The following is a 57,671-nucleotide window of genomic DNA, read 5'->3' on the forward strand; positions in this document are numbered from 1 at the left end:
TATCATAAAGAAAGAATAAGGACGATATTTGTCAAGTTTCTATAAAAAAAGAATAGGGATGTAATCAAGTAATGGCATCAATTAAAGAAATAAAAAGGTTAGACGGTATTAATCTAAAAAAATTAAGTAATGAAAATCTTAAAAAAGTTAATCTGGTTATTATAATAAAAATAACCAGATAAATGTAAGTATGAAAGCAAAAACAAATATCACCGGACCTATAATCTTTCCTACTTGAACTATTGAACTTATTGTTGAGATTAATTCTGTAGATCTGTTAGGTCCGAATGTTTTTAGATTCTCTATTTTTTCTGTACTGCATCCAACTTCAACCTCTTCAAGATCTTCAAGGGCTTCCTCAATTGTTTCCTTTACATAATCAATGATTTGGGCCCTGTTACTCAATCCAATTGGGTTATATCCTCTTGAGATTGTATTTACGCTATGTGTATCTGTGGTCATAACCTCTGCCTCATCAATACCACATTTGTATACAAAGTCTAAAATCTCCTGTCTAAAGCCGACTTCCATATTGTTGGAATCGAAAAGTATGTATGCTGTTTTTTGACCTTCAACATCTACGATCATGGTTTTTACACCACTGTCTCCAACACCTTCCTCTTTTCCTAGTCCATCCATTAGATTTTGACTACATCCTACCTTGATATTTGAATATTTCTTGCCTAGTTTAATTTTACTTATTCCGTCAATTAATTCAAATACCTGTGGATCGCCGGGCAATACTTGACCAGATTCCTCTGAGAAAGAATTATGACAATCTACTATAACCGTTGATTTATTTTCAAATGTTTTATTTGCCTGAACCATCATGGTAAGGCCTACACTAAATTCAATGTCATCACTACCAAGTGGTGCAAAGGTATTTAACAGTACAATTCCATCGTTAAAAGATTGGACACCTATTTTTGCGGATTTGTTTGTATATCTTACAAATTTGCTTGCACTTTTAGAATATTCCATCTTGTATAATCCTTTTCTAATACTGTCTTCTATTTTATCTAATTCCTTAATGCTTGCAGGATTAAAATCATGGGTTGAAGGTCCATGGGCAATCATGGTAAATGGTTTAAATCTATTTGCAAGATTTGTAGGCATATTTCCTCCACCGATATTTCCTAAAGGTCCCGGATGAACTGCCGGACTAATAAATAATGCTTTGATTTTCTCTTTCGTTTTAAAACTAACAATACTTACAACGGTGTCGATATCCGCTCCTGATTTAACGAATAACTCTTCTAAATCATGGGAACCTTCATTCATATGTGTTATAAATAAGCTTAATAGTTGCAATCCATCAATACTCATGTTTGTTTTCATTGGTGAGTTAATTGTTTTAACAAATAGATATATTGCAATAAGAAAGATAAGACAGCCTATAAGCATTTTAACAACTAGATATATACTGAAAGATACACTGTATACATTAAGTCCAATGAAATTAACTGCAAGCAATAAAAAAATACTTATCACTGGTTGAATTAATGCAACTAAACTTGATTTTTTCATATTTACTTGGGTTGCTCCCCAGAAAACCAGAAAGCTGAAAGCAAATATTAGAATATATCCAAATTCAATAAAATTTATTACAAAATTAGGATTGCTGGAGATTATAGATCCGATTAACGTAATAACTGAAAGTATTGTGGAATTTATAAAAGATAGAAACATTGAATGTTTGATTTTTAGATTTATTCCATTAAATGAACTAATAAGATTTTGATTTATAAATCCACTAATTATACCACTTAATCCATATATTATAAATGATATTATACCACCAATAATTATTCCAAGCAGAATGTTAGTGGGATAAGGTCTAATAATTGAAATTAATAAACCTAAAATAAATGTAATAGTTATTGTGGCTTTTACTGAAAATTTAATATTGGGAAGTGTAGTAATATATTTTGAAAGACCTGCTACACTACTCATACTAGACATGTTTTTTTCCTCAAATAATTGTTTGTTATTAAAATTCTATTTATTATTCATTAATCTGATTTCTAGAAATATATGTCATTTAAATTTTTCATTTATATATTCTAACTATCTAATTAATTAATTTCTTAATAAAAATTTTGTTATTTAACATTTTGTTAATTTAATTAATAAATTTTTATATAGTAAGTAATTCTTATAATATTATAGTTTGTTGGAATTCAAATTTTTAAATTTACTAATTTTATAATTAGAGTTTTTATTTAAAATTCATATGAATTAATTTATTTAAAGTATATTAAGGTGATTTAATGATAGATTTAAAAACTCCATTACACTCAGATGATGTAAAGGATTTAAAAGTAGGGGATGTTATCACCATTACCGGAACAATATACACTGCAAGAGATCAAGCTCACAGGCGTATAGTTGAAGATGGTGAGCCTTTTGATTTGGATGGAAAGGTCTTATTCCATGCAGGTCCTATTATAAATAAAAAAGATGATGGTACCTATGAAGTTGTAGCAATCGGACCTACTACCTCTATGAGAATGAATCCCTATGAGGCTGATGTAATCGACAAGGGTGTAAGAGTTGTTATTGGTAAGGGCGGTATGGACGATAATGTTCGTCAGGCTTTAAAAGATAACAATGCGGTATATGTCGTTGCAACTGGGGGATGTGCTGCATTATATGTTGATGCTGTAAGGGAAGTAGATAGTGTAACCTGGTTGGATTTAGGTGTGCCTGAAGCAATGTGGGAGTTAAAAGTAGATTCATTTGGACCTTTAATAGTGGCTATGGACTCTCAGGGCAAATCATTATACGATTAAATTTTTAATTATCTCCACTATTTTTTTTATTTATAAAGAAATTTTTATTTTTTAACTTAGATTATCTGATTTGGTTAATAAAGTTTAATTAGTTTTTAATTAAATCAATTTCAATATAAACAAAATATTTTTTAAGTTTAAGTTAATAATTTTTTAGATAAACTTTATATATATAAAGAAAATTATATTAGAATAATATTATTATAAGAAAATTTTTCATTTAATTAGGGTGATAATATGGCAGAGGATATTAAAGCAGCTGCAGAAAAAAAGTACAAATCTAGAATGAGAAAGTTTAGAAAAGTTGTAAAGAGTGATGAAGAAAAAGATAAATTTTTTAATCAATTAGGAGCTTCATTTGAAGTATTTTTACCTACTAAAAATCCGGATGAACTAGCAGATAGTTTCCTCTTTTACTGTGATGTGGATGGAACTGTTGTTGATGCTGAGTATTCTTATAATGAAGGAGAAAAATTTGAATCCGTTGACGTTCCTAGAAAGGATTTAAAAGTTTTGGTAGAAGCTTTTAAGGATTTTGAATTTGAAATAGTGGAAGAAGAAGATGATCAATAGATCTTTCAAAATCTTTTTCTATAATTTTTCTTTCTATATTGTTTATTAGACGGACTTTTATTTATTTGAAACCATTATTTCTGTTTTTTCGTATTTTGTATTCTTTTGGTCATTGTTTTTGTATTTTTTTAGTTTTTTCTTACTTTGGCTTATTTTTTTAGATTGTTGTTTTTGATTTTTTTAGTTTCTTATTTTCCTGATTTATTCTTTTAATCATTGGTTTTTTGATGTTCCAGTTCTTTTATCTCCTTGTTTATTTACTATTGATTGGTATATGGATTGTTTATTTTCTAATTTTCAAGTTTTAAATCTACACTTAAGATAATCTATTTAATTAAAATTTACTTAATATATTTAAAGTGTTGTTTTAATTTTAATAATCTTAAAAAGAATTATATTTTAGATTTTATATAATTAGATGTGATTAATTTTTAATGTTCTGTGATAATATGATTGTAGAAAATTCTTTAGATGAACTTAAAAAAAGAGAAGCTGCTTATAAAATTATTAAAGATAATATTGAATCTAAGGGTGAAGATCCATTATATGATTTAACTGGACTTTCCGGAGGTTTTCTTGCAAGTGGGGATGAGTTAAATTTACTTCAAACTTATATTGGTCCAGCTATTTTTGAGGATAAAATTCAAGAGATAGGTAAAAAACATATGGGTGGAGAGAAAATCTGTCCACTTAATAGGACCAGTTCCGGAATTCTTGCAACTATACTTGCACTTGTTAAAAAAGGAGATAATGTTGTACACTTTCTTAAAAGTCATCCTGCACATCCGTCCATTATAAGGGCATGTGATTTAGTAGGTGCAAACTATTCAGAATATATAGATCTTGATGAATTTAATATACCTCAGAATACTTCCCTTGTAATTATTACGGGTTCCACTATGGACCATCAAGTTTTGGATGAGGAAAGTTTTAAAATAATTATTAATGCTGCACATGAGAGGAATATTCCTGTATTTGTAGATGATGCTAGTGGTGCAAGGCTCCGTACAGCTATTTTTAATCAAAAACCAGCATGTGATTTAGGAGCGGATCTGGCTATTACAAGTACTGATAAATTGATGAAGGGACCTCGTGGTGGATTAATGGCAGGTCGTGAAGATTTAATAAACAAGGTTAAAGCCAAATCAAATGAGTTTGGACTTGAAGCTCAGGCTCCAATTATTCTTGCAATGATTAATGCTTTAGAAGACTATGATCCTGAAAATCTCAGGGCTTCTATTTCAAAAAGAGATGAGCTATTTGATCTTTTAGATAAATCTTATAATATGTTTGAGACAACTCCAACAGGGGTGATGGTTTCAAAAGAGTCCTTAACAGAAGAAGTTAAATCAAAAACTGATGACTGTAATCTATCTTTAACTGATCTATCATTTTTATGGAGTATGATTTTACTTAAGGAGGAACATATTATTACAATTCCTGCAGTGTCTATGCCTGGCGCATCTGTTACTATAAGATTTGATTTGTCTGCTAATGACTCAGACAAGCTTGAAATATCCGAGATATTTAATAGAATTGATAAGTCTTTTAAAACATTAATTAAGGTTTGTGCTGATGAGGATACGTCTAGAAAAATTATTTATAATGAGGAATAATTGTTTATTAATCGGTTTCTTTTATATCTTTTGATTTTATTAAAAGAAGATTAATTTACAGTTTAAATCATTATTACTTCATGTTTTTTATATTTATAAAAAAGATATGGTTTACAGTTTAAATCATTAATTGTTTTATAAAAAAGTAATCAAGTACAAATTATAAAAGAGTTTTTAAAATAACGAGGCAAAAAATCATTTTTTCCAAAGAAGAATAAAATCTATTTTTAAATAAATAATAAAAAATTAATATTTTAATTAATAAATAGATATATAATATATATAATTAAATTATATAGATTCTATAAAAAATCATATTTAATATACCACTTAATTTTAAATTAAGATATTAAATAATTTAAAAAGAGAGGTTTCAAATGTTTGATAAGATACTGATTGCAAATAGGGGAGAAATTGCAATTAGAATAATGAGAGCATGTCGTGATTTAGACGTTAAAAGTGTTGCAATCTATTCTGATGCAGATAAAAATTCCTTATATACAAATTATGCAGATGAAAAATACCCATTAGGAAATCCAAGTCCTCAAAAATCATATTTAAATATTGATAAAATTATTGATATTGCTTTAAAATCAGGTGCAGATGCAATACACCCTGGTTATGGATTTTTAGCTGAAAATCCTGAGTTTGGTAAAGAATGTGAAAAAAATGGTATTAAACTTATTGGGCCTAGTGGAGATGTTATTAATAAGATGGGAGATAAAATAACATCAAAACAAATCATGAGAAAAGCAGGGGTTCCTGTAATTGAAGGTACTGATAAAGGTGTAACTAATATCGATGAGGCTATAAAAATAGCTGAAAAGATAGATTATCCTGTTATCATTAAAGCATCAGCTGGAGGTGGAGGAATAGGTATGCGTACTGTATATGAAGAGGATGAATTAGTGCGTGCCATTGAATCAACTCAATCTGTTGCAAAAACTAACTTCGGGGATTCTACTGTATTTATTGAAAAGTATTTGGAAAAGCCTAGACATATAGAATTCCAGGTATTGGCTGATGAAAATGGAAACGTTATCCATTTAGCTGATCGTGAGTGTTCAATTCAAAGAAGACACCAAAAATTACTTGAGGAGGCACCTTCTCCAATCATGACCGATGAACTTAGGGAGCAAATGGGAGAGAGTACTGTTAAGGCAGCAGAATATATAGGTTATAGTAGTGCAGGTACTATTGAATACCTATATGATAAGGGAAACTATTATTTCCTTGAAATGAATACTCGTGTTCAGGTAGAACACCCTATTACTGAAGCTGTAACCAATGTGGATATTGTTAAGGAACAAATTAAGGTAGCTTCTGGATTAGATTTAAGTTTCAGTCAAGATGATATTACAGTAAATGGTCATGCAATTGAATGCCGTATTAATGCAGAAGATCCTTTAAGGAACTTTGCACCTAACCCTGGAAGAATTACTGCATATCGTTCACCAGGTGGTCCGGGGGTACGTTTGGACGGTGGTGTATATAGGAATTATACAATTCCAAGTTTTTATGATTCAATGATTTCAAAATTAATTACATTTGGCCGTACAAGGGAAGAGGCAATTAGTAGAATGAAAAGGGCATTAAGTGAATATATTGTACTTGGTGTAAAAACTACAATTCCATTCCATAAGGCTATTATCAGAAATCCTAACTTCCTATCTGGAGACTTGAACACACACTTTATTGATGAAAATAAAAAATTGATATATGAGGAAATGGAGAATGTAATTGCCGAGGATGTAGAAAATGTAAACCGTCTTAAATCAACATTTATTCCACAACAAAAAATTGCTGCAATATCTGCAGCGGTAGGTTCTTATTTAACTGAAAGTAATAAAAGGCAAATAAATTAGAAATTTATAATATTTTAAATAATGGAAAAATTAAAAAATGGGATAATATGAATAAGGAAATTCTTGAACTTATATCCAACAAATATGATTTTAAAAATAAGAGTGCTGAGGAGATTCTTCAACTAGGTATTAATGATATTACAACTGCAGTTAAAGAATTAGGTAATGAACCATCAGATTTCTTCTCAAAAGATAAATGTAATTCATACCTTGAAACCGATGAGATTGGCAGGGAAATGTATTTATTTAAATCTGTAAAATCAACTAACACCGTTGCTAAATTCCTATCTCGTAACGTTTCAAATGGAACGGTTATATTGTCTGAGACACAAACAAGAGGGAGAGGTAGAAAAGGTACAGAATATCAATCTCCAAAAGGGGGAATCTGGTTATCCATAATATTAAAACCAGATGTCACTCCCTCAAAAGCACCTCTTTTGACTCTTGCAACTGCTGTTGCAGTTACTCGTACATTGGATCATTTTAACATTCATGCAGAGATTAAATGGCCAAACGATATATTAATCCATGATAAAAAGGCATGCGGTATTTTAACAGAATCAATAGCTAGGTTCAACAATCTGGAAAGTGTTATTATTGGTGTTGGAATAAATTCTGAAATAGATATTAATGAATTCCCTGAGGAGATAAGGGACTGTAGTATTGCTCTTAGTGATGTAGTTGACGGAGATATTAATCCAGAAAAAGGTACTGCATATTTCTTCAAAGAATTTGAATTTATATATAATAAATTCTTAGAGGGGGATATTGGTTTCATATTTGATGAATGGAGAAAATACAATCATACCATTGGTAAATTTGTTGAAATACAACAACCTTTAGGTAAAGTCATTAATGGTTATGCTGTTGGTATTGACCAAGAAGGAGCTTTAGTCATTGAAAAAGCAGATCATACTTTGGTTAAAGTGGTATCTGGACGATGTAGACTTTTAGACTAGTCTACATATTCTTTTTTTTATTTTTATAAAAATCTAGTTTTTAAAGTGGGAATCTGGTCATGTTAATTTTTAATTTTACTTTAGAATAATTTAAATTGATAATCTAGTTTTTAAAGTGGGAATCTGGTCATGTTAATTTTTAATTTTACTTTAGAATAATTTAAATTGATAATCTAGTTTTTAAAGTAGAATCTAGTCATGCTAATTTTTAAAATAATCTAAAGTAAAAAGTTTATTTCTCAATTTTATTAAATAATTAAATAATAATATGGTAATATATGCTGTGTAGTATTTTGAAATTTTTAAATTAATTTTATTAAAATGGTTTTATGATAAAAATTACTAAGAAAAAACATTTGGAAATGATTCTTCAAAATATCCCCTCTCACCCCAATCCTAAGGTGGAATTTGAACAATATTCCACTCCTTCAAGTATTGCCTCTGATGTTTTATGGAATGCATATACCTTAGGTGATATTTATAATATGGATATTGTAGATTTGGGATGTGGTACTGGAATTTTTTCAATAGGATCTATATTTTTAGGTGCAAATTCAGTACTTGGAATAGATATTGATGATGAGTCCTTAGAAATGGCTCAAAATGTATCAAAACATATAGGTATAAGTACTGAAAAAATGGATAGTTTACATTTTTTTCAGGGCAATGTTAATAATCTTAAGAAAATTAAAGATTTGGACATTTCCGGATTTTCCAACGATAAAGTAGATACACTAATTCAGAACCCTCCGTTTGGTTCCCAGGAAAAGGCTAAAAATGGTGCTGATAGAAGGTTTATAGATTTTGCATGTGAAAACTCGGAGGTAATATATTCATTTCATATGGCCAGCACTCATGATTTCATAGTGAATTATTTTGAGGATTTAGGTGCTAAGATTACCCATGAATTTTACTATAATTTTCCTTTAAAAAAGATTTATAAATTTCACACTCAGGAATCTAGGAATGTTGGGGTAATTGTTTTTAGAGTTGAAACTTTTTAATTCTTTATTAATTTTTATATTTCCTATCTGATTTTCATATTATTTCTAAATATTTTAAACTTATTTTTCCATGGTTTTATATATAAATTCTTATTCTTTTTTAGATTAAACTGTTTTTTATCCTAAAAATATATTAAAAAACCATATCTTTATATACTATTAAAATAATATATAAATACATTATATTCATGAGAGTATAATTATTTGTGTAGTTGATCTACAGGTATTATAGTTGATATAATACTGATTGATAAGTTTATTAGTGATAACTATCGAAGTTTTGCATACATTTATATATTATTTTTTACAAATTAACTATAATGCAAAATATTAATTTATTTATACCTAATTCATTTCTAGCAGAAACTAACGACTTGAAGTTAAAAACCTATAAAGTAGGTATTATCGGTAGAGCGTTAGCTGTTTTTCGTGTGAATAAGGTTATAATCTACAATGATAGTTCTTTCAATGATGAAAGAGGAAGAAAAGACGCTAAATTTATCTATGATGTTTTAAGTTATATGAACACTCCTCAATATTTGAGAAAAAGAGCGTTCCCTATTCAGGAAGATTTAAAACATGTAGGAATTTTACCACCTTTAAGAACTCCACATCATCCTACTAATGACTCTCCAAAGAAAGGAGATTTTAGACAGGGTTTCACTGTAAAGAGAAATAAAAAAGGAACTTTTGTAGATATTGGTATGGATAAATTAGCTTTTTGTAAAGAGCAATTAACAGTTAATAAAATTTTTAGTTTTAAGATTACTAAAATTGCTAAAGAGATATTAGTCACACCTGATGAACCAGAGGACATTTATTGGGGATACGAGACTGTCTATGATAATGATGGTCTTAAAAAAAGCTTGAATAAGCAAAATCCTGATTTTGTTGTTATAACAACAAGATATGCCGATACAATAAATTCTATTTTTGATGAATTAAGGTATAAAGTGAATAATGTTAATAATATTGCTATTGTATTTGGTGGTCCTTATTCTTCTGTTGAAGGTAATTACTCAGATCCTAAATGGGAATCTATTGAAGTAAATACCATTCCTAATCAAGGAACTAAAACAGTAAGAACTGAAGAAGCAGTTGTTGCTACTTTATCTTTATTCAATTTACTCTTAGCTTAACTTAGATTGTATTTTTTAAGAATTTAATTTATTAATAGTTAACTTGCTGTAAAATGTTTATTTTCGACAGTTTTTCTGTTTCTTTAATAAACTTAAAATTGAATTTGACTTATGTTGAATTTAATACTTTTATTTAAATTTTATATAACTTAATCTACCTTATGGATGATTTTGTTATTTATTTTAGAATTATTGGCTTGTCTTATAATTCTTATGTCATACAATTAATTAGAAAATCTAATTTTTTGTTTAATAATCTAAATTAATTTACAATAATTAATTAAGGAATTATAATAATAATGGAGGTTAAATTAAATGGTTAGACATCATCAACCAAGAAAAGGGTCTGTTGCATTTAGTCCTAGAAAAAGAGTAGCAAAAGAAACTCCTAGAATTAAATCATGGCCTGTAAGTGATGAATCTAAATTACTTGCAATCGCTGGTTATAAAGTTGGTATGACTCATGCAACAGTTGTGGATAATCGTAAAAACTCCCCAACTAATGGTATGGAAGTATCCACTCCTGTAACTGTATTAGAAGTCCCACCAGTTGTTGTAATGGGAATTAGATCATATGAAAAAACAAATCGTGGATTTAAAGCTATTACCGAGGTTCTTGCAGATAATTTAGATGAAGAATTATCTAGGAAGATTACACTTCCTAAAAATTATAATAAATCTGATGCTATTGCAAAAATACAAGATGCTTTAGACCACACTGATGAAATTAAAGTTTTAGTACATACTAATCCTAAAATGGTAAGTACACCTAAGAAGAAACCTGAAATATTTGAATGTGGTATTGGTGGAGCTTCTGTTGAAGAAAAACTTAACACTGCACTTGAATTATTAGGTAATGAAGTAAATGTTAGTGATGTATTTAATGAAGGACAATATGTAGATGCTATTGCAACCACCAAAGGAAAAGGATTCCAAGGTGTTATTAAAAGATGGAATATTAGAATTCAATATGGTAAAGCTGCTCGTAGTAGTAAAAAGAGACACGTTGGTTCTATTGGTCCATGGACTCCTAACAGAACTATGTGGACTGTTGCTCAAGCAGGTCAAATGGGATACCATAAAAGAACAGAATTCAATAAGAAAATCATTAAAATTGGCTCAAAATCTGATGTTAATGAAGTAAACCCAGATGGTGGATTTATTAAATATGGATTAGTTAAAAACAATTATGTATTAGTAAAAGGATCTCTTCCAGGTCCAACTAAAAGGTTAGTTATCTTAAGGAAAGCTATCAGACCTAAATCTACTGATGAATCAGCTCCTCAAGTAAACTTTATTAGTACTAAATCTAAACAAGGGGTCTAAATATGAAGGTTAATGTTTATTCTATTGAAGGAGAAGTTTCTGGTGAAGTAGAACTTCCAGCTATTTTTAATGAAGTTTACAGACCAGATTTAATCAAAAGAGCAGTTATTTCTTCTCAGACTGCTAGAATTCAACCTATGGGAAATGATCCTATGGCAGGTAAAAGAACTTCTGCTGAATCTTGGGGTTCAGGTAGAGGTGCAGCTATGGTACCAAGGATTAAAAATGGTGCAAAAGCTGGTTTCGTTCCACAAGCTATTGGTGGAAGAAAAGCTCACCCATTAAGAGTTGAAAAAGTACATCATGAAAAAATCAATAATAAGGAAAGAAGATTTGCAATTAGATCTGCTGTTGCTGCAACTGCAAATAAAGATTTAGTTGAAAAAAGAGGACACCAAATTGAAAATGTTCCTGCATTTCCATTAGTTGTTGAAGATGATCTTGAAGCAGTTAAAAAAGCTAAAGAAACTCGTGAAATCTTCAAAAACTTAGGTGTTTATGATGATGTAATCCGTGCTAAAAACGGTAAAAAGATTAGAGCAGGTAGAGGAAAAACTAGAGGTAGAAAATACAAAAAATCCAAAGGACCTTTAGTAGTTGTCGGTGATGATAAAGGTATCAGTTTAGGTGCTAGAAATCATGCTGGTGTAGATGTTGTATCTGTTGAAAATTTAAATGCTGAATTATTAGCTCCAGGTACTCATCCAGGAAGATTAACTATTTTTACAAAATCTGCTGTTGAAAAATTAGGAGGATTATTCCAATAAATTCAAAAGAATTTATTGTAGATAAAGAAGGTTGATAAAATGGATCCATACGCAGTTATTGTTAAACCTCATGTTACTGAGAAAACTATGAATGCAATTGATTTTAATAATGAACTTACTTTTGTTGTATCAAGGAATTCTTCTAAAGCAGATATTAAAAAAGCTTTTGAAACCTTATTTGAAGAGAAAGTTGAAAGAGTCAACACTCATATCAGTCCTAAAGGTTTAAAATTAGCTTACATTAAACTTGTTGAAGAAGAAAAAGCAGAAGATATTGCTGTTAAAATAGGAGTATTCTAAGGAGGAAGTTGAATGGGAAAACGATTAATACATCAAAGAAGAGGTAGAGGAAATCCTCCTCATCGTGTAGCTTCTCACAGGTTCAAAGATAAAATCCAATACAGAACTTATGATGATATTGAAAAAGAAGGTAGCTTAAAAGGAATTGTTACTGATATTGTACATGACCCTGCTAGATCTGCACCTATTGCTAAAGTTAAATTTGAAAATGGAGAGAAAAAATTCATATTAGCTCCAGAAAGTATTCAAATTAATGATGAAATTGAATGTGGTATTTCAGCACCTATCAGTTTTGGTAATACTTTACCCCTTGCAGAAATTCCTGAAGGTACTCCAGTATATAATATTGAGAACAGACCTGGAGACGGTGGACGTTTCGTAAGATCTTCTGGAACTTATGCTTCTTTAATTACTCATGATGCTGATAAAGCTGTAATTGAATTACCATCCGGTGAATTAAAAACTTTCAACCCTCAATGCCGTGCAAGTATTGGAATTGTTGCAGGCGGAGGAAGAAAAGAAAAACCATACCTTAAAGCAGGTAACAGATGGCATGCTACTAAGGCTAAAGGTAAGAAGATGATGACCGTTAGAGGAGTTGCAATGAACGCTGTAGATCACCCTCATGGTGGAGGTAACAGACAACACCCAGGACGTCCTACTACTATTTCAAGACATGCATCCCCTGGTAGAAAAGTTGGTTCAATTGCTGCTAAACGTACAGGTAAAAGACGATAGATAGGAGGTGTAATCTTGGCTCGAAAAATATATAAATATCGTGGATATACTTTAGAAGAATTACAAGATATGTCTTTAGAAGATTTCATGGAATTATTACCAGCAAGACAAAGAAGATCTTTAAAAAGAGGATTTTTACCAAGACAACAAGCTGTCTTAGATAAAATGAGAAAATTTAGTAATAAAGAAAATAAAGATGGTAGACCTGTTGTAATCAAAACTCATTGTAGAGATATGATTGTACTTCCTGAAATGGTTGGTACTACCTTCGGAATTTATAATGGTCAAACTTTTGAAGAAGTAACTATTATGCCAGAAATGATTGGCTGTTACTTTGGTGAATTTGCACCTACAAGACAAAGAGTTCAACATGGTGACCCAGGTATGGGAGCTACAAGATCATCTATGTTTGTACCATTGAAATAAGGAGATTTTTAACATGGCTAAAAAATATGCTTATAATAAAGAAGAAAGTGAAGATAAACAAACAGCACGTGCTATGGCTAGATCTCTTAAAGTTTCTCCAAAACATTGTGTTGATATTTGCAGTGCAATTAGAGGAATGGATGTTCAAAAAGCTAAAAAATACTTAAATGATGTTATTGACATGAAACAGGCAGTTCCTTTCAAAAAACACAACAAAAAAGTTGGTCACAGAAAAGGTATGAAAGGCTGGTCTGCAGGTAGATATCCTGTAAAAGCTGCTGCTGCAGTATTAAGAGTTTTAGAAAATGCTGAAGCTAATGCAGAATATAAAGGAATGGATATTGAAAATCTTAAAATTGAACATATATCCAGTCATAGAGGAATGGTTATTAGAGGAGCAATCCCAAGAGCATTTGGTAGAGTAACTCCATTTAATACACCTACAACTCACATACAAATAGTTTTAATGGAGGCTTAAGTCTATGATAGAAAAAGATTTTGTTACCGAAGGTCTCAAAAGAACAAAAATTGATGAATTTTTATCATCTGAACTCGAAAGAGCAGGTTATGGTGGAATGGAAGTTCAAGTTACTCCTCTTGGAACTATGATTGTAGTATATGCTGAAAGACCAGGAATGGTTATTGGTAGAGGTGGAAAAACTGTAAGGGCTATTACTCAAACTCTTAAAAACAACTTTGGATTAGATAATCCTCAAGTTGAAGTTAAAGAGGTTGATGTTCCAGAACTTAATCCAAAAATTATGGCTTCCAAAATAGCTAATAATTTACAAAGAGGTATGCATTTCAGAAGAGTTGCATATTCTAACATCCGTAGAATTATGGGAGCTGGAGCTCAAGGTGTAGAAATCACCATCTCTGGAAAAATCAGAGGTTCAAGATCCGCAGTTGCTAAATTCTCAGAAGGTTATATTAAAAAATGTGGTGAACCTGCAACTAAATTTATTAAAGAAGGTTTCGCTACCGTACATTTAAAACCTGGTGTATTAGGTGTATTTGTTAGAATTATGCCTCCTGAAGCTGTTTTACCTGATAAAGTTGAAATCATTGCTCCTGTAGTTAAAGATATTGAAGAAGACATTGAAGAAACTCCTGCTGAAGAAGTAGAGGAATCAGTAGAAGTTGAAGAAGTTGAATCTTTAGAAGAATCTGAAGAAATCGAAAACTTAGAAGAATTGGAAGAAATTTCTGAAGAGGAATCTGAGGTTGAAAATACTACTCAAGACTAAATAGAGGGTTTTTAAAATGGCAATCTTAAGAAGTAAAGAAATTTGGGAAATGGAAAATGAAGAGATTGAGGATAAATTATTAGAACTCAAATCAGAATTAGCTAAAAATATTTCTAAAAGTTCTGCTTCCGGTGTTATTGATAACCCTGGTCAAATAAGAGAACTTAAAAGAACTATTGCTCGTGTTCTTACAATTATGAATGAAAAGGAGAAGGAGAATTAAATGTCTAAAATCTGTGAAGTATGCGGTCTTCCTGAGGAACTTTGTGTATGCGAGGAAATTGCTAGAGAAGTTCAAACTGTAAAAGTTTATACTGTAAGACGTAGATTTGGTAAACTCATGACTATTGTTGAGGGTATTGATGAACATGATATTGATATCAAAGAGCTTACCAAAACTTTGAAAGCTAAATGTGCTTGTGGAGGAACTTCTAAAAATGGTCAAATAGAGCTTCAAGGTGATCATAAGGTTAAGGTTAAGGAAGTTTTATCTGATATGGGATTCTCTTCAGACACTATTGAAATTAGAGATTCTAAAAAGAATAAAAAGCGAAATAATAGAAGACATTAAGTCTGATTAGATTTTTAAAAGTAGGCAAGGGAAAATGATAACTTCAAAGAATTTAGTATATCATGAGTTAATTGGTTTACATGTTGAAGTTAGCTATAGTTCTACTAAATCCTTAATTGGACTAAATGGGAAAGTGATTGACGAAACAAAAAAAACATTAACTATTGAAACTTCGGATAATTGTGAAAAATTATTACCTAAAGATGTTTCAATATTTCAATTTAAAATCCCTGACGGAACTTGGGTTGAGGTTGATGGAAGGATTTTGTTAAGTCGTCCAGAAGATCGGATAAAGAAGAGATATAAAAAAATTTAATTGGTGATAATATGGTAGGTCTTAATGTTCAAGAACCAGAAAGAGAATGTAATGATCCTAACTGTCCTTTTCATGGTGATTTACCTGTAAGAGGACAAGTTCTTGAAGGAACTGTTACTACTAACAAAGCTGAAAGAACAGTTACTGTAGAACGTAGTTATTATAAATTCATTCGTAAATATGAAAGATATGAAAAAAGGAAATCCAGAATCAATGTTCATAAACCTGACTGCATTGATGTAAATGTTGGAGATGAAGTTAAAATAGCAGAATGCAGACCATTAAGTAAAACTAAACATTTTGTTATAGTTGAAGTTAAAGGAGAATAGAACCATGAAAGCAATTACATCAAATGTTACTAAAGCATTACCTATTGGTGCAAGACTTCAATGTGTTGATAATACTGGTGCACGTGAAATTGAAATTATTTCCGTTAAAGGATTTAAAGGTGTCCGTAGACGAATTGATGCTGCTGGTGTTGGAGATTTAGTCATTGCTTCTGTTAAAAAAGGTACTGCTGACATGAGAAGAGAGATTGTACAAGCAGTTGTAGTAAGACAGAAAAAAGAATACAGACGTGTAGATGGTCTTCGTGTTAAATTCGAAGATAATGCTGCTGTAATTATTACTCCTGAAGGATTATTAAAAGGATCTGAAATCAGAGGACCAGTAGCAAAAGAAGCAGCTGACAGATGGCCTGGTGTAGGTAGTGCTGCTAGTATATTAGTATAGGTGATTATATGTCAATACAACCAAGAAAAGAAAGAAAAGCAAATTATGATGCACCTTTACACAAACGTAATACTCGTATGGCTGCTACCTTAAGTAAAGATTTAAGACAAGATTTAGGTAGAAGATCTTTACCTGTAAAAGTAGGGGACAAAGTCAAAGTACTTCGTGGTGACTTCAAAGACCAAGAAGGTAAAATTGAAGCAGTTAACTATAAAAAATACACAGTTAATGTTGAAGGTGTAACCTTAAATAAAGCTGATGGGACTACAATATTTCTCCCAGTACATCCATCAAATTTAATGATTGTTGATGTGGATTTAGATGATGAAAGAAGAAGCAAATTAAGTGAGGAAGAATAATGGCAAAAATGGGATCTAGAAAACATTTAAAAACTTTTAAAGCACCTAAATCATGGCCTATTCATCCAAAAGAACATACTTGGACTGTTAAACCTCAAGCTGGACCTCATGCTATTGGAGATTCTTTAACTTTAATGGTAGTTGTCAGAGATATTTTAGCTCTCGGTGATAATTCCAGAGAAGCTAAAAGGGTTATTAACTCAGGTAATGTTTTAATAGATGGTAAGGTTAGAAAAGATTACAAATATCCTGTTGGATTTATGGATGTTATTTCCATTCCTAAAACAGGTGAATCCTATAGGGTTCTTTTAGATAATAAGAAAAGATTAACCTTAAGCCCTATTGATGATGGTGAATTTAAATTATCTAAAATTGTTAATAAAACCACTATTAAAGGTGGAAAAACTCAATTAAATCTCCATGACGGTAGAAACATCCTTGTTGAAGATGAATACAAAGTTGGAGATGTATTAAAAATCAATGTACCTAGTCAAGAAATTGTTGAATCTTATCCATTTGCAGAAGAATCTACTGTTCTTGTTACCGGTGGTAAACATACTGGTGAAATAGGTACCGTTAAAGAAATCATTATTAATGATTCTTCAAAACCAAATACTGTTATTATTGAAAACGCAAGCAAAGATCAATTCTTGACCTTAAAAGATTATGCTTTTGTTGTTGGAAATGATGAACCAGTTATTTCTTTATTGGAGGTTAACCAATGAATCCAATGAATGAAGTTATTATATCTAAAGCTACTGTTAGTATTGGTGTAGGTGAAGCTGGTGAACAATTATCCAGAGCACTTAATTTAGTAGAAGAAATGTTTGGTCAAAAACCTGTAAGAACTTTTTCCAAAACTACTAACCCAGAATTCGGTATTAGAAAAAGACAACCTATTGGTTGTAAAGTAACCTTACGTGGTGAAAAAGCAGACCATGCTATTAAAATGGTTTTAGAAGGTATTAATAACAATATTAAATCAAGCCAATTTGATAGTCAAGGTAACCTCTCTTTTGGTATTGCAGAACATATTGATATTCCAGGAGTTAAATACAATCCTGACATCGGTATCTTTGGTATGAATGTTTCAGTAACATTTGAAAAACCTGGTTACAGAATACACAAAAGAAAAATCCAAAATAAAAGGATTCCTCAAAGACATAGAATTACTAAAGAAGAAACTATGAAATATATGAAAGATAATTTTAATGTAAATTATGTTGATTTAGAATAGGTGGTTACTATGGCAAGAAAATATGGTAAAGGTTCTAAAAAATGTTCAAGATGTGGGGATCATTCTGCTATGATTAGTAGATATGGACTTAATCTTTGCAGACAATGTTTTAGAGAAGTCGCTCCTAAAATAGGATTTAAAAAATACAATTAGAGGTGTAATTATGACTCTTATGGACCCTCTTTCAGATGCTTTAACTAATATTAGGAATAATGAGTTACAAGTAAATTCTACTTGTACTATTTCTCCTGCTTCCAAATTAATTGGTCATGTTTTAAGTGTTATGAAAAAAGAGAATTATATTAGTAATTTTGAATATGTTGATGATAATAAAGCAGGTAAATTCGAAGTTGAATTAGATGGTAACATCAATCAATGTGGTGTAATTAAACCTCGTCATGCTGTTAAAAAAGATGAATACGAAAAATTTGAAAAAAGATATTTGCCAGCAAAGAACTTTGGTATTCTTATAGTCACTACTCCTGAAGGAATCATGACTCACAAAGAAGCTAAAGCTAAAGGTATCGGTGGAAGATTGTTGGCTTACATGTATTAGGTGATTATAGATGGTATTAGCTGCAGCTTTAAGGGAAGAAATTGAAATTCCTGAAGGCGTTGAAGTTAAATTAGACAATGGGGTTACTGTTAAAGGACCTCAGGGTGAATTAAACAGGAATTTTAACTATCCTAATGTTAAAATTTCCGAAGAAGATGGTAAAGTTATTTTAGTTACTGATTTTCCAAGAAACAAAGATAAATCAATGCTTGGAACAATTAAAGCTCATATTTCTAACATGATTATTGGTGTAACTGACGGTTTCACCTATCATATGAAAATTGTATTTGCACACTTTCCAATGACTGTAAAAGTTAAGGGACAAACTGTAACCATTGATAATTTTGTTGGTGAACAACACCCAAGGACTTCTAAAATTGTAGGTGACCAAACAAAAGTTACAGTTAAAGGGGACGAAGTTACTATAACTGGAATTAATAAGGAACATGTTGGTCAAACTATGGCTAACTTAGAACAAGCAACTAAAATTAAAGGAAAAGATCCTAGAGTATTCCAAGATGGAATATATTTAGTTAGTAAAGAATAGGTGATTTCTATGGATAGAAAATTTAAAAGACAGGAATATGCTAGATATAAAAAACTTGGAGACAAATGGAGAAAACCTAGAGGAAGAACTAGTAAGATGAGAAGATATGAAGCAGGAAAACCAGATATGCCTGCTATAGGTTACGGATCTCCTAAAGCTTCTAGGAATTTACATCCTTCAGGTTATAAAGACGTTCTTGTTCATAACATGAAAGAATTAGAAAACTTAGATCCGGCTACCGAAGCTGCTAGAATAAGTTCTTCTATTGGTAATCATAAAAAAGTCATGATGTTAGAAAAAGCATCAGAACTTGGTATTAAAGTTTTAAATAAATAATTATTATCTTTTATTATAAATTTTATTTTATTATAAAGGGGACTTAAATTAAGTATTTAAGTATTATTAATCGAATGGAGGTTTATTAAAATGAATCTTACTACTCAAAGAAGATTAGCTGCGGATATTCTCAAAGTAGGACTCAACCGTGTATGGATTGATCCAGAACAAATTGAAGAAGTATCAAGGGCTATTACAAGAGACGGAGTTAGGCAGTTAATCGATCAAGGAGCTATAAAGGCTAAACCTCAAACTGGTATTAGTAGTTATAGATCTAAAAAAATTGCAGCCCAAAAGAAAAAAGGTAGACGAAAAGGAAAAGGTAGTGTTAAAGGAGCAAAATACGCTAGAACTCCTAAAAAACAAGCATGGATGTCTACAATCAGAGCTTTAAGAACTGATTTAAGAGATATGCGTGATTCTGGTGAAATCGATCCTACAACCTACAGAAAATTATACAAGATGGCTAAAGGTGGAGCATTTAGAAGTAAATCTTATATGAAAAACTATGCTCGTGACCATGACATGCTTAAAAACTAGGAGTGGATAGAATGGCACATGGATCAAATTATAAAGTAGCATTTAGAAGAAGAAGAGAAGGAAAAACTGATTATGCAGCTAGATTTAGAATGGCAGATTTAAATAAATCAAGATTAGTTGTTAGAGTTTCAAATGCTAATGTTATTGTTCAAATTATTAATATTCGTCCTGAGGGTGATGAAACCATTGTATCAGCACACAGTAAGGAACTAAGAAAATTAGGTTGGTTAGGAGGCTCTAGTAATACTAGTGCAGTATACTTAACTGGTTACTTATGTGGTAAAAAAGCATTAAATGCTGGTGTTGAAAACGCTATTTTAGATATTGGTTTAAGATCACCTATTAAAGGTTCAAAAATATTTGCAGGTCTTAAAGGTGCAGTTGATGCAGGTTTAGAAGTACCTTATGGTGAATCTGTTATTCCTCAAGAAGACCGTATTAATGGTCAATCCGTAGCGGACTATGCTGCTTCTTTAGATGAAGAAGAATTAAATAAACATTTCTCACAATATCTTGCAAGAGGTCTTCAACCTGTAGATTTACCTAATCATTTTGAAGAAATTAAAAATAAAATTGATGAGGCTGAGGTATAACTATGAGTTTTAATATGGAAGAATGGGAACCTAAAACTAATGTTGGTAAAATGGTTAAAGACGGAACCATTACCGATATTGATGAAATTTTTGAAAAAGGTCTCTCAATAATGGAATTAGAAATCGTTGATGCTTTACTTCCTGATTTAGAAGAAGAAGTTATGGATGTTAACTTAGTTCAAAGAATGCATAAATCTGGTAGAAAGGTTAACTTTAGAGTTATTGTTGCTGTAGGTAACAAAGATGGTTATGTTGGATTAGGACAAGGAAAATCTAGAGAAGTAGGTCCTGCAATCAGAAAAGCTGTTGATAATGCTAAATATAATATTATCAAAGTTAGAAGAGGCTGTGGAGATTGGGGTTGTGTTTGTGGAAGACAACACACAGTACCTTTCAAAGTTACTGGAAAGGCTAGTAGTGTAAACGTTACCCTCATGCCTGCTCCTGCAGGTGTAGGACTTGCTATTGGTGATGTAGGTAAAACTATCATGTCTTTAGCAGGTATTGAAGATGTATGGTCTCAAACTAGTGGTCAAACTCAAACTACTATTAACTTTGCTAATGCAGTATTCGATGCATTAAAACAAGTATGTAAAGTTAAAGCTAGTAATAATGATCTCAAGGCTATGGGAGTTATTTCCAAATAAATGGTGATTTTATGTTTTTAGTTATTAGAATTAGAGGAAGAACAGGTGTTAAAAAAGGTATCTCTGATACTTTGGATATGTTAAGACTCAATAGAATCAGCCATGCAGTTTTAATTGATGAAACTGACAGTTACAAAGGTATGCTCCAAAAAGGTAAAGATTATATTACTTGGGGTGAAATCAATACTGAAACCTTAACTAAAATTATCTCTAAAAGAGGTAGATTAGTTGGAGATGTCCATGTAACTGACGAATACCTTAAGGAAAATACTGATTATAAATCTATTGAAGAATTAGCTAACGCTTTAATTAAGGGTGAAATTAAAGCTCAAGATGTTGGAATGAAACCAGTATTCCGTTTCCATCCTCCTAGAAAAGGATATAAATCTATCAGAAAACCTATTACTGAAGGTGGAGATTTAGGATACCGTGGTGAAGATATTAATGATCTTGCTATTAGGATGGCATAATTAGGTGATTATATGATTAGACAAAAACGTAAAATTACTAAACAACGAGGTACCAGAACCAATGGTGGAGGAGTTGTTAAAAACCGAAGAGGTTATGGTAACCGCGGTGGAAGAGGTAATGCAGGTGCTGGTAAACAACATTGGACCAGAACTGTTATTGAAAATAAAAACTACTTTGGTAAACATGGTTTTAAAAGACCTCAAAAAATGATTAAGAAAGTTCGTCCTGTTAACGTTAGTTATTTGGAAGAACAATCTGAAAGTTTATTAGAAAAAGGTTTAGCTACTAAAGAAGGAGATGCAATTGTAATTGATGTCACTGATTTAGGTTATGACAAGGTTTTAGCTAAAGGTGAAATTACCAAAAAGTTCATCATTAAATCTCCTAAATTCTCACAGTCAGCTAAATCTAAAATAGAAGAAGCTGGTGGAGAAGTAGTAGAATTATAATATTTTTATATTATTATTTTTTATTTTTCTTTAAATAATTGACAACCAATTATTCTATTTAAAGAGGTAAAGTATGAGTAGTTTAGATGCATTAACTCCAATTTTTAAATTTTTGCCTGAAGTTAAAGCGCCTATACATAGACAAGATTTTAGGGAAAAAGCAAAATGGACTATTGTCGTTTTGGTTTTGTATTATGTACTTTCTTTAATACCATTATATGGTTTAAGCTCAGGTGCTGTAGATCAATTTGCTCAGTTAAGGGCAGTTATGGCAGGTAGTTTTGGTTCTATTCTTACTTTAGGTATTGGACCTATTATTACTGCTTCAATTGTACTTCAATTATTAGTAGGTGCAAAATTATTAAATCTAGATTTATCTACTCACCATGACAAAGCACTTTTCCAAAGTACACAGAAAATTTTAGCAATTATCTTTACAATTTTTGAGGCAGCTGTACTTGTATTTACTGGTAGCTTAACTCCAATAGATAATTCTTACTTAGGAGTTATATTTTTACAACTTTTAATTGGTGCTATCTTGATCTTATATCTTGATGAGGTAGTATCAAAATGGGGTTTTGGTAGTGGTATTGGTTTATTCATTGCAGCGGGAGTTGCTGAACAGATTATGGTCGGTACTTTTAACTTTATTCCTGAGGCAAGTGGTGCCCTTCCTGGTATTATTCCTGGTTTCATACAAGGTTTAGTTACTGGTAGTCCTGATTTCTCAGTTTTAATACCATTGATTGCAACAATTGGTGTATTTTTAGTTGCAGTATATGGAGAAAGTATGAGGGTAGAAATACCTATATCCCAAGGTCAAGTTAGAGGACATGGAAGAGTTAGAGGTGCTGTTGGAAAATACCCTTTAAAATTTATCTATGCAAGTAATATGCCGGTTATTTTAACTAGCGCTCTTTTAGTTAATGTTTCATTATTGGCTAGTATGTTCCAAAAGTTAGGATGGCCTATATTGGGTAAAGTTGAAGGAGGAAGAGCGGTTAGTGGAGCAGCATTATATTTATCAACTCCTAATCAATTAAGTTTGATTTATACTAATCCAATAAGAGTTATTATTTATGCGATTTTCTTCTTAGCTTGTTGTGTATTATTCTCATGGTTATGGGTTGAAATTAGTGGATTAAATGCTAAAGAAGTTTCTAAAAAATTATATCAATCAGGTATTCAAATCCCTGGTTTTAGAAGTAGTAAAAGACAATTATATAAAATTATGAAAAAATATATACCTGCTTTAACAGTTTTAGGTGGATTGTTTGTAGGTATACTTGCATTCGGTGCTGATCTTACAGGTGCTCTTGGTGGAGGTACTGGTGTATTGCTTACAGTTGGTATTGTATACAGACTTTATGAAGAGATTGCACAGGAACAACTTATGGATATGCACCCAGCATTAAGAAAATTCTTAGGACAATAAAAAAATAAATTGAGGCTAAAAAAATGACATTAGTAGTTTTAACTGGTATTCCAGGTTCTGGAAGTACTACAATACTTAATAAAACATTAGAAAAAGTCGATTATCTTCATTTAAATTATGGGGATGTCATGACTCAAATTGCTCTTGATGAAGGTATTGTTGAAAATAGGGATCAGTTAAGAAAATTATCTCCTGATACTCAGAAGGAAATTCAAAAACTTGCTGCTGCAAAAATTAGTGAACAAGCTCAGGACGGAAATGTTATAGTAGATACCCATTGTACTATAAGTACTCCTAAAGGTTTTTTACCTGGACTTCCAAAATGGGTTCTTGAAGAATTGAATCCTGATTTATTCATTTTAATTGAAGCAGATCCTGATGAAATCATTTATAGGAGATTAAATGATGATAGTAGGGAAAGAGATATTGAAAAAGCTAAAGATATTCAATTACATCAAGAAATGAATAGGGCAGCTTCTATGGCTTATGCTACTTTGACTGGAGCTACCGTTAAAATAATTAAAAATCATGATAATCATTTACCTTCCACTATTAATAAGATGGTAAATCTTTTAGAATAAATTTAAATATCTCATGATTTAATTTTAAAGAGGAATATTATGGCAGATATTATAATATCTTTTTTAAATTATATTTTTAATCCCCTTTTATCATTGGATCCAACTCCTAATAATCCAATTTTAACTGTGTTTGTTATATCTTTCATTGTTTCACTCATTACAACTGTTGCTAATAAATATTTAGTTAATCAGGATGAAATGAATAAGACTCAAAAAGAAATGAGAGAGTTCCAGGAAAGAGTTAAAGAAGTTCAAAAAAGTGGAGATCAAAAAGCAATGGCAAAGCTTCAAGCTGAACAAGTGGAAATGATGCAAAAACAAAGTAAAATGATGACCGAGCAGTTTAAACCTATGATTGCTACTATGGTTCCTATCCTTTTAGTATTTTGGTGGATGAGTGCATCAACTATTAAAAATACTGTAGTTATCTTACCTCCTCTTGTTTATTATTGTTCATTAACTCCAATCTGGCATACTATTGGACCATTAATTCCAGGTTATGGTGCAGCTAATCCACATGCACTTCCATGGTCAATTGGTTGGTTATTATGGTACTTCCTTTGTACTTTATTAATGTCTCAAGTTATTAGGAAATTTATGGGATTCGAACAAGGTTTCTAATCCTAAAATCAATTTATTATTATGATATAATAATAAATGGGGACCTTAAAACATTAAATAATATTTTTTAAATATTATTTTTATTTAATTTTTTTTAAAAAATTATTTTTTTTAAGGTAAATACTTCTAAAAAACTCATATTTATAAATAACGAAAAACAATATATAATTAATTAATAATTTTTATAATCTAAATTTGAATTTAGATAAATTATTTTAATTATTTTATTAGAATTTATGAATTACAAATCAAATTAATTAGGTGATATAATGCCTGCAAATAGGTTTAGATCTCGTTCATACAAAAGAATGAATAAAAGAACTCCTGGTGGAGAAAATGTATTAAGATACAAAAAGAAACGACCTAGTAAACATGTATGTGCTGAATGTGGTGCACCTCTTCATGCTGTTCCTAATGGTCGTCCTTATGAAATAAATAAATTATCCAAATCACAAAAAAGACCTAATCGTCCATATGGTGGATATTTATGTCCTAAATGTGCTCGTAAACATTTTAAAAATGAGGCTAGAAAATAATGATAATTACAATCGGTGGTCCTGCTGGTAGTGGAACTACTACTGCAGCAAAGGTATTATCTGAAAATTTAAACATTCCTTATCTATCTACAGGTTCCATATTTAGGGATATGGCAAAGGAGAAAGGGATGAGTGTGCTGGAATTCAGTAAATTTGCTGAAAATAATACTGACATCGATAAAGAAATTGATAGAAGACAAGCTGAACTTGCTTATGAAGCTGGAGACATTGTTGTTGAAGGTAGATTATCAGCTTACTTTATTGAGGCGGATCTTAAAATTTGGTTAACGGCCCCATTAGATGTACGTGCTAAAAGGGTTCATGATAGAGAAAATAAATCAATCGAACAAGCGGTACACGAAATTAAAATACGAGAAGAAAGTGAAGCTTCAAGATATAAGGAAATACATAACATAGATCTTTATGATTATAATATTTATGATGTAGTTATTAATTCAGATTCATTTAATCCTGAAAGTATTTCCCAAATTATTACAGATATATTAAAGGTGATATAATGGCATCAATAGAAGTAGGTAGAGTATGTGTAAAAACCGCTGGTAGAGAAGCTGGCGAAAAATGTGTAATTGTGGATGTTATTGATGAAAACTTCGTAGAAGTAGTTGGTGGAAATGTCAAAAATAGACGTTGTAACATTAGCCACTTAGAACCAACTGCAGATACTGTTGAAGTTTCTGATGATGTTGAAGCAGTTAAAAAAGCTTTAGAATCTTTATAGAACAATTTTATAATTGTTTTATAAATTCTATTAATTTACATTTTTTATGTTTGAAAATTTTTTAATTAATTGATTTCACTATTTTTTTTAGACTTATGTCTTTCTTGATTTTTTCCCGATTTGTCTTTTAAGATACTTTAGATTGTATTTTTATATTCCTATTTTATGATTTTTTTAAGAATTTAGGTTTTGTTTTTCTTAAACCTTCGGCGTCTATTTTATTTTTAATTAATTTTTTACAATATTATAGAGAGTTGTATTTTTTATAACTATTTTATGATTTTTTTAAGAATTTAGGTTTTGTTTTTCTTAAACCTTCGGTGTCTATTTTATTTTTAATTAATTTTTTACAATATTATAGAGAGTTGTATTTTTTATAACTATTTTATAAATTAATGAAAATATTTTATTATTTTTGGTATTTTACTAAATAAAAAGATTTATATATTTATTATTTCTAATCCTTATTTAATAGAATATTTAGGGGGTTTATTATGGATGATGAAATTTATTTTACACTGACTGCTTTAAACATGTTTCATGGTGTAAAACCTTTCAGAATAGGTTCTATTGTTAAACTTGTAAAAGATTATGAGAATACCTATGATTTGGAAGCAATTAGGGCTGAACTAAGATATGCAGGTCCTTCAGCATATGTTGCAAATAGTGTGAAGACGGTTGTTAAAGGAACGATGAGTTCTGGAAGACTTTATGATAAGATTTTGGAAGAGGATTATGGTGTTGTAAAATTCATTTTCGATAATGTAGTAATTTGTAAGTTATTAACTAGTGAGGAGTTAGACGCTGAGAAATCTAATCCCGAAAGTGATGTGAATTTTATTTAATCTAAATTTGTTAAATTTTAATTATAGGGGGAAATTAAATGGATAAGACTTTAAATGATTATTTTAGTAATCTCTCATATTTGGATGTTCAATCTTTTAAAAATATTTCAATAATCGGTGTTAAAACAGTTACATCTAATGATAAAATCGTTGATTTATTACCATTAAAGAAGGGTTTGGATTTGGGCCTTGTTACAATTTCAGAATGTGAGGACGGTCCTAGTGTCAATAGGGTATCTGTTAAAAATAATGCCGTAACTCCATTACTTATTCTTGATGGTGAGGAGTTAATGGGGGCTAAGCAGAATAGAATTGCAAACAATACTTATATTATACCTGCAAAGACTAGGATGGATATAGGGGTTTCATGTACTGAGGAAGGTAGGTGGAGTTCTTCTTTCAGTGACTTTAAATATTCCGACCATTTCGCATCTTCATCAGTTAGAAGGGCTAAGTCTGAAGAGATTTATAAGTCCCTTAATAGGGATGGAACAAGATCTCCTAATCAATCTAGAGTTTGGAGCGAGATCAATGACGAAATCTATTCCCTTGATGTTGAATCAGATACATCAGCACTAAGGGATATGTATACTATAAATAAAAATAGGTTTGAGGAGTATCAGAGTCACTTTCCTATTCAGGAAAATCAGACGGGTTCTATTATTTTCATCAATGGTAAACTGGTAGGTGTTGAATTGTTCCATGATAGCAATTTATATAAAAATTATCATGATAAGATAGTAGAAAGTTATATACCTAATGCCATAAAGTCTGGGGGTGAAACTTTAGCCAAAGTAGATTATGATGTTTTATTAAAAGATTTTATTGATAATATCTTGGATTCAAATCCTGAGTCATTTGATATTCATGGTTTAAATGATGAGTATAGAATTGATGATGAAAACATTACTGGCTCTATTACTCTTTTGGATGATGATATAATCAGCTCATCCTTATTTAAAAAAGTAGAGTCTTGATTTTTGATTTTTTAATAATACTTTTTAAAAATTATTTTATTTTTTTTTTAAAATTATTTTTTTTTAGTGATTTTCATTTTTTTAAAGTATTGTATTATTTTTTATGGGTATCCGGGAATTATTTTTTAATTTTTTTTTAAAGTCTAGAAATCTTTTTATAAATAGAATAATAAAGTATTTTTACTTATGGATTTAGGTATAAATTAATATTTATTTTAATAAATTCTATTTTTTTATAGTTAACATATGTATAATCATAATTACTATAAGTATATTTGTAAAATAAGCTTTATTATTTAAAATATTCTTTAATTATATTTAAGAATTTATAAAATATTTTAATTTAATTTATTATTTAATTTATTTAATTAATTATTCAGTGGGAATTATGAGTGAATTATTAGAAAAATCTCGTTTTGAAACAGATTTTAAATATGGCTGTGTACCTGAAGAAAGGACGATTGAGGAGTATTTAAATAAAGGTGTTATTAATTTAGATAAACCTTCTGGACCTACTTCTCATGAAGTTGATTCCTGGGTTTTAAGAATTTTGGAAGCTGATAAAACGGGGCATGGTGGAACATTGGATCCTAAGGTTACAGGAATCTTGCCAATGGGCATTAATTCCGCAACACGTTCCATGCAACTTTTGTCATTAGCATCAAAAGAATATGTTTGTCTCATGAATATTCATGAAAGCTTGGATGAGGATATAATCAGAGAGGTATTTGATGAGTTTACAGGTAAAATATTTCAGATGCCTCCTGTTAAGTCTGCAGTTAAAAGGGAAATAAGGGCAAGGGAAGTTTATTATGCAAATATTTCCGAGATTGAAGATAGATTCGTATTATTTAGAATAGGTTGTCAAGCAGGTACCTATGTTAGAACTTATTGTCATGATATTGGTGAGGCTTTAGGCTGTGGAGCACATATGGCTGAACTTAGAAGGACACAGGTAGGATCCTTTTCTGAGGATAATAATCTTGTTACCTTACAGGACATTACTGATGCATATTATTATTATAAACATGAGGGTAATGAGAAATATTTAAGGGAATCTATTATGCCAATGGAGGAGGCTGCTAGTCATTTGCCTAAGATATATATTAAGGATTCTACTGTTGCCTCAATTACTCATGGTGCAGATCTTGCTGCAGGGGGAATCTCAATATTATCTGATGACATTCGTCCAGGGGATACCGTTGCAATAATGACTTTAAAAGGTGAATTAGTAGGTTCCGGTATTAGCCGTTATTCCTCTCAGGATATTTTAGATGCTGAAAATGGCATTATTGTAAATACTAATCATGTTTTCATGGATGAGAATCTTTATCCAATTTCATGGAAATGATTTTGAACATTTCTTTTAATTTTTAAATCTCTTTTAATATTTCTTTTAGATATTTAGTTTTTCAATTATTTCCTAGATTAACTAATTTTATATAAAAAATAACAAGCTTTTTATCTTAGAAGATACAATCTTATAATGTTATAAATAGATTTCATTGATTAAATTTATAAATAGATTAATTTTAATCTTGAAAAATTTTTTTATATTGATTATATTATATGTAAATAAGCAAACATTTATATATGATAAATTTAAGATATTATTATATCTTATTATATTGCTTGTTGATATAATGGATATAAGTTTATTAACTTATTTTTTTATTGGTATTTTACCTTTTAGTATGTACTAGTTGGTTATGATATCTTGATGCCGAGATAGTCTAGCCTGGTAAGGCGCAAGACTGGAAATCTTGTGGAGGTTCTCTCCGCCTGGGTTCAAATCCCAGTCTCGGCGTTTATTGGTAATTATTCAATTTTTTAATTTAATTTTTTTTATGAATTTTACTTTCTTAATTAAGTTTATCTTAAAATATTGACTATTAACCAATAATTTGTGCTTAGAACCTGGTTCTAAGTTTTGATTGTTGAAAAAACTGTGTTTTGTAAAACTTTTTTTTTTAAAATTTACATTTACAAAATATTCGAATCTACTACTTCTCGTCTCGTAGATTCGCTCTGATAAATGGAGGTTATATAAATGGCAGACGAAGAATTTAAACATTTAGTACGTATTTCAAGAAAGGACGTAGATGGTAATAAAACTTTCGAATACGCTTTAACAGATATTAAAGGTATTGGATTATCTTTATCAAGAACTATCGGTCTTACTTTAGGTTTCGACTTAAATGCTAAAATTGGATACATAAAAGACGAAGATGTTTTAAAAATCGAAGAACTTTTAGAAAATCCACAAAAATTTGGCATCCCTGATTGGATGTTAAACAGAAGAAACGATTATACTACTGGTGAAACTACTCATTTAATTGAATCTGATCTTGACATGACTTTAAGAGATGATTTAAACAGAATGAAAAAGACCAGAAGTTACAAAGGAAGAAGACACGAACTTGGTTTACCTGTTAGAGGTCAAAGGACTAAAGCTACATTTAGACATGGTTCTTCTGTAGGAGTTAGTCGTACCAGAAATACTGGGTTATAGTTGACTTTTTTTTGGATTAATTAGTTGAATTTTTTAATAAATTAATTTTATATAGGAGATGTGATTATGGGACATCCACGTAAAGCAAGAAAGAAATATACTACTCCTCCACATCCTTGGAATGCTGAAAGAATTAAATCAGAAAACAAATTAATGGTTAAATATGGTTTAAAAAACAAAAAAGAAATTTGGAAAGCTGATACTTTAGTTAGAAAATACAGTAGGGAAGCAAGGTATTTACTTGGTTTTGCTCAAGATCAAGCTGTCGAGGATAAGAATGAATTATTAGGACACTTAATTAGAATAGGTGTTTTATCAGAAAATGCTCGTCTTGAAGATATTCTTAACTTAAATGTTGAAGATGTTCTTAGAAGAAGATTACAAACTGTTGTTTATCGTAAAGGTTTAGCACGTACAGCTAAAGAAGCTAGAATGTTTATTGTTCATGGACACATTGCATTAAATGGTAAAAAAATCGATTCTCCAAGTTACATGGTTAAAAGAGGAGAAGATGATTTAATTGGTTTCTATGGTAATTCATCTGTAGCTAAACAAATTGAAGATTATAACAATAACAAAGCAAATAAAGTTGAAGAAGAATCAGAATAGAAAAAGGTGTTATTTATGGCAAAAGATGAAAAATGGGGAATAGCAAATATTTATTCATCATTCAACAATACTATTATTACTGTTACTGATATAACCGGTGCTGAAACCATTACTCAATGGTCTGGTGGTAAAGTTGTACGTTCTGATAGACAAGAAGCTTCTCCTTTCGCAGCTATGGAAGCAGCTACTCGTGTAGCAGAAGATATTAAAGAAAAAGGATTTGTTGGTTTACATATCAAAGTCAGAGCACCTGGTGGTAACGGACCTAGAAGTCCAGGTCCTGGTGCACAAGCAACTATCCGTGCTTTAGCAAGAGCTGGTATTAAAATTGGTAAAATTGAAGATATAACTCCAATTCCTCATGATGGTACAGGACGTCCTGGTGGTAAAAGAGGTAGAAGAGTATAAATATGGAAGGTTTTTTAAATGGAGATTGAAGTCAAAAGTCAAAAAGATGATGAAATTGTATTCATTATCCGTGATGCAGAAGTACCTTTTGTTAATGCAATTAGAAGAATTGCTATGATGGGAGTTCCTAAATTAGCAATTGAAGATGTCAACATTGTTAAGAATGAATCTGCGATGTTTGATGAGGTACTCGCACATAGATTAGGTTTAACTCCTTTAGTTTCTGACTTGGAATCTATCGAAGGCCTAGTTCTTCCTGATGAATGTGACTGTGATGACTACTGCCCAAAATGCAGTGTTTCATTTACATTAAATAAAAAAGGCCCAGGAGTTGTCTATTCTAAAGATTTAGTCTCTTCTGACCCTAAAATTAAACCTGTATATGACACAATTCCTTTAGTAAAACTTAAAGAAAATGAAGAAATCGAACTTGAAGCTGTAGCAAAACTTGGCTTCGGTAAAGATCATGCTAAATGGATGCCGACTACAGTTTGTGCATACAAACAATATCCTAAGATTACCTTTAATGATGATGTGGAAATCGATTATGATTGTGCTTCTGCATGTCCTAGAGGTATATTAAAAGCAGATCGCAGATCTAAGAAAATTAAAGTTTTAGATATTGAAAACTGTGCAATGTGTAAAAGCTGTGTAAGAGCATGTGTCAATGATTATATTCATGTTGGATATGAAGAAAATAATTTTATTTTTAAAATAGAAACTGATGGATCAATGCCTCCAAAAGAGGTCTTATTAAAAGCTTGTGATGTTTTAGCGGATAAAGCAGATGAGCTAATTGAATTTAGTAAAGGAGGAAAATAATATGGCTAAAAAAGTTATAAAAACAAATCCTAACCTTTTTAAACTTATTAGAACTCTCAAAATTAAATCTAATCAAGAAGACGTAGCTATATGGAAAGATGTTGCATCTAAACTTGAAGGATCTAACAGAAGCACTGCTGAAGTTAATGTATCTTCAATTAACAGATATGCTAATGAAAATGAAGTAGTATTAGTTCCAGGTAAAGTTTTATCTAATGGTAATTTAGACAAAAAAGTTACTGTAGCAGCATTAAACTTCTCTAGTAAAGCTCAGGAAAAAATTGAAAATGCTGGTGGAGAATGCCTTACTATTAGTGAAATTCTTGAACAAAATCCTAAGGGAAGCAATATTAGGATTATGCAATAATCGGGAATGTAGGTGTTAATTATGATTGTTAATGGTGAAGGATGCATTTTAGGTAGACTTGCTAGTGTAGTAAGTAAAGCACTTCTTGAAGGTGAGGAAGTTGTTGTACTTAATGCTGAAAAAATTATGATTACTGGTAATAAGGATTGGGCTTATGCAAAATATAAACAACGAGTAGACAGAAAAAGTATTTCAAACCCTAGGACATTAGGTCCTAAATATCCTCATAGACCAGATGATATATTTAGAAGAACTGTTAGGGGAATGTTACCTATTAAGAAAACAAAAGGTAGAAATGCTTACAAAGGATTAAAAGCTTATGTAGGTGTACCTGCTGAATTTGCTGATAGTGAGGTAACTGAAGTTCCTGCAGCAGAATATGAAAACGTTAAAAAAGGTATAGAATTAGGCGAAATCTCAAGATTATTAGGAGCTAAATTCTAGATTGTAATGGAAGTGTAATTATGAAAGTTGTTCATACTAGTGGAAAACGTAAAACTGCTATTGCAAGAGGTACTGTAAAAGAAGGTACCGGTAGAGTAAGAATCAATAAACAACCTTTAGAACTTTACTCTCCTGAACTTGCAAGATTAAAATTACAAGAACCTTTAGACATTGCAGGAGATATCGTTAACGATGTAGATATCACTGTAAGAGTTAGAGGTGGAGGAGTTATGGGTCAAGCTGAAGCTGCTCGTATGGTTATTGCAAAAGGTTTAGTTCAATACACTAATGATATGGATTTAAAAGAAAAATACAATCATTATGATAGGACTATGCTTGTAGGGGATCCTAGAAGATCAGAACCTAAGAAATACGGTGGTCCTGGAGCTAGAGCTCGTAAACAAAAAAGTTACAGGTAGATTTATAGTTTTATTCTTTAATTATTTAAATAAAAAAGTGGAAATGATGATTTAAAATGATTCCTATAAGATGTATTAGTTGCGGAAAACCAGTATCTGCTTACTTTGATGAGTATAACAGAAGATTAGAAAATGGGGAAGATTCTAAAGATATCTTAGATGATCTTGGTTTGACTAGATACTGTTGTAGAAGAATGTTGATTTCACATGTTGAAACTTGGGAATAAATAGACAGACCACATTTTTAATGGGTTTATTTATTGTCATTTTGTAGTTTTTATTAACTTAGAATATTCTAAAATATTTAGGTTTTAGTTTAAATTTAAATATTTAAATAGTTAGTAAGATTTTTATAAAAATCATAGGAAGATTTTTTATAAATCTTTATTTCAATTCTTTTATATTTAATAGACATTATTTTTTTATGCCTATTAGTTAGGAGATAAAAAATGACTAGAAAAGATTTAACAAGATTTGAAAAAGCTAGAATCTTAGGTGCAAGAGCTATTCAACTTTCAATGGGTGCAGAACCACAGGTTGAAGTTGAAGATTCATTAGATCCTATTGATATAGCTTATCAAGAATTAGAAGCTAATGTCTTACCTTTAGATGTAGTTAGAGATGATGAATAAATAATTAATTTTATTTATCATATTCTTACTTTAATTAAAAGTTTTAACTTTTATTGAAAATTAGTAAACTAATATTTTAATTGTGAAATATTTAAATAAATCAATTAATTTAAATATTAGGTGTATTAATATTATATTAGATTATTTGAAATTCTTTCAATTTAATCGTTTTTCGATTATTTTTTATAAAAAATAATCACTTAAAAAAATAAATAAAAAATATCATAAGAATCTATAAAAGAAAATACTATTTTTTTAATGATTACATTGTAATCTCATTATAGATATTAGGGTAATAAATTGAACATGCACTTGAGGTGTTTTTTTGGATAGTATTATTGAAGATGTCCGTGTTAGAAAAATATTGGACAGTAGAGGTAATCCAACTGTTGAAGTAGATATTATTACTTGGAACGGTTTTGGTAGAGCTGCTGCACCTAGTGGGGCTAGTACCGGTTCTAGGGAAGTTAAATCTTTCCCTGAAGGTGGAGTAGATAAGGTTATTGGCGAAGTAGAAGATGTAATTTCTTCTGAACTTATTGGAATGGATGCTGAATATTTATCTGACATCGATTTAGTTTTAAAAGAAATCGATGGAACAGATAATATGTCTGCTATTGGAGGTAACACCTCTGTAGCTGTGTCTATGGCAGCGGCTAAAGCTGCAGCAGCATCATACAACTTACCATTATACAAATTCTTAGGTGGAAATATGAGAAATGAACTTCCATACCCACTTGGAAATATGATGAATGGTGGAGCTCATGCTGGTGTAAACGCTCCGGATATTCAAGAATTCTTAGTAGTACCTGTAGGTGCTAAAAGTATTGAACAAGCAGTATTCGGTAATGTTGCAATTCATAAAAAGCTTAAAGAACTAATAGCAAAAAAAGATTCTGCTTTCACTGGTGGAAAAGGTGATGAAGGTGGATGGATTCCTAATGTAACTAATGATACCGCATTAGAAATTCAAGCTCAAGCTTGTGAAGAAGTAAGCAATGAACTTGGTTTTGAAATCAGACCTTCCCTTGACTTTGCATCATCTGAATTCTGGGATGCAGACAAAGGTAAATATGTCTATGAACAAGACGGTATTGAAAGAGATACCGGTGAACAAGTGGAATATGTTAAAGATATTATCAATACCTATGGAATGTTCTATGTAGAAGATCCATTTGATGAAAATGATTTTGATGGTTTCTCACAATTAACCTCTGAGGTAGGGGATAAATGTCTTGTCTGTGGAGACGATTTATTTGTAACTAATAAAGAGTATTTAGCTAAAGGTATTGCTCAGAATGCTGCTAATGCTATTATTATTAAACCTAATCAAATTGGTTCATTAACTGAAACTTATGCTACTGTAAAATTAGCTAAAGAAAACAATGTTGTTCCTGTTGTTTCTCACAGGTCTGGAGAAACTACTGATGAAACTATTGCACACTTAGCTGTTGCATGGGGAGCTCCTATTATTAAAACTGGAGCAGTTAGTGGTGAAAGAATCGCAAAACTTAATGAACTCATCCGTATTGAGGAAGAATTATCTGACCCTAAAATGGCAAGTTTCAATTAGATATTTAGATGATTCTTTAAATTTTTTTAATTAATTATAATTATTATGAGTAGGGATAATATGATTATAATAACTATTGATTATGATAAATGTCAAGGTTCTGAATGTGCAGAATGTATTGATATTTGTCCAATGGAAATTTTATTACTTGACGGCGATAAAGTTACAGTTGTTAATCCCGAAGAATGTAGCTTATGTGAAGTATGTATGGATGTATGTCCTGAGGAATCAATAGAAGTTATTGATAATGATTAACTTCACACAAACTCGTTAATAATAATCAAATTTAGCTTATCAATTATGAATTTGATAAAAGATATTAAAATTACATATAATAAAATAAAGGTGATAAAGTGTCAGAACTTTTAATACAATTAGATAATTACTTAGCAGCAGGTTTACATATTGGAACTCAACAAAAAACTAGTGATATGGAAAAATACATATTCCGTGTAAGATCAGACGGTTTACATGTATTAGATATTAGAAAAACCGATGAAAGAATCCAAAAAGTAGCTAAATTTTTAGCTCAATATGATCCACAGGATATCTTAGTTGTATCTACCAGATTATATGGTCAGGCTCCTGTTAAAAAATTTGGGGAAGTTATTGGATGTAAAACTATTCCTGGAAGATTTATTCCTGGAACCTTAACAAATCCACAATATCATAAATTCATTGAACCTAAAGTTATTGTTGTAACTGATCCTAGATCTGATAATCAGGCTATTTTAGAAGCTAAACAAAATGGAATTCCTGTAGTAGGTTTATGTGATACTGAAAACTTACTCAGTTACATTGATTTATGTATTCCTGTAAATAACAAAGGTAAAAAGGCTATTGCTTTAGTTTACTGGTTACTTGCAAGACAAATCTTAAGGGAAAAAGGAGTCATTCCTGAAGATGGTGAAATCGATTTAGAACCATCTGACTTTGAATTAAAAGTTAAAAACTAAGTTTTTAATTTTTTTATTCTTCTATTTTTTTTGTTTTTATAATTTAATTGGCTTTTTACTGTATTTTCCGCTTTTCTTATTTTAATTATTTATCTGGTTTTTTGATATTCTCTGTTTTTTGTATCGTCGACTTTTTTATTGTCATGTTTTTTTATATTTTTCCATTTTTTCTGTTGTTTGCTGGTTTTTTTGGACATTTTTTTTCAGATGGTTTTTTGATTTTTTCTTGTTTGTTGGTTTTTTTTTACTTATTTTTTTAAAATATCTCTTCTATTCTATATCTTTAAAGTTAATATGAAAAAATTACTAAATTTTATTAGTTTGAAATATAATATTTTTATTTAATTAAATGATATTGGGAGGATAAAAATATGTTAAGAAAACCGGCAGTTGCAGGATCTTTTTATTATTCAAATCCTAAAGATTTGGAGGAAAGTATTGAGTATTCATTTTTATGTGAATCTGGTGTAGGTTCCATTCCAAAATTAAATAAATCTTTTAACTCAAATCTAAAAGGTATTATGGTTCCTCATGCAGGATATATTTATTCAGGACCAGTTGCATCTTATGGTTTCAGCAAACTTGTAGAAAATGGTTTTCCAGATACTTTTATAATATTATGTCCGAACCACACTGGCTTCGGTAGTGGTTATGTTTCAGTTTTTGATGAGGGTATGTGGGAGACTCCATTAGGTAATGTTGAGGTGGACAGTGATTTGGCAGATATCTTTATTAAGAATTCCAAATATGCGGATGTGGATTATCAGGCCCATTACAGGGAACATAGTATTGAGGTTGAACTTCCATTTCTCCAGTATTTTTCAGATGATTTCAAAATACTTCCCATATGTATAAATGTTCAAAATCTTCAAACATCACTTGATATTGCATATAGTATCAGGGAGTCTGTGGAAGAAATATCCTCATCAATATTATTGATTTCAAGTACTGATTTATCACATTTTCTTAGTCAAGATACAACTTTAATTAAAGATGAAATTGTTTTAAATGATATTGCAAACATGAACCATGAAAAATTACTTGATGATGTATCTAAATATAACATAACCATGTGCGGTTATGGAACCGTTGCCTCTAACATTATATATTCTAAAGAATGTGGTGTTAAAAAAGCAGATATTCTAAAACATCAAACCAGTGGTGATGTTAGTGGAGATTATAGTTCTGTAGTAGGATATGGTGCTGGAGTGTTTAAATCAGATTAATCTTACTAGTTATCTTTTAATCTAATCATATCTACTTAATTATATTTTTTTAATTTTTTTATTAAGTTTTAATATGCTATATTTTTTTTATAGGTACTGAAAGCCTTGAATTTAAAGATTTAAAAAAAATATTCAATATCTATTTTTAATTTAGTAGAAATGGAATTTTTTAATAGTGTCATATATTTTTAACCCATATTCTATTTTTTAATCTTTATTTTGTCTAAGATTTTTATAAGAAAATAGAATACTATAAATTTTTAAAAAAACAAAACATAAGTTGATTGATTATTTTTCTTAAATTAATTGATTATAAAATTTTTAAGAAAATAGTTATCTTAGGAATAAAATTATAATAGTATCTTTTCTATGGATATTATTTAATTTAAAAGATTAATCTAAATTGAATTTAAAGAAAACTGGATGAATAAAATGGATAAATTTTAGATTAATCATTATGGATTTAAAAATAAACAGGTTTAAAAGATTAATCGAAATATTTATAATATTTGTTATTTGTATTGAATAATTTGATATTTGCATATCTTAAATTGTATTTATTATGGAATGTTGTTTAACTGATTATTGGGGAATATAATCAGTTTGGGATTTATTAGATTATTTTTAATAATATTTCGAAAATAAACACTTTATTATTTGAATTATTTAATAATATGTTTGATTTAATTTGTTTAGGGCTATTCTATTTATTTAAGGAATATATAAATAAATTAGTTTAATAGAATTTTTTATCTTTTTAACTCTTATTTTTAAATTGTTTTATAAATGTAAGGGAGTTTGAAAATGGAAGTAAAAGCATCTGCTCCAGGTAAAACGATTTTGTTTGGAGAACATTCTGTTGTTTATGGTGAACCTGCAATTGCAACAGCAGTAAATAAAAGGGCTACTGTCCGTATTAAAGATAGCAGTACGGATAAAACTATTTTAAAATCCAAAGATCTAGGATTTGAAGCCGAATTGGATACCAAAAATAAGAAATATGTGTTGAAGAGAGGTAAACCCGGAATTATTAGATATATTTTAGAGGCCTTATATATGGTTCATGATCATTCACCAATTGAGATTGATTTGTCAATTGACATTCCAATTGGTTCTGGTTTAGGTTCCTCAGCTGCTGTAACAGTTGCAACACTTGCGGCTTTATACAGGTATCACAATATTTACTTTAACAAAAAAGGTCTTGCAGAGAAAGCCCATCAAGTAGAGTTTAAGGTACAGGGTGAGGCAAGTCCTTTAGATACATTAGTATCTACTTATGGTGGTTTAATCTATTTAAGCCGTAATAAAAAACTTCAAAGAATTAATTCAAATATCAATGCCCCATTCGTTATTGGTGTTACCTCTAAATATGGCAGTACTAGTCGTATGGTTAAGAATGTAAAGAATTTAAAGACCAAATATCCCTCAATTATGGATCCAATCATAAAGACCATGGGTGTATTAACTGATGAGGCTAAGAAGGCTATTGAGGAAGGCAATGTTAATAAAATGGGGGAATTGATGAATATTAATCAAGGTTTATTGGATTCTATTAATGTCAATACTAAAGAGTTATCCCGTATGGTTTATATTGCAAGAGGTGCCGGAGCTATTGGTTCTAAAATCACCGGTGCCGGTGGTGGTGGAAGTATTGTAGCTTTATGTCCTAATAAGGTGGAACAAGTTTCTAATGCCATTGGTGTATATGATTCCACAGTTCAACTTAGATTTTCTAGAAAAGGTGTAAGTTCTAAGGTTATCTCTAGAAATAGGAAGGATAAATCCCATAAGAGTAATAATCTAAAAAATCATAATCATAAACAAAGAAGTAAACACGGTGGTGTAATAGATAACAAGAATATTGCCGTTAAGGTTAATTCTAGTAAACATGTAAAAAATAGTCCTAAATTTAACAAGAAAAGTGTTAGTAGTCACAAGAACCCTTCTAAATCAAATGCAAATATATCTATTAAAGACAATAAAGTAATCTTTAAAAAGAAAAAGTCAAAAACTATTAATAATAATCTAATTGATTATGCCAATTAGATGATTAATAGTTATCCAAACCATTTTTTCTTAGATTTAACTTATATATCTTTAACAAATTCATTGATTTGGAAAGGAATATTGTTTTTAAGTAAACTAATTTAGAATTTTCAATAGGCATGATTTTTTTTATTAAAAGGTGATAACTTGATAATACTTAAGATTGGCGGGAGTATAATTACAGATAAAGATTCATCTGTTGCTAAAGTTGATTATAACAATTTAAATAGGGTATGTGAAGAGATTAAACAATCCTTTATGGAAGAGAATATCCATCCCCAATTAGAGGATGGATTGGTTCTGGTTCATGGTGCAGGATCATTTGCCCATCCACCAGCAAGCAAATATAAGATTGGCCAGGCTTTTAGTGAGGAGGAACTTCCAGAAAAAAGGATTGGTTTTACAGAAACATTGGTTGCAGGAAGAAAGTTGGATACATATGTCTGTGAGGCATTATGGAAACATGATATTCCTGCAGTATCTTTACCGCCTTCTTCCTTTATTACCACTACTAATAAAAGAATAACGAATTGTAATCTGGATTTAATTAAAAGATATTTGGAGTTGGGTTTTGTACCTGTACTATATGGTGATGTTGTATTGGATACAAATGAGAAGTTTGTAGTAATATCCGGTGATCAGATTATTCAGAACCTTGCAAGCAGAATGAGTTTTGATAGAGTGGTACTTGGTACCGATGTTGATGGTGTTTATGATAAAAATCCTAAAAAACATTCTGATGCTAAATTGATTGAGAATGTACATTCAATCGATGATATTACACAAATAGAGTCCACCACTAATGTTGATGTTACTGGTGGTATGGTAGGTAAGGTTAAGGAACTTTTAGATCTTGCATATTCTGGTGTTAGCTCCGAGATTGTAAATGCTAATAAACCGGGTATAATCGCAGCATCACTCCAAAACAAGAAAGTCAAAGGTACCAAAATCTCTAAGAAATAGTAATTTTTTTTATTTTTTTATTATTTATTTTTTCTAGTTTTTGTTTTTTTTATATACCTTTATAAAATAATACATTATAATTATATAGTATTAGTTATAAATAACTACACAGTTATAATTTTTAGATTATTATTTTACTTAATTATTTAAATATGTGGGATTACTCTATGGTTTTTTGTTTAAACTAGTAATTTATAATTAAGTTGAATTTAATGTAAAAATGATTTAAGGGAAATAATACAGTTAAAATATTTAATTTTAGCTTTAAAAACATGGTCGAAACATAAAAATCATAGGTCAGGGAATTTTATTTTTAAAGAGGTCAATCTTTTTTTTAAAAATAAGTGATTTTTTAGAATTTATTTTTTTATATTAGGTAAAATAAGGAATTTAAAATTTAATATAAATTATAACAACATTTATGTTTATGTAAGGATTAATAGGGTCTTTTATTATAAAAATAGCTTATTAAAATACTTGTCTTATTTTAATAATTTTATTTATAAAGATTTAATTGGAGAATTTTATATAAGTGATCTTTTTAAGATTTTATAATTTTGCATGTTTAATGTAATCAAATTCTGATTGTCTATTAACACCCTTATTTTTTAATAATTAATAATGTATATTGGCTATATATGTTTTTAGTTTTGGAGGAAACTAATGATTCAAGATAGGAAATTAGAACATCTTTCAATTTGTAAAAATTATGATGTTAATTATAAGAAGTCAACTGGTTTTGAAGATATTGAGTTAATTCATAGGGCACTTCCAGAAATTAATAAAGCAGATATTGATATTTCAACAAAAGCATTCGGTAAAAAATTAGATTCTCCTTTATTTATTTCAGCTATTACTGGAGGACATCCTTTTGCAGAAAAAATCAATAAGGAATTATCCATTGCTGCAGAAGAAAATAACATTGCTTTAGGCCTTGGAAGTCAAAGAGCAGGAATCGAAAATCCTGAATTAACATCTACCTATACTGTTGCAAGAGATTATGCACCTAATGCATTACTTTTAGGTAATATTGGTGCTCCTCAGATGAAATATGCCGAGGATGCTGTAAATATGTTGGATGCAGATATTTTAGCTATTCATTTAAACCCACTTCAGGAATCAATTCAACCTGGTGGGGATGTAGATGCTAGGGGATATGTGCAATCTATTTCCGAGATCTGTGATTTGGTAGATGTTCCGGTCATGGTTAAAGAGACTGGTGCAGGTATCTGTGCAGAGGATGCTGCAAAACTTCAAAGAGCAGGAGTTGACTTCATAGATGTTCAAGGTTCCGGCGGAACTAGTTGGGCTGCTGTAGAAACCTATCGTACAAATGATAGGTTACTTGGAGAGGCTTTTTGGGATTGGGGTATTCCTACTGCAATCAGTACTGTTGAGGTATGTTCCTCAGTTAGTATACCTGTTGTCTCATCAGGAGGTATTCGTACTGGATTGGACGCTGCAAAAGCTATTGCTCTTGGGGCAGATGCTGTTGGAATGGCTTTACCGTTTTTAAAAGCTGCATATAAAGGCCATGATGCAATTGTTGATTATGTGAATAAATTTAACGAATCTTTAAAATTGGCTATGTTTTTAGTTGGAGCAAGAAGTATTAAGGATTTAAAAGAATCTGATCTTGTTATTAGGGGTGAAACTAAAGAATGGCTTAATGATAGGGGTTTTAACACTAGGAAATATAGTAGGAGGTCAAATATTGACGGTTGAGATTATAGCAATTGGCGGTTATGAGGAAGTTGGAAAAAACATGACTGCCGTTAAAGTTAATGATGATGTAATCATATTTGATATGGGAATACATCTAGATAGGATCAATATCCATGAGGATACGGATATTGACAGAATGCATAGTTTGGATTTAATTGAAAGGGGAGTCATCCCTGATGATACCTTAATGAAGGATGTTGATGGAAAGGTTAAAGCTATTGTATTTTCACACGGACACCTTGATCACATTGGTGCTGTTGCAAAACTTGCACATAGGTATGATGCTCCATTAATTGGAACACCATATACCGCTGCACTTATTAAAAAGCAAATTAAAGGTGAACGTAAATTTAAGGTTAACAATCCTATCAGGGTTTTAAATCCAGGCAGTAAATTAAAATTATCTAAGGATGTTACTTTGGAATTTGTCCATACTACCCACAGTATTCCTCAGGCAGTTTTCCCAGTTTTACACACTCCTGAAGGAATTATTATCTACGCACTTGATTTTAAATTTGATAATCACCAGAAAGTATCTCCCCCACCTGATTATGAAAGACTAAAACAATTAGGTAAACAGGGAGTACTTGCACTTATTGTGGAAACTACAAATGCGGCAAATACACAACAAGTAAAAACCTATTCAGAACGTGTTCCAAGAATTATACTTGAGGATTTAATGAGGGAACCTTTAAAAGAAAAAACCGGTATGATTGTTACAACTTTCTCATCACATATTGAAAGGATTCAAACCATTGCAGATATTGCAAAGAAAAGTGATAGGGAAATTTTATTCCTTGGAAGATCTATGGAAAGATTTTTAGGAATTGCACAGAATCTGGGAATATTGAAATTACCTAAGAATTCATCTATTCATGGTTCTCCAAAGGCAGTAAATAGGGCACTTGCAAAAGCAGAGGAAAATCGTTCTAAATATTTACTTGTAACTACTGGTCATCAAGGTGAACCCGATGCATTACTTCCAAGAATTGCAAGTGGTAAGACTCCATTTAATATTAAGAAAGGAGATAATGTGATTATTTCTGCACCAATTATTCCAAATCCAACAAATGCTGCAAATAGGCATATAATGGAAGCAAGACTTAAAGCATCTGGTGCAAGAATCTATGCTAATGCCCATGTATCCGGACATGCAGGTAGGGAAGACCATAGGGAATTTTTAAGAATGGTTAAACCTGCACATATCATTCCTGCTCACGGAGATCTTCACATGTTAACTGCATATGGGGAACTTGCAGAAGAGGAAGGATATAGGATTGGTAGTAATGTGCATATTTTAAGAAATGCACAAGCACAAGTCTTTAATGATACTGATGAGGAATAGGTTTATTTATTCTAATATTGTTAATATTTTAATTCATTAGCTTAGAGGTATTGTTTAAAATTAAATTTTTTTTAATTTTATTTTTAAAAAAAGATAAGATTATTAATCATATAATAAAGATATATTATTGTTATAAATGTTTACATAGTTTTCATAATTTGGTTGAGGAATTTCAAAATTAATTTTAATCAAGAAAAATATAGGAAATGAATTATAATGGAGGATTTTTATGTCAGATGTAACTGAAATTTTAACTGATTATTCTAAAGATGTAAAGGCAGTAATTGAGGATTATTTGTCTAGTATTGATCCTGAAGATTTACAAAAATCTTCAGTTTATTTAACTGAGGCAGGCGGAAAAATGTTAAGGCCTGCTTTAACCTTACTTTCAAGTCAAGCAGTTGGTGGAAACAGGGAAGATGCACTTAAAACTGCTGCGGCTTTTGAAATGATTCATACTTTCTCCTTAATCCATGATGATATTATGGATGATGATGATATGAGGAGAGGTAAGCCTTCTGTACATACTGTATGGGGTGAACCATTAGCTATTTTAGCTGGAGATACTTTATTTTCAAAAGCATTTGGTTTAGTAATTACTTCTAAAGAAGATAACATTTCCGCAGACCGTGTTGCTGAGTCTTTGGCTGTTGTTGCAGACGCATGTGTTAAAATCTGTGAAGGTCAAGCTTTGGATATGGGTTTTGAAGGTAATTTCGATGTTCAGGAAGAGGAATATATGGAAATGATCTTCAAGAAAACAGCTGCACTTATTGCTGGGGCTTGTAAGGCTGGAGCAATTGTAGGTGGAGCGGATTCTGAAGTAATTGATGCAATGTATGAATATGGTAGACTTATCGGTTTGGCATTCCAAATTCAGGATGATTATCTTGATGTTATTAGTGATGAAAAGGATTTAGGTAAACCTGTAGGTAGTGATATTGTTGAGGGTAAAATGACTTTAATGGTAGTTAAAGCCTTATCCGAAGCAAATGAAGAGGATAAAGAAAAGCTGGTTAAAATCTTATCTGATCCTGAATCTCCTCAAGAAGATGTGGATATTGCAATTGATTTATTTAATAAATATGGTTCAATTGAATATGCTCATGATGTTGCTCTTTCAAATGTAAACAAAGCAAAGGAAATACTTAATATATTACCTGATTCTTCAAGTAAAGATGCACTTGCTTTATTAGCAGATTTTGTAATTGAAAGAAAATCTTAAATTCTATAATTATTTTTTCCTATATTTTTATAATTTATAAAATTCTTTCTACTTTATTATAAAACTTATTATTTTTATCTATTTTCTATTATTTTTGGCTATTTCTCTTTATTTTTAGTTATTTTTAGTTATTTTTATTATTTTTATCTATTTTCTATTATTTTTGGCTATTTTTCTTTATTTTTAGTTATTTTTAGTTATTTTTATTATTTTTGGCTATTTTTCATCTTTAAATATTTCTTAATATTTTTCTGGTTTTTTCTATACCTTTCAATTTTTTTCATATGATGTAATAAATATTGAGTATTTCGTATATTGCTTTTATATAGAATTTGTAAATGGGATGTCTGTTAATGGCTGATATTATATGAAAAACTTTATTAAAATCAATTTTATTTCTTGAATGTCTCTTCAAAACTAAAAATTGGAATTATTACAACTTTCTTAAATATTCTTGCAATTTATTTTCCAATGAAACGTTTCAATGGAAACCTTTATATTTTTTTAGGATATATAACTAAATAATAAATTATTTAATTTGGTGTTTTTATGGATAATTATGAAATAATTGGTAGTTCTATAGATAAAATGCCTTTTATGGCTTTAGTTACTAATTTGTCTAAAAATTATATCAAATATCTTAATAAAGAACTTGAAAAATATAATATTAATTCTATTCAATCACTTTTCTTAGTAAAATTGAATTATTTTGATGATTTAAGTCAAAATGATTTAGCAAGGATCTTTAACTTAAGCAAGGGTTCTGTTGCCAAGTCTTTAAAAAAACTAGAGAATGAGGGATATATTATTCGTAAAACTGATAATGAGGATTTTCGTAGAAATATCATTGAATTAACAGATAAATCCTTAGAAATTATTCCTAAAATTAAAGAAATCAATGGGGAATGGGAAACGTATATGGGAATATCTGAGGATTCCAAATTAAATAATCTAATTAAAGATTTAACTTTAAAAAGTTTCAAATTGCTATAATCTGTTTTTTGGTGTTTAAATGGTTGAGGAAAATAAAAATGTTAGAATGATGATGGGTGATTATAAGGTTGCTGTACGTAAAATGGCATGGCCAATGATTTTGAGTATGCTTATTACTATGAGTTACAATTTAATAGATGGTATCTGGGTATCTGTCCTTGGAGCTGCACCTCTTGCAGCGGTAGGATTTGTAACCCCTCTGTTTATGGTTGTAAATGGTTTGGCAAATGGTTTAGGTGCAGGTGCATCATCCTTTATCGCACGTAAAATTGGAGGAAAAAGGAAGGATTTGGCAGATTTAGGGGCAAGTCAGTCATTCCTTATAGGGATCATAATACCGATTATTATCTCAGTATTTATATTGCTTTTTCAAAGACCAATCCTTATAGGTCTTGGTGCAAGTGGTGAAGTTCTTAGTTTGGCTTTGTATTATAGTACCGTAATATTCTCAGGATGTATATTCATTGTAATTACCTCAATATTGACTGGTGTTTTAAGAGCTGAAGGTGATGTAAAAAGAGCGTTATATGTCATGACTTTAACTGCGGTAATAAATATTATATTGGATCCGGTCTTTATGTTACCTTGGGGATTAAACTTAGGTGTTGCAGGTATTGCATATGCCACGGTTTTATCATCAGGAATCAGTGCCGTTGTAATATTATATTGGATGCTTATTAAAAGAGATACCTATTTGAATATTTATAAAAAGGATTTGAAACCAAATGGTTCTGTAATTAAAGATATTCTAATGGTTGGAATTCCAGCAGCACTAGAAATGATGTGTATTGCAGCATTACTTAGTGTTGTAAACTCAGTTTTAACTATGGTTGCAGATAACAATGCTGTAGCAGCATATACTGCAGGTATGAGAGTAGTTTTATTTGGTATTGTTCCGTCTGTTGGTCTATCAATGGCAACTATTGCAGTTGCAGGTTCCTCTTTCGGTGCCGGTAAATTTAGAAGATTGAAGAATGTATTGAATTATTCAATGAAACTCGGAATTATAATGTCTGTCGCTATCGGTGCTGTGGTTTTTATATTTTCAAGTCAGATAGCAACGGTCTTTAGTTTTTCATCCAATACAGGAGTACTCATAGAACCAATATCCAATTTTCTAAAGGTATTCTTTTTATTTTTCATTGCAACGCCATTGGGTCTTTTATCCGGTTCATTCTTCCAAAGTTTGGGAAAGGGTCCAACTTCCCTATGCCTTACAATATTCAGGGAGATTATATTCCCTGCATTCTTTGTTGTTTTACTTGGAATTGTTTTAGGCTATGGAGTATGGGGTGTATGGTTTGGAGTTGTTATCGGTAAATTAGCAGGTGCGTTAATCGGATGGATTTATGCCTCTAATTATTCCTCAAATCTAATTAAAAAATATGGTGATGAGGAATTAAATCCTTAAATTAACATTAAAGTATTGATTATGTTTTTTAATCAATCCTATTTTCCATCCTTTTTCCACCATAATAATATCCAATCTGCAACATCCCTTTCATTATATAATTTTCCGGTTTTGGAATCTTTTTTAAGTATATCTTTAAGATAGGTTTTAAGTTTTTCAATTTCCTCATCACTTAAGAGGTCCACTCTAAATTTGCCATTGTCCATGGCTTCCTCAATATTGTTATATTCTCTGTGGGAGGTTATTGAAAGTCTTTCAACATTGGCATAAATACCTAAATTGTATAGTATCTGAATCATGTAGGTGTATGGAGGGAAATCCTTAGGATTATTTCCGATAGATTCCTGGAAATCCCTTTCTATTCTCCAGTTATCTGGTCCAAATAAGGTGATATAAACATATTTGTTGGCCATTTCATTAATGGTTTTCAATACTCTTTCAATTGGTATGATGCTGTTAAGTGATCTTGATGCGACAATTATATCAAAGTGACCAAGTTCATCAATTGATATTTCTTCTATTGGTTTTTGAATAGTGGTTACATTATCAACCCCTTCTTTTTCACATTTTTCATTTAAAATTTTAAGCATTCCGCTTGATGAATCAAGACCTGTAACACTTTTAGCTTTTTTAGCTATTGGAATGGTGATGGAACCTTCACCACAACCAATATCCAGTACAGTATCTTCTTTTGTTATTTTTAAACTGTTTAACAGGGTTTTCCTATAATCATCCCTTTTATTACTTTTATGGAAGTGTGGCGCTGCTTTATCCCAATTTTTCTGACGATCTTTCTTACTTTCTAATTTTTTACCCCAAAAATAAGCCCAGTCAATGTCCTCTGGATTTTCAATATGTCTCTTATTGTCTGTCATATTATCACTTTAATATTTCAAATTATTATATGATTTATAAATTAAAATCATTTATTGGTTTATCTTTATAATTATAATAAAATATTAATTTTTATTTTTTTTATTAATGGATTAAAAATAGATTTTGATTTTTCCTTAAAGTTTTCTAGATTATCAATTAAAAATTTATATATTTAATGATTCAAAAATAATACTGTGATTTTATATTAATTTTTATTTTTAAAATATGCTGATTTTTTAATTGTATTTATTACTATTTTATTTTAATTTAGTATTTTCAGTATAGTTTTTTATCAATTTAAAAGAATACTTATTTAATGTGATATAATGGATGAATTAGAAGAAGTTGTATATAAACATGCTTTAATGAATGCTGTAAAACACAAAGGTAGTGCTAGTCCTAAAGCTGTAATGGGTTCTATTATGTCTCAGGAAGCAGAACTTAGATCCCGTGCTAAAGAGATAGGTCCATTAAGTGCAAAAGTTGTAGCTAAAGTCAATGAATTATCTAAAGAAGAACAACAAGCTGAAATGGATAAATTAGGTTTGGAGATTCATGAGAAAAAACAAGTTAAGAAAGAGGGATTGGATGAGTTACCAGGTTCTCATGATAATGTTGTTATGCGTTTTGCACCAAATCCAAGTGGACCATTACACATAGGACATGCAAGAGCAGCAGTACCTAATGGGGAATATGTTAAGAAGTATGGTGGAAAGTTTATCTTAAGAATTGAAGATACAGATCCTAAAAGAGTCTATCCTCCTGCTTATGACATGATTCAGGAAGATTTAAAATGGTTAGGAATTGAACCTGACGAGGTTTACTTCCAATCCGACCGTTTCGAAATCTATTATAAATATGCTGAAGAGTTAATTAAACGAGGGGCAGCATATATGTGTACCTGTGACGGTGGGGAATTTAAAAAGCTTAAAGATAATTGTGAACCTTGTCCACATAGAAATCAGAGTGTGGAAGAAAATCTAAAATTATGGGAACAGTTTCCATCAATGGAGGCAGGTTCTGCAGTCTTAAGAATTAAAACCGATATTAATCATAAAAATCCTGCTATTCGTGATTGGGTAGCTTTCCGTATTGTTGATGAGGAACATCCACGTTTAGGTAAAAAATATAGAGTTTATCCCATGATGAACTTCTCCGTATCTGTAGATGATCATTTAATGGGCATGACTCATGTTTTAAGAGGAAAAGATCACCTTGCAAATAGTGAAAAACAAAAATATCTATATAAACATATGGGATGGGACACCCCGGAATTTATCCATTATGGAAGACTTAAAATGGAGGATATTCCATTAAGTACCTCCAAGGCTAAAGAAGGTATTGAATCCGGAAAATATTCCTCATGGACAGATCCAAGACTTGGAACCTTAAGGGCTATTGCAAGAAGAGGTATCCAACCGGAGGCTATTTGGAATTTGATGGTGGAAATTGGAGTTAAAATGTCTGATTCTGCCGTAAGTTGGAAAAAGATCTATGGTTTAAACAGGAATGTTATTGAAGATAAGGCAAATAGATATTTCTTTGTTAAAAACCCTGTAAAAATAGATGTTGAAGATTGTCCTGAGGAATTTTCTAATTTCACATTGGAAAAGGAATTACATCCGGACTTTCCTGAAAGAGGAAACAGAACATTGGACTTTAATGGTTCTGTTTATATTGATGGGGATGACTTTAAAGATGGACATATCAGGTTAATGGATTTAATTAATATTGATATTGATAATGGAACCGTTAAGTTTAACAGTGCATCATTTGAAGATGCCCGTAAAATTAAAGCTAGAATCATTCAGTTTGTTCCTACAGAGGAGGCTATTAAAGCTGAGGTTGTAATGGATGACGCTTCAGTTGTTGAAGGTTTCTGTGAGAAGGATTGTAAGAATCTTAAGGTTGATGATGTAATTCAATTTGAAAGATTCGGATTTGTTCGCCTTGACGAGATTAAAGATGATAAATTAGTATTTTATTATGCCCATAAATAAATATAATTTATCTTTTTAATCAATTTTTATTGTGTATTTCTTTTTTTTATAATCTATTTTTAATTCATCTTTTCATTAACCTGTTTTAATCAGATTTATTAATTTTTTTTTATTTTACCCTTTACAAATCAATTCCCTTTTTTAATTGATTTGAAAATTCTTTTTTTTATTCAATACATATATATTTTAATTAAGCTTTTCCCGGTTTTATTTCTTGTATTTGATTTTTTTTAATATTTTAATTATATATTTAAAAGATATTTTTTTTATGCAATTCTATTTAGTTAAACTATTGTTTTAATTAATTATAAAATGGGTATTTTTTTAATTGATTTTTAAAACTAGGAATCTACTATTTATAAAGTCAATATTACAATTTTTAAATCTGAAATATTTTTTAAAATCCCTTTAAAAATTATTATTTTTTTAATATGGAAATTAACTTAAATCAATGTTTAAATTGAATTTGTTTAAAAATAATTTGGTTATTTAAGAAAATCAGTTTAAATAATCCCTAAATTTAGATTTAACTTAAAATATTTTTTAAATAAGTTTTGCATTATTAAGGGAACTAGTTAAATTAAGTTTAACTATTCATTTAAGTTTGTTAAAGGAAAATTAGTTAAAATCATGTTTAATTTCAATTTAAGTTTATTAAGGAAACTAGTTAAATCATGTTTGATTATAAAATAAAGATTTTAAAATAAGTTTTTTTTGGCTATTTGGTTTATAATATAAAAATTAAGAATTAAAAGAAAAGATATTAAAAAGTATTAGAGGATAATGTTTATTTTTTTATTTAAAATACTTTAGTAATATCTTCTGGTTTAATCCAAATCTTTTTACCCCTATATGTGACATTAATGTTGTTACCATTAATGCTGTGAATAGAACTACCGTATTTTTCACCTTTGTACTGGTAAATAATACTGACTCCACGTTTTAATATGTGATCTGTACCCTGGAGATTGATTACTAAATCTTGTTCAGGCTCTTTTCGTCTTAATGATTTAGGTGCAGATTTTTTTTCATCGGATTTTCCACCATATTTTTTATGGAATCTTTCAGAAGGTTTAAGATTGGACAAGTCATCAGACTTTTTAACGGTGATTTTCATATCATCGGTTTTATCTGCAACATAGTTTGGTTTGTTTTTCTCATTTTTATCTAATTCCTCATTGAATTCTTTTTCTAAATTATCAAAGTATTCAATTTCCTCTGGAGTTAATTCATCGGTATTTCCATTTATATTATCGAATACGTCATGAGTATCATAATCAGGTTTAATGCTCTCTTCATATTTTTTGATTTCTTCAGGATCATGTAATGGTGTTATACTTACAACATTATCATTGTAGGTGATTCCATCCTCATAATTCTCTTTATTATTGTTTAAAACTTCCTCAAGAACTGCCTCATTAGTATTTCCTAAGTTTTCTCCATTTTCACTATCGTCTCTTACAATGGATGATTTAATATTCTTAAATGCACCCTTAACACTTTCAAATGGATCTATAATATCATTATATGCAGATTGTTCAAATTCATTGTCTTTCTCTTCTTCATTTTCTTTTGCATAATCATCAATTGTAGCTGGTTCTGTTTTTATTGGTTCAGGATTTGTTATTTTTCTAGTTTTATCAATGATGCTTTGATGTTTATCTTCAATTGGCTCTTGAGTAATATTACTTGCTATGCCTTCAGCTAAGCTATTATCTTTAATGTTAAGTTCGAATGGTTTTGATTTCTCTTCGGCATCTGGTTTATTTTCCCCTTTTGTTTCTTTTTCTGTTATGGTTTTGTTTGTAGGTTTTGTTTCTTCTTTTATGGTAGGTTTGATGTCTATGTCTTGGTTTATACTTGGTTTGGTTTTAATTTCAGGTTTATTGATTTCATCAGCTTCTTTATTTATTGTTGCATCTTTTTTGATTTTTGTTTCTTTTTCTGTTATGGTTTTGTTTGTAGGTTTTGTTTCTTCTTTTATGGTAGGTTTGATGTCTATGTCTTGGCTTATGCTTGGTTTGGTTTTAATTTCAGGTTTATTAACTTTTTCAGTAGTCTCAGTTTTAACCTCCTTGTTTGTTTTTGCTTCTTTTTCGGTGGTTTCAGTTTTAACTTCTTCCGGGATATTGGTCTTAATGGTTTCCTCTTCAATATTGTTTATTGGTGGTTCAACTTTAAGACTTGGTTCTGTCTTTAAGTTAGTTTTAACATTTGTAGATTCAATTTCATTGTCCTCTGTTTTAATAGGTTTTGCTTCTTTAACGGTATTTGCTTCAGCTTTCGGACTTTCCTTAATTTGGCTTGTTTTGTTAATAATAGGTTTTACTTTTGGGGTTTCTTTAATGGTTGTTTTAGGTTCAGTTGCTGTTGTTTTTAATTTAGGTTCAACCTTATCCTCTTTTTTATTTTCAGCATCAGTTGAAATTTCGGCATTTTTTACATTGATGCTTATTGGTTTTCTTTCAGTTTCCTGTGGCTTTTGTATTTTGTTTGGATTTTTATCTTTTATGGTATTCTGGTTTTCATTTACTATTTTTCTGGTTTCTTGGCTTTTGGTGGTTTTTGCTATGTTGTTGTTTTGGGTTTTGTTTATTTTGTTTTCGGTAGTATTGGCAGTGTCGGCTATTTTTCTGGTTTCTTGGCTTTTGGTGGTTTTTGCTATGTTGTTGTTTTGGGTTTTGTTTATTTTGTTTTCGGTAGTATTGGCAGTGCCTGCTATGTTATTGGTTTTAGGGTTTAAATTTCCAGTATTATTCGGTTTTGGTCTTGTAATAGTTAAACTTTCTATTTCTTTATTTAAAGCCTCTTCATCATTAACTTTTTTTGAATTTCTTGTACCGGTTATTCTACTTGTTGCTTTGCTTGTGGTTTTTAAGATCTTATCTTTATTTGATAGTAGAGTATTGGTCTGTTTTTTATTTTTAGGGGTGTCTTCAAATTTTGGTACTTGGGTACTACTTTTAAGTTTCCTTTCAATATTTTCATGTGTTTCGATTTTACCTTTCTCTTCATCTCTATAATATAATTTTACTATTAAACAGGCTACAACACAGATTATAGCAATGTTTATCAGTAATAATGTTGTTTTTAATAACATATTATCCTCTAAATATTTATTTGAATAAAAAAATAATTAAATCATTTTTAATTATATTATTATTAATATATATTATTTATTAAGATTAGTTATTTTTAATTTGATTTTATTATAAAAATTTTATTAGTATGGTTTTATATATTTATAAATATAATATTTTATTAGTATAATTTATTTTAATCTTAAATTTTAAATTATTTAAAATGAAGATTTTTTTAAATAGCCTTATAACTTCTTAGTTATTTATGTTATTTTAATTATTATCTTAAATTTAATATTATAAAGATTCAAGAGGAATAATATGGTTGTAAAAGTAAATGAAAATTATCTTTTATTAAAAAGTAATTATCTTTTTGCAGAAGTGGCAAATAGACTTGAAAAATATGAAAATGAACATCCTGATAAAGATGTAATTGCAATGGGTATTGGAGATGTAACTAAACCTTTACCAAAAGCTGTTATAAAAGCTTTTAAAGATGCAGTTGATGAAATGGGTCAAGCTGACACTTTTAGGGGATATGGTCCAGAACATGGATATGAATTTTTAAGGGAAGCAATTGTTAAAGGCGACTTCGAACCTTTAGGTGTGGATTTGGACATTGATGAAATCTTTGTAAGTGATGGAGCAAAATGTGATACCGGTAACATTCAAGAGTTATTTGCTAATTCAAACACAATAGCAGTTACTGATCCTGTTTATACTGTATATGTTGATACTAATGTAATGGCAGGTAGAACTGGTCCAATGAAAGATGATGGAATGTATGAAGGATTGGTATATCTTCCTTGTACTGCAGAAAATGATTTTGAACCTGAACTTCCTAGCGAACCTGTGGATATTATTTATCTATGTTATCCTAATAACCCAACAGGTTCCACATTAACTAAAGATCAACTTGCTAAATTTGTTGATTATGCAAAAGAAAACGAAGCTTTAATATTATTTGATGCAGCATATGAAAGATTTATTACTGAAGATAATATTCCTCACAGTATCTATGAAATTGATGGTGCAAAAGAAGTTGCAATCGAATTTAGAAGTTTTTCAAAAACTGCTGGATTTACTGGTGCTCGTTGTGCTTACTGTGTAGTTCCTAAAGCACTTAAAGTTAAAGATTCTGAAGGTAACAAACATTCTTTAAATGCTTTATGGGATAGAAGACAAACTACTAAATTTAATGGAGTATCTTATCCTGTTCAAAGAGCTGCAGAGGCTATTTATACCGAAGAAGGACAGAAAGAAATCCAGGAAAACATTGATTATTATCTTAAAAATGCTAAATTAATTAGGGAAAGTTTAACCGACTTAGGTTTAACTGTATCTGGAGGAATCAACTCTCCATATATCTGGGTTAAAACTCCTAATAACATGCCTTCCTGGGAATTCTTTGATTTATTATTAAATGAGGCAAACATTGTAGGAACTCCAGGTTCAGGATTCGGTCCTTCTGGAGAAGGTTATTTCAGACTTACAGCATTTAATACATATGAAAATACTAAAGAAGCTATGGAAAGAATCTCAAAACTATCTTTCTAAACTCTTTTTTATTAATGAGGGGATTATATGAGTAGTTCACCATTGGAAATTACTGAGGATGATACTTTACAAAGTATTTTTACTAAATTTGGAGCATATGCTTTAGATAAACAGGAAAATCTTGCTGATTTAATTGAAGATAAACAAGGTGAATTGGATCTTGAAAAGGGATATCTAAGTTTTACAGAGGATTTAACTTTTCCAGTTCAAATTTTAGGAATATTGTCTAAAGAATCAGACATGTTTTCATGGGCATGGGATAATGATGATTTAGGATTGCCTGAATCATTAATTTCAGAGGCTGTTAAGGTTAAAGAGTTTGGTGAGAAATATGATATTCCCCAATTTAAAACATCACTGTTTAAAGCGGAAATCAATGAGGTTCATTATTTGGCAATGACCGTTATTGGTTTGTTTGATGATGATGCATATTATCCTGTAGATGTTGGGGACTTTGTATTTTTTGTAACTATCAAATCTGATAAAATACCTAAAATAGATTCCATTGATAAGTTTCAAGTAATCTTTGATAGTTTTCAAAGGGATTATGACGTCAATGGTAAAAGGGCATTTGAGGCTTATGTTGCATGTAAAGATTATCCTGTAAGAGTTCATGAAGAGGATAATTTCCAGGTTGCAGATATTGGTGAAGATAAAATCATGGTGGGATTTTCAGATAGAGGTAATGTTAACCTGATTAAAATAATAAGACAGGAATAGTTTTATTAACTCTTTTATCTTTTTTATGCTAAAGCTTCATTTTTGTACTTTTTTATCTTTTTATTACATTGAAATAGGATTATTTTTATTGCTTTTTTTATTTTTTTTAATTTTATTTTCTTATTTGAACTTATTTTCACAATTTGATTTATTTAATCAGTTACCCATAAATATTCTATTGGTTTTAGATAATTACTAGGATATGGATTGTTTATATCTTTTTTTGGAAGTGAATTACATGAAATTATAAAAAAAGCATTTAACACTATATATTTTAAATGTTATATTAATCTGAATATGTAAAATATTTTTTATATAAAATGATTTTATAAGGTTTATTAATTAATAAATTAAAATTAAATTATTGAGTGAATATCTTAAAACTTTTTTATTAGTGATTATATGAATAGTGAGTTAATGGATGAAATTGATGACGAGATTGATTTTTTAGTAAAGGTAGGGTTCTATGATAAAGATGATATTTTGGAGACGATAATTGATGAGTTTATAGATTTCGATTTAAACGAGGATGAAATCTATAATAAAATTATGGATAAATTTAATGATCATCAAAAAAAATCTAATAGTGCTGATTTTACCAATCTTAAAGAGGGATTTAATAAATTAACTAAAGAGGGTATCGTTTCTATACATAATTGTGGTTATGATATTCAGGAGGGTGTGGAGGACTCTTTTGAAATATATACTCATTTAATAAACAATAATTATAGTCCTAAAGGTTTTTGTTTCTATACTTTATCCGGTATTGAAGAGGTATTTGAAAATAACGTTTTAACTATAGCTTTTGGTTTATTTGATGAAACTGATAAAAAAGCATCTAGGGAACTTGCAAATAATATAATCAGTATTTTAGAAGAGTATGATTTTAATGTGGAATGGAGTAATAATCCAGATAAACCAATTAAAATAAAGGATTTCAAATGGGAGAAAATCTTTGATGATACCACCTATTTTATGGAGGGGGCATATGAAGATTTTATTAAATACAATAGTAAGGAATATTAATATAAATAATTTGAGTTCAATACTTTATAGGTTATATTGAATACTTAAACTTTCATTGATTAGAAATAGTTTATTAAATCTATCCCTTGGAATTAAAAATTGTTTAAACTTAATCTTCGGGTATATTGGATAATTTAATCAGGTAAGTTATAAAAAGCATATTGTGATTTTATGAATAGACAGTCATATGATATTTTGGAGGATGTGATTTCCAAATCAGGTATATGGACAGCTTTAGAGGTTGTAGGTGATTCCATATATCTGGACTTTGAACATGTTCAATTATATAATCCATCTAAAGGTAAAGATTCGGATTCTATTCATGACAGTCAGATATCTATACGTTTTGCAGATAATTCTCTATTTTCAATTCTTTATAATGATAAGGAGGATATTGAATTTCTTAAAAATACCCATGGCTTGGATAATAATTTTTTAATTGAATTTAGTAAAAAATTGGTTTATTCTGAATTTAAATTCCAGAATTTTGACTTTATTAATGATTTGGATATGAAATTTGAAAACGAGTTAATATTTTTGGATAATTTTAAGGATGAGAGTGGGGAGAATGTTCCAGACTTTATTTTGTCCTTTACATCCGACGATATCGCTATTTGTGTTGGTGGAAATTCCTTAAATATTTTTAATGATTTTGAATCATTAAGTGACTATGATATTCTAGAACTTTCCAATAAATGGGTAAGATATTATCTTGAGTATTGGCAAAGGAAAGGTACCGAATTCGAACTTCCCTATGATCCATTATGTGAGGAGTCCCTATTGGATTTATAAAAAAAATTATTTTTTTCTCTGTGATTTACCTTTTTTTAGATTCTAGGATATTTATTCTGTCCATTTTTCCTATAGTTTAATTTTCACTCTTATATCTTCTAAAA

Annotated in this window: 68 protein-coding genes and 1 tRNA gene; 66 read left to right on the forward strand and 3 right to left on the reverse strand. The window is 30.0% G+C overall.

Going from position 1 to position 57,671, the window contains the following annotated elements; translation table 11 throughout:
• Nucleotides 1-159: 159 nt before the first annotated feature.
• Nucleotides 160-1,962, reverse strand: coding sequence for a DUF2070 family protein (locus ON24_RS00615; RefSeq protein WP_040681590.1), 1,803 nt, complete (start codon nucleotides 1,960-1,962; stop codon nucleotides 160-162).
• Between the two features lie 308 nt (nucleotides 1,963-2,270).
• On the opposite strand from ON24_RS00615, the gene ON24_RS00620 reads away from it, so the two are divergent.
• The 61 genes from ON24_RS00620 (at nucleotide 2,271) to ON24_RS00920 (ending at nucleotide 47,516) form a co-directional block, all read left to right on the forward strand.
• Nucleotides 2,271-2,792: a FumA C-terminus/TtdB family hydratase beta subunit gene (locus ON24_RS00620; RefSeq protein WP_016358865.1), complete on the forward strand. Its 522-nt coding sequence runs from the start codon at nucleotides 2,271-2,273 to the stop codon at nucleotides 2,790-2,792.
• A 237-nt stretch (nucleotides 2,793-3,029) separates the two neighbouring features.
• Nucleotides 3,030-3,365 (forward strand): hypothetical protein, encoded by a 336-nt coding sequence (locus tag ON24_RS00625; protein ID WP_040681591.1) that lies wholly within the window; start codon nucleotides 3,030-3,032, stop codon nucleotides 3,363-3,365.
• Between the two features lie 449 nt (nucleotides 3,366-3,814).
• Entirely contained in the window at nucleotides 3,815-4,981 is a 1,167-nt protein-coding gene (locus ON24_RS00630; protein WP_040681592.1) for a TIGR03576 family pyridoxal phosphate-dependent enzyme, read from the forward strand.
• Between the two features lie 377 nt (nucleotides 4,982-5,358).
• Nucleotides 5,359-6,846, forward strand: a complete 1,488-nt coding sequence (locus ON24_RS00635; RefSeq protein ID WP_040681593.1) for an acetyl-CoA carboxylase biotin carboxylase subunit — start codon at nucleotides 5,359-5,361, stop codon at nucleotides 6,844-6,846.
• A gap of 47 nt (nucleotides 6,847-6,893) precedes the next feature.
• Nucleotides 6,894-7,805, forward strand: a complete 912-nt coding sequence (locus ON24_RS00640) for a biotin--[acetyl-CoA-carboxylase] ligase (RefSeq protein ID WP_040681594.1) — start codon at nucleotides 6,894-6,896, stop codon at nucleotides 7,803-7,805.
• A gap of 329 nt (nucleotides 7,806-8,134) precedes the next feature.
• Nucleotides 8,135-8,809: an METTL5 family protein gene (locus tag ON24_RS00645; protein ID WP_040681595.1), complete on the forward strand. Its 675-nt coding sequence runs from the start codon at nucleotides 8,135-8,137 to the stop codon at nucleotides 8,807-8,809.
• A 320-nt stretch (nucleotides 8,810-9,129) separates the two neighbouring features.
• Complete coding sequence (locus ON24_RS00650; RefSeq protein WP_040681596.1) at nucleotides 9,130-9,948, forward strand: putative RNA uridine N3 methyltransferase; 819 nt, start codon at nucleotides 9,130-9,132, stop codon at nucleotides 9,946-9,948.
• A gap of 315 nt (nucleotides 9,949-10,263) precedes the next feature.
• Nucleotides 10,264-11,274, forward strand: coding sequence for a 50S ribosomal protein L3 (gene rpl3p / locus ON24_RS00655; protein WP_016358858.1), 1,011 nt, complete (start codon nucleotides 10,264-10,266; stop codon nucleotides 11,272-11,274).
• 2 nt (nucleotides 11,275-11,276) lie between these two features.
• The gene (gene rpl4p, locus ON24_RS00660; protein WP_016358857.1) at nucleotides 11,277-12,041 is read left to right on the forward strand and encodes a 50S ribosomal protein L4; all 765 of its coding nucleotides are present in this window, start codon (nucleotides 11,277-11,279) and stop codon (nucleotides 12,039-12,041) included.
• Between the two features lie 39 nt (nucleotides 12,042-12,080).
• Entirely contained in the window at nucleotides 12,081-12,341 is a 261-nt protein-coding gene (locus ON24_RS00665) for a 50S ribosomal protein L23 (protein WP_016358856.1), read from the forward strand.
• Nucleotides 12,342-12,353: 12 nt separating this feature from the next.
• Complete coding sequence (locus tag ON24_RS00670; protein ID WP_016358855.1) at nucleotides 12,354-13,079, forward strand: 50S ribosomal protein L2; 726 nt, start codon at nucleotides 12,354-12,356, stop codon at nucleotides 13,077-13,079.
• 15 nt (nucleotides 13,080-13,094) lie between these two features.
• Entirely contained in the window at nucleotides 13,095-13,505 is a 411-nt protein-coding gene (locus ON24_RS00675; RefSeq protein WP_016358854.1) for a 30S ribosomal protein S19, read from the forward strand.
• Nucleotides 13,506-13,518: 13 nt separating this feature from the next.
• A complete protein-coding gene (locus tag ON24_RS00680; protein ID WP_016358853.1) occupies nucleotides 13,519-13,983 on the forward strand; it encodes a 50S ribosomal protein L22 in 465 nt (154 codons plus the stop codon).
• 4 nt (nucleotides 13,984-13,987) lie between these two features.
• Nucleotides 13,988-14,752, forward strand: coding sequence for a 30S ribosomal protein S3 (locus ON24_RS00685; RefSeq protein WP_016358852.1), 765 nt, complete (start codon nucleotides 13,988-13,990; stop codon nucleotides 14,750-14,752).
• 16 nt (nucleotides 14,753-14,768) lie between these two features.
• Nucleotides 14,769-14,975 (forward strand): 50S ribosomal protein L29, encoded by a 207-nt coding sequence (gene rpmC / locus ON24_RS00690; protein WP_016358851.1) that lies wholly within the window; start codon nucleotides 14,769-14,771, stop codon nucleotides 14,973-14,975.
• On the forward strand, nucleotides 14,976-15,323 hold the full coding sequence (gene yciH, locus ON24_RS00695) for a stress response translation initiation inhibitor YciH (protein ID WP_016358850.1): 348 nt from the start codon (nucleotides 14,976-14,978) through the stop codon (nucleotides 15,321-15,323).
• A gap of 34 nt (nucleotides 15,324-15,357) precedes the next feature.
• Nucleotides 15,358-15,639, forward strand: coding sequence for a ribonuclease P protein component 1 (rnp1, locus tag ON24_RS00700; protein WP_016358849.1), 282 nt, complete (start codon nucleotides 15,358-15,360; stop codon nucleotides 15,637-15,639).
• 11 nt (nucleotides 15,640-15,650) lie between these two features.
• Entirely contained in the window at nucleotides 15,651-15,968 is a 318-nt protein-coding gene (locus ON24_RS00705) for a 30S ribosomal protein S17 (protein WP_016358848.1), read from the forward strand.
• A gap of 4 nt (nucleotides 15,969-15,972) precedes the next feature.
• Nucleotides 15,973-16,371, forward strand: coding sequence for a 50S ribosomal protein L14 (locus ON24_RS00710; RefSeq protein ID WP_016358847.1), 399 nt, complete (start codon nucleotides 15,973-15,975; stop codon nucleotides 16,369-16,371).
• Nucleotides 16,372-16,379: 8 nt separating this feature from the next.
• Nucleotides 16,380-16,730, forward strand: a complete 351-nt coding sequence (rplX, locus tag ON24_RS00715) for a 50S ribosomal protein L24 (RefSeq protein ID WP_016358846.1) — start codon at nucleotides 16,380-16,382, stop codon at nucleotides 16,728-16,730.
• Nucleotides 16,730-17,455, forward strand: a complete 726-nt coding sequence (locus tag ON24_RS00720; RefSeq protein ID WP_040681597.1) for a 30S ribosomal protein S4e — start codon at nucleotides 16,730-16,732, stop codon at nucleotides 17,453-17,455. The genes rplX and ON24_RS00720 overlap by 1 nt, the downstream gene beginning before the upstream one ends.
• On the forward strand, nucleotides 17,452-17,967 hold the full coding sequence (locus tag ON24_RS00725; RefSeq protein WP_016358844.1) for a 50S ribosomal protein L5: 516 nt from the start codon (nucleotides 17,452-17,454) through the stop codon (nucleotides 17,965-17,967). The genes ON24_RS00720 and ON24_RS00725 overlap by 4 nt, the downstream gene beginning before the upstream one ends.
• A 9-nt stretch (nucleotides 17,968-17,976) precedes the next feature.
• Entirely contained in the window at nucleotides 17,977-18,120 is a 144-nt protein-coding gene (locus ON24_RS00730) for a 30S ribosomal protein S14 (protein WP_016358843.1), read from the forward strand.
• Nucleotides 18,121-18,130: 10 nt separating this feature from the next.
• Nucleotides 18,131-18,523 carry a 30S ribosomal protein S8 gene (locus ON24_RS00735; protein WP_016358842.1) on the forward strand — a complete coding sequence of 131 codons (393 nt, stop codon included), beginning with the start codon at nucleotides 18,131-18,133 and terminating at the stop codon, nucleotides 18,521-18,523.
• Nucleotides 18,524-18,533: 10 nt separating this feature from the next.
• Nucleotides 18,534-19,070: a 50S ribosomal protein L6 gene (locus ON24_RS00740; protein WP_016358841.1), complete on the forward strand. Its 537-nt coding sequence runs from the start codon at nucleotides 18,534-18,536 to the stop codon at nucleotides 19,068-19,070.
• A gap of 9 nt (nucleotides 19,071-19,079) precedes the next feature.
• Nucleotides 19,080-19,406, forward strand: coding sequence for a 50S ribosomal protein L32e (locus ON24_RS00745; protein WP_016358840.1), 327 nt, complete (start codon nucleotides 19,080-19,082; stop codon nucleotides 19,404-19,406).
• A gap of 90 nt (nucleotides 19,407-19,496) precedes the next feature.
• A complete protein-coding gene (locus ON24_RS00750) occupies nucleotides 19,497-19,946 on the forward strand; it encodes a 50S ribosomal protein L19e (protein ID WP_016358839.1) in 450 nt (149 codons plus the stop codon).
• 11 nt (nucleotides 19,947-19,957) lie between these two features.
• Nucleotides 19,958-20,539: a 50S ribosomal protein L18 gene (locus ON24_RS00755; protein WP_016358838.1), complete on the forward strand. Its 582-nt coding sequence runs from the start codon at nucleotides 19,958-19,960 to the stop codon at nucleotides 20,537-20,539.
• 2 nt (nucleotides 20,540-20,541) lie between these two features.
• Nucleotides 20,542-21,186: a 30S ribosomal protein S5 gene (gene rpsE / locus ON24_RS00760; protein ID WP_016358837.1), complete on the forward strand. Its 645-nt coding sequence runs from the start codon at nucleotides 20,542-20,544 to the stop codon at nucleotides 21,184-21,186.
• Nucleotides 21,187-21,197: 11 nt separating this feature from the next.
• Complete coding sequence (locus tag ON24_RS00765) at nucleotides 21,198-21,656, forward strand: 50S ribosomal protein L30 (RefSeq protein ID WP_016358836.1); 459 nt, start codon at nucleotides 21,198-21,200, stop codon at nucleotides 21,654-21,656.
• Nucleotides 21,657-21,668: 12 nt separating this feature from the next.
• Nucleotides 21,669-22,106 (forward strand): uL15m family ribosomal protein, encoded by a 438-nt coding sequence (locus ON24_RS00770; RefSeq protein WP_040681598.1) that lies wholly within the window; start codon nucleotides 21,669-21,671, stop codon nucleotides 22,104-22,106.
• Between the two features lie 73 nt (nucleotides 22,107-22,179).
• Complete coding sequence (gene secY, locus ON24_RS00775; protein WP_040681599.1) at nucleotides 22,180-23,541, forward strand: preprotein translocase subunit SecY; 1,362 nt, start codon at nucleotides 22,180-22,182, stop codon at nucleotides 23,539-23,541.
• A gap of 23 nt (nucleotides 23,542-23,564) precedes the next feature.
• The gene (locus ON24_RS00780; RefSeq protein WP_040681600.1) at nucleotides 23,565-24,122 is read left to right on the forward strand and encodes an adenylate kinase; all 558 of its coding nucleotides are present in this window, start codon (nucleotides 23,565-23,567) and stop codon (nucleotides 24,120-24,122) included.
• 39 nt (nucleotides 24,123-24,161) lie between these two features.
• A complete protein-coding gene (locus ON24_RS00785) occupies nucleotides 24,162-24,743 on the forward strand; it encodes a DUF106 domain-containing protein (protein WP_016358832.1) in 582 nt (193 codons plus the stop codon).
• A gap of 269 nt (nucleotides 24,744-25,012) precedes the next feature.
• Nucleotides 25,013-25,279, forward strand: coding sequence for a 50S ribosomal protein L34e (locus ON24_RS00790; RefSeq protein ID WP_016358831.1), 267 nt, complete (start codon nucleotides 25,013-25,015; stop codon nucleotides 25,277-25,279).
• Nucleotides 25,279-25,797 (forward strand): (d)CMP kinase, encoded by a 519-nt coding sequence (gene cmk, locus ON24_RS00795; protein ID WP_016358830.1) that lies wholly within the window; start codon nucleotides 25,279-25,281, stop codon nucleotides 25,795-25,797. The genes ON24_RS00790 and cmk overlap by 1 nt, the downstream gene beginning before the upstream one ends.
• Nucleotides 25,797-26,018 (forward strand): 50S ribosomal protein L14e, encoded by a 222-nt coding sequence (locus ON24_RS00800; protein ID WP_016358829.1) that lies wholly within the window; start codon nucleotides 25,797-25,799, stop codon nucleotides 26,016-26,018. Before cmk ends, ON24_RS00800 begins: the two co-directional genes overlap by 1 nt.
• Nucleotides 26,019-26,512: 494 nt before the next feature.
• Nucleotides 26,513-26,863 carry a hypothetical protein gene (locus ON24_RS00805; RefSeq protein ID WP_040681601.1) on the forward strand — a complete coding sequence of 117 codons (351 nt, stop codon included), beginning with the start codon at nucleotides 26,513-26,515 and terminating at the stop codon, nucleotides 26,861-26,863.
• 38 nt (nucleotides 26,864-26,901) lie between these two features.
• Nucleotides 26,902-27,840: an ARPP-1 family domain-containing protein gene (locus ON24_RS00810; RefSeq protein WP_040681602.1), complete on the forward strand. Its 939-nt coding sequence runs from the start codon at nucleotides 26,902-26,904 to the stop codon at nucleotides 27,838-27,840.
• Between the two features lie 388 nt (nucleotides 27,841-28,228).
• Nucleotides 28,229-29,191 (forward strand): RNA-guided pseudouridylation complex pseudouridine synthase subunit Cbf5, encoded by a 963-nt coding sequence (locus ON24_RS00815; protein WP_040681603.1) that lies wholly within the window; start codon nucleotides 28,229-28,231, stop codon nucleotides 29,189-29,191.
• 371 nt (nucleotides 29,192-29,562) lie between these two features.
• Nucleotides 29,563-29,647, forward strand: a tRNA-Ser gene (locus tag ON24_RS00820).
• A gap of 243 nt (nucleotides 29,648-29,890) precedes the next feature.
• A complete protein-coding gene (locus ON24_RS00825; protein ID WP_040681604.1) occupies nucleotides 29,891-30,352 on the forward strand; it encodes a 30S ribosomal protein S13 in 462 nt (153 codons plus the stop codon).
• A 66-nt stretch (nucleotides 30,353-30,418) separates the two neighbouring features.
• Nucleotides 30,419-30,961 (forward strand): 30S ribosomal protein S4, encoded by a 543-nt coding sequence (locus ON24_RS00830; RefSeq protein ID WP_016358824.1) that lies wholly within the window; start codon nucleotides 30,419-30,421, stop codon nucleotides 30,959-30,961.
• A 15-nt stretch (nucleotides 30,962-30,976) separates the two neighbouring features.
• Complete coding sequence (locus tag ON24_RS00835; protein WP_016358823.1) at nucleotides 30,977-31,369, forward strand: 30S ribosomal protein S11; 393 nt, start codon at nucleotides 30,977-30,979, stop codon at nucleotides 31,367-31,369.
• 18 nt (nucleotides 31,370-31,387) lie between these two features.
• Entirely contained in the window at nucleotides 31,388-32,191 is an 804-nt protein-coding gene (locus ON24_RS00840) for a DNA-directed RNA polymerase subunit D (RefSeq protein ID WP_016358822.1), read from the forward strand.
• A 1-nt stretch (nucleotide 32,192) separates the two neighbouring features.
• Nucleotides 32,193-32,558: a 50S ribosomal protein L18e gene (locus tag ON24_RS00845; protein ID WP_016358821.1), complete on the forward strand. Its 366-nt coding sequence runs from the start codon at nucleotides 32,193-32,195 to the stop codon at nucleotides 32,556-32,558.
• Between the two features lie 21 nt (nucleotides 32,559-32,579).
• Nucleotides 32,580-33,002 (forward strand): 50S ribosomal protein L13, encoded by a 423-nt coding sequence (locus ON24_RS00850; protein ID WP_016358820.1) that lies wholly within the window; start codon nucleotides 32,580-32,582, stop codon nucleotides 33,000-33,002.
• A 17-nt stretch (nucleotides 33,003-33,019) separates the two neighbouring features.
• Nucleotides 33,020-33,421 carry a 30S ribosomal protein S9 gene (locus ON24_RS00855; protein ID WP_040681605.1) on the forward strand — a complete coding sequence of 134 codons (402 nt, stop codon included), beginning with the start codon at nucleotides 33,020-33,022 and terminating at the stop codon, nucleotides 33,419-33,421.
• Between the two features lie 56 nt (nucleotides 33,422-33,477).
• On the forward strand, nucleotides 33,478-33,648 hold the full coding sequence (locus tag ON24_RS00860) for a DNA-directed RNA polymerase subunit N (protein WP_016358818.1): 171 nt from the start codon (nucleotides 33,478-33,480) through the stop codon (nucleotides 33,646-33,648).
• 222 nt (nucleotides 33,649-33,870) lie between these two features.
• Nucleotides 33,871-34,053, forward strand: coding sequence for a DNA-directed RNA polymerase subunit K (locus ON24_RS00865; RefSeq protein WP_016358817.1), 183 nt, complete (start codon nucleotides 33,871-33,873; stop codon nucleotides 34,051-34,053).
• 325 nt (nucleotides 34,054-34,378) lie between these two features.
• Nucleotides 34,379-35,626, forward strand: coding sequence for a phosphopyruvate hydratase (eno, locus tag ON24_RS00870; RefSeq protein WP_040681606.1), 1,248 nt, complete (start codon nucleotides 34,379-34,381; stop codon nucleotides 35,624-35,626).
• A gap of 60 nt (nucleotides 35,627-35,686) precedes the next feature.
• Entirely contained in the window at nucleotides 35,687-35,881 is a 195-nt protein-coding gene (locus ON24_RS00875; protein WP_016358815.1) for a 4Fe-4S dicluster domain-containing protein, read from the forward strand.
• Nucleotides 35,882-35,979: 98 nt separating this feature from the next.
• A complete protein-coding gene (gene rpsB, locus ON24_RS00880) occupies nucleotides 35,980-36,582 on the forward strand; it encodes a 30S ribosomal protein S2 (protein ID WP_016358814.1) in 603 nt (200 codons plus the stop codon).
• Between the two features lie 371 nt (nucleotides 36,583-36,953).
• Nucleotides 36,954-37,808, forward strand: coding sequence for an AmmeMemoRadiSam system protein B (gene amrB, locus ON24_RS00885; protein WP_040681607.1), 855 nt, complete (start codon nucleotides 36,954-36,956; stop codon nucleotides 37,806-37,808).
• Between the two features lie 804 nt (nucleotides 37,809-38,612).
• Nucleotides 38,613-39,854, forward strand: a complete 1,242-nt coding sequence (gene mvk, locus ON24_RS00890; protein ID WP_040681608.1) for a mevalonate kinase — start codon at nucleotides 38,613-38,615, stop codon at nucleotides 39,852-39,854.
• A 147-nt stretch (nucleotides 39,855-40,001) separates the two neighbouring features.
• Nucleotides 40,002-40,817 (forward strand): isopentenyl phosphate kinase, encoded by an 816-nt coding sequence (locus ON24_RS00895; protein ID WP_016358811.1) that lies wholly within the window; start codon nucleotides 40,002-40,004, stop codon nucleotides 40,815-40,817.
• A 663-nt stretch (nucleotides 40,818-41,480) separates the two neighbouring features.
• Nucleotides 41,481-42,542 (forward strand): type 2 isopentenyl-diphosphate Delta-isomerase, encoded by a 1,062-nt coding sequence (gene fni / locus ON24_RS00900; protein WP_016358810.1) that lies wholly within the window; start codon nucleotides 41,481-41,483, stop codon nucleotides 42,540-42,542.
• Nucleotides 42,532-43,887 carry an RNase J family beta-CASP ribonuclease gene (locus ON24_RS00905; RefSeq protein WP_016358809.1) on the forward strand — a complete coding sequence of 452 codons (1,356 nt, stop codon included), beginning with the start codon at nucleotides 42,532-42,534 and terminating at the stop codon, nucleotides 43,885-43,887. The genes fni and ON24_RS00905 overlap by 11 nt, the downstream gene beginning before the upstream one ends.
• 229 nt (nucleotides 43,888-44,116) lie before the next feature.
• Nucleotides 44,117-45,112: a short chain isoprenyl diphosphate synthase IdsA gene (gene idsA, locus ON24_RS00910; protein WP_016358808.1), complete on the forward strand. Its 996-nt coding sequence runs from the start codon at nucleotides 44,117-44,119 to the stop codon at nucleotides 45,110-45,112.
• A 549-nt stretch (nucleotides 45,113-45,661) separates the two neighbouring features.
• Nucleotides 45,662-46,105, forward strand: coding sequence for a MarR family winged helix-turn-helix transcriptional regulator (locus tag ON24_RS00915; RefSeq protein WP_016358807.1), 444 nt, complete (start codon nucleotides 45,662-45,664; stop codon nucleotides 46,103-46,105).
• Nucleotides 46,106-46,124: 19 nt separating this feature from the next.
• Entirely contained in the window at nucleotides 46,125-47,516 is a 1,392-nt protein-coding gene (locus ON24_RS00920) for an MATE family efflux transporter (RefSeq protein WP_040681609.1), read from the forward strand.
• Between the two features lie 38 nt (nucleotides 47,517-47,554).
• Here the strand turns inward: ON24_RS00920 and ON24_RS00925 are convergent, their stop codons facing one another.
• On the reverse strand, nucleotides 47,555-48,391 hold the full coding sequence (locus ON24_RS00925) for a class I SAM-dependent methyltransferase (RefSeq protein WP_040681610.1): 837 nt from the start codon (nucleotides 48,389-48,391) through the stop codon (nucleotides 47,555-47,557).
• 327 nt (nucleotides 48,392-48,718) lie between these two features.
• Here ON24_RS00925 and ON24_RS00930 point away from each other — a divergent pair, with 327 nt between their 5' ends.
• Complete coding sequence (locus tag ON24_RS00930; protein ID WP_040681611.1) at nucleotides 48,719-50,392, forward strand: glutamate--tRNA ligase; 1,674 nt, start codon at nucleotides 48,719-48,721, stop codon at nucleotides 50,390-50,392.
• A 799-nt stretch (nucleotides 50,393-51,191) separates the two neighbouring features.
• Here the strand turns inward: ON24_RS00930 and ON24_RS00935 are convergent.
• Nucleotides 51,192-53,492, reverse strand: a complete 2,301-nt coding sequence (locus ON24_RS00935; protein WP_040681612.1) for a hypothetical protein — start codon at nucleotides 53,490-53,492, stop codon at nucleotides 51,192-51,194.
• 301 nt (nucleotides 53,493-53,793) lie between these two features.
• Here ON24_RS00935 and ON24_RS00940 point away from each other — a divergent pair, with 301 nt between their 5' ends.
• From ON24_RS00940 to ON24_RS00955, 4 genes are all read left to right on the forward strand, one after another.
• Complete coding sequence (locus ON24_RS00940; RefSeq protein WP_040681613.1) at nucleotides 53,794-55,029, forward strand: LL-diaminopimelate aminotransferase; 1,236 nt, start codon at nucleotides 53,794-53,796, stop codon at nucleotides 55,027-55,029.
• A gap of 27 nt (nucleotides 55,030-55,056) precedes the next feature.
• Nucleotides 55,057-55,749 (forward strand): DUF6882 domain-containing protein, encoded by a 693-nt coding sequence (locus ON24_RS00945; RefSeq protein WP_040681614.1) that lies wholly within the window; start codon nucleotides 55,057-55,059, stop codon nucleotides 55,747-55,749.
• A gap of 402 nt (nucleotides 55,750-56,151) precedes the next feature.
• Nucleotides 56,152-56,775, forward strand: a complete 624-nt coding sequence (locus ON24_RS00950) for a DUF6891 domain-containing protein (RefSeq protein ID WP_040681615.1) — start codon at nucleotides 56,152-56,154, stop codon at nucleotides 56,773-56,775.
• Nucleotides 56,776-56,946: 171 nt separating this feature from the next.
• Nucleotides 56,947-57,567 (forward strand): hypothetical protein, encoded by a 621-nt coding sequence (locus ON24_RS00955; RefSeq protein ID WP_040681616.1) that lies wholly within the window; start codon nucleotides 56,947-56,949, stop codon nucleotides 57,565-57,567.
• Nucleotides 57,568-57,671: the final 104 nt, after the last annotated feature.

This window comes from Methanobrevibacter boviskoreani JH1, from assembly GCF_000320505.1.
Classification (GTDB): Archaea; Methanobacteriota; Methanobacteria; order Methanobacteriales; family Methanobacteriaceae; genus Methanarmilla; species Methanarmilla boviskoreani.

Coding starts and splice junctions, on each gene's coding strand:
- ON24_RS00670 (WP_016358855.1), top strand. CDS start 12,354: ATGGGAAAACGATTAATACATCAAAGAAGAGGTAGAGGAAATCCTCCT.
- cmk (WP_016358830.1), top strand. CDS start 25,279: ATGATAATTACAATCGGTGGTCCTGCTGGTAGTGGAACTACTACTGCA.
- rpsE (WP_016358837.1), top strand. CDS start 20,542: ATGAGTTTTAATATGGAAGAATGGGAACCTAAAACTAATGTTGGTAAA.
- ON24_RS00935 (WP_040681612.1), bottom strand. CDS start 53,492: ATGTTATTAAAAACAACATTATTACTGATAAACATTGCTATAATCTGT.
- ON24_RS00740 (WP_016358841.1), top strand. CDS start 18,534: ATGGTATTAGCTGCAGCTTTAAGGGAAGAAATTGAAATTCCTGAAGGC.
- ON24_RS00940 (WP_040681613.1), top strand. CDS start 53,794: ATGGTTGTAAAAGTAAATGAAAATTATCTTTTATTAAAAAGTAATTAT.
- ON24_RS00780 (WP_040681600.1), top strand. CDS start 23,565: ATGACATTAGTAGTTTTAACTGGTATTCCAGGTTCTGGAAGTACTACA.
- ON24_RS00915 (WP_016358807.1), top strand. CDS start 45,662: ATGGATAATTATGAAATAATTGGTAGTTCTATAGATAAAATGCCTTTT.
- ON24_RS00705 (WP_016358848.1), top strand. CDS start 15,651: ATGGTAGGTCTTAATGTTCAAGAACCAGAAAGAGAATGTAATGATCCT.
- ON24_RS00830 (WP_016358824.1), top strand. CDS start 30,419: ATGGGACATCCACGTAAAGCAAGAAAGAAATATACTACTCCTCCACAT.
- rplX (WP_016358846.1), top strand. CDS start 16,380: ATGTCAATACAACCAAGAAAAGAAAGAAAAGCAAATTATGATGCACCT.
- ON24_RS00750 (WP_016358839.1), top strand. CDS start 19,497: ATGAATCTTACTACTCAAAGAAGATTAGCTGCGGATATTCTCAAAGTA.
- ON24_RS00640 (WP_040681594.1), top strand. CDS start 6,894: ATGAATAAGGAAATTCTTGAACTTATATCCAACAAATATGATTTTAAA.
- ON24_RS00665 (WP_016358856.1), top strand. CDS start 12,081: ATGGATCCATACGCAGTTATTGTTAAACCTCATGTTACTGAGAAAACT.
- ON24_RS00845 (WP_016358821.1), top strand. CDS start 32,193: ATGGCTAAAAAAGTTATAAAAACAAATCCTAACCTTTTTAAACTTATT.
- ON24_RS00785 (WP_016358832.1), top strand. CDS start 24,162: ATGGCAGATATTATAATATCTTTTTTAAATTATATTTTTAATCCCCTT.
- ON24_RS00955 (WP_040681616.1), top strand. CDS start 56,947: ATGAATAGACAGTCATATGATATTTTGGAGGATGTGATTTCCAAATCA.
- amrB (WP_040681607.1), top strand. CDS start 36,954: ATGTTAAGAAAACCGGCAGTTGCAGGATCTTTTTATTATTCAAATCCT.
- rnp1 (WP_016358849.1), top strand. CDS start 15,358: ATGATAACTTCAAAGAATTTAGTATATCATGAGTTAATTGGTTTACAT.
- ON24_RS00770 (WP_040681598.1), top strand. CDS start 21,669: ATGATTAGACAAAAACGTAAAATTACTAAACAACGAGGTACCAGAACC.
- rpmC (WP_016358851.1), top strand. CDS start 14,769: ATGGCAATCTTAAGAAGTAAAGAAATTTGGGAAATGGAAAATGAAGAG.
- ON24_RS00865 (WP_016358817.1), top strand. CDS start 33,871: ATGACTAGAAAAGATTTAACAAGATTTGAAAAAGCTAGAATCTTAGGT.
- ON24_RS00615 (WP_040681590.1), bottom strand. CDS start 1,962: ATGTCTAGTATGAGTAGTGTAGCAGGTCTTTCAAAATATATTACTACA.
- secY (WP_040681599.1), top strand. CDS start 22,180: ATGAGTAGTTTAGATGCATTAACTCCAATTTTTAAATTTTTGCCTGAA.
- ON24_RS00825 (WP_040681604.1), top strand. CDS start 29,891: ATGGCAGACGAAGAATTTAAACATTTAGTACGTATTTCAAGAAAGGAC.
- rpl3p (WP_016358858.1), top strand. CDS start 10,264: ATGGTTAGACATCATCAACCAAGAAAAGGGTCTGTTGCATTTAGTCCT.
- ON24_RS00735 (WP_016358842.1), top strand. CDS start 18,131: ATGACTCTTATGGACCCTCTTTCAGATGCTTTAACTAATATTAGGAAT.
- ON24_RS00720 (WP_040681597.1), top strand. CDS start 16,730: ATGGCAAAAATGGGATCTAGAAAACATTTAAAAACTTTTAAAGCACCT.
- ON24_RS00745 (WP_016358840.1), top strand. CDS start 19,080: ATGGATAGAAAATTTAAAAGACAGGAATATGCTAGATATAAAAAACTT.
- ON24_RS00930 (WP_040681611.1), top strand. CDS start 48,719: ATGGATGAATTAGAAGAAGTTGTATATAAACATGCTTTAATGAATGCT.
- ON24_RS00800 (WP_016358829.1), top strand. CDS start 25,797: ATGGCATCAATAGAAGTAGGTAGAGTATGTGTAAAAACCGCTGGTAGA.
- ON24_RS00650 (WP_040681596.1), top strand. CDS start 9,130: ATGCAAAATATTAATTTATTTATACCTAATTCATTTCTAGCAGAAACT.
- ON24_RS00840 (WP_016358822.1), top strand. CDS start 31,388: ATGGAGATTGAAGTCAAAAGTCAAAAAGATGATGAAATTGTATTCATT.
- ON24_RS00815 (WP_040681603.1), top strand. CDS start 28,229: ATGAGTGAATTATTAGAAAAATCTCGTTTTGAAACAGATTTTAAATAT.
- fni (WP_016358810.1), top strand. CDS start 41,481: ATGATTCAAGATAGGAAATTAGAACATCTTTCAATTTGTAAAAATTAT.
- ON24_RS00945 (WP_040681614.1), top strand. CDS start 55,057: ATGAGTAGTTCACCATTGGAAATTACTGAGGATGATACTTTACAAAGT.
- ON24_RS00755 (WP_016358838.1), top strand. CDS start 19,958: ATGGCACATGGATCAAATTATAAAGTAGCATTTAGAAGAAGAAGAGAA.
- ON24_RS00875 (WP_016358815.1), top strand. CDS start 35,687: ATGATTATAATAACTATTGATTATGATAAATGTCAAGGTTCTGAATGT.
- ON24_RS00730 (WP_016358843.1), top strand. CDS start 17,977: ATGGCAAGAAAATATGGTAAAGGTTCTAAAAAATGTTCAAGATGTGGG.
- mvk (WP_040681608.1), top strand. CDS start 38,613: ATGGAAGTAAAAGCATCTGCTCCAGGTAAAACGATTTTGTTTGGAGAA.
- ON24_RS00725 (WP_016358844.1), top strand. CDS start 17,452: ATGAATCCAATGAATGAAGTTATTATATCTAAAGCTACTGTTAGTATT.
- ON24_RS00920 (WP_040681609.1), top strand. CDS start 46,125: ATGGTTGAGGAAAATAAAAATGTTAGAATGATGATGGGTGATTATAAG.
- ON24_RS00630 (WP_040681592.1), top strand. CDS start 3,815: ATGATTGTAGAAAATTCTTTAGATGAACTTAAAAAAAGAGAAGCTGCT.
- ON24_RS00685 (WP_016358852.1), top strand. CDS start 13,988: ATGATAGAAAAAGATTTTGTTACCGAAGGTCTCAAAAGAACAAAAATT.
- ON24_RS00850 (WP_016358820.1), top strand. CDS start 32,580: ATGATTGTTAATGGTGAAGGATGCATTTTAGGTAGACTTGCTAGTGTA.
- ON24_RS00625 (WP_040681591.1), top strand. CDS start 3,030: ATGGCAGAGGATATTAAAGCAGCTGCAGAAAAAAAGTACAAATCTAGA.
- ON24_RS00950 (WP_040681615.1), top strand. CDS start 56,152: ATGAATAGTGAGTTAATGGATGAAATTGATGACGAGATTGATTTTTTA.
- idsA (WP_016358808.1), top strand. CDS start 44,117: ATGTCAGATGTAACTGAAATTTTAACTGATTATTCTAAAGATGTAAAG.
- ON24_RS00710 (WP_016358847.1), top strand. CDS start 15,973: ATGAAAGCAATTACATCAAATGTTACTAAAGCATTACCTATTGGTGCA.
- ON24_RS00860 (WP_016358818.1), top strand. CDS start 33,478: ATGATTCCTATAAGATGTATTAGTTGCGGAAAACCAGTATCTGCTTAC.
- ON24_RS00765 (WP_016358836.1), top strand. CDS start 21,198: ATGTTTTTAGTTATTAGAATTAGAGGAAGAACAGGTGTTAAAAAAGGT.
- rpl4p (WP_016358857.1), top strand. CDS start 11,277: ATGAAGGTTAATGTTTATTCTATTGAAGGAGAAGTTTCTGGTGAAGTA.
- ON24_RS00635 (WP_040681593.1), top strand. CDS start 5,359: ATGTTTGATAAGATACTGATTGCAAATAGGGGAGAAATTGCAATTAGA.
- ON24_RS00680 (WP_016358853.1), top strand. CDS start 13,519: ATGGCTAAAAAATATGCTTATAATAAAGAAGAAAGTGAAGATAAACAA.
- ON24_RS00925 (WP_040681610.1), bottom strand. CDS start 48,391: ATGACAGACAATAAGAGACATATTGAAAATCCAGAGGACATTGACTGG.
- ON24_RS00620 (WP_016358865.1), top strand. CDS start 2,271: ATGATAGATTTAAAAACTCCATTACACTCAGATGATGTAAAGGATTTA.
- ON24_RS00645 (WP_040681595.1), top strand. CDS start 8,135: ATGATAAAAATTACTAAGAAAAAACATTTGGAAATGATTCTTCAAAAT.
- ON24_RS00835 (WP_016358823.1), top strand. CDS start 30,977: ATGGCAAAAGATGAAAAATGGGGAATAGCAAATATTTATTCATCATTC.
- ON24_RS00805 (WP_040681601.1), top strand. CDS start 26,513: ATGGATGATGAAATTTATTTTACACTGACTGCTTTAAACATGTTTCAT.
- ON24_RS00810 (WP_040681602.1), top strand. CDS start 26,902: ATGGATAAGACTTTAAATGATTATTTTAGTAATCTCTCATATTTGGAT.
- yciH (WP_016358850.1), top strand. CDS start 14,976: ATGTCTAAAATCTGTGAAGTATGCGGTCTTCCTGAGGAACTTTGTGTA.
- ON24_RS00790 (WP_016358831.1), top strand. CDS start 25,013: ATGCCTGCAAATAGGTTTAGATCTCGTTCATACAAAAGAATGAATAAA.